Annotated in this window: 52 protein-coding genes and 1 pseudogene (1 of these 53 running past the window's edge); 29 read left to right on the top strand and 24 right to left on the bottom strand. The window is 37.8% G+C overall.

Annotated features, from left to right (window positions below; translation table 11 throughout):
* Positions 1-412: the 5' portion of a ribonuclease gene (locus tag C9I86_RS08505; protein WP_107276146.1), read on the bottom strand. 596 nt of this gene lie to the left of the window's left edge; only the first 412 of its 1,008 coding nucleotides appear in the window; its start codon is at positions 410-412; its stop codon lies off the left edge, out of view.
* A gap of 460 nt (positions 413-872) precedes the next feature.
* Between C9I86_RS08505 and C9I86_RS08500 the strand changes: the two genes are divergently transcribed.
* The 3 genes from C9I86_RS08500 to C9I86_RS08490 all read left to right on the top strand — a co-directional run bounded on the left by C9I86_RS08500 (position 873) and on the right by C9I86_RS08490 (position 3,280).
* Positions 873-1,187 carry a hypothetical protein gene (locus tag C9I86_RS08500; RefSeq protein ID WP_080157207.1) on the top strand — a complete coding sequence of 105 codons (315 nt, stop codon included), beginning with the start codon at positions 873-875 and terminating at the stop codon, positions 1,185-1,187.
* A 390-nt stretch (positions 1,188-1,577) separates the two neighbouring features.
* On the top strand, positions 1,578-2,453 hold the full coding sequence (locus tag C9I86_RS08495; RefSeq protein ID WP_080157208.1) for an ABC transporter ATP-binding protein: 876 nt from the start codon (positions 1,578-1,580) through the stop codon (positions 2,451-2,453).
* Entirely contained in the window at positions 2,450-3,280 is an 831-nt protein-coding gene (locus C9I86_RS08490; protein ID WP_107276145.1) for an ABC transporter, read from the top strand. The genes C9I86_RS08495 and C9I86_RS08490 overlap by 4 nt, the downstream gene beginning before the upstream one ends.
* Positions 3,281-3,427: 147 nt before the next feature.
* On the opposite strand, the gene C9I86_RS08485 is transcribed toward C9I86_RS08490, so the two are convergent.
* From C9I86_RS08485 to C9I86_RS08470, 4 genes are all read right to left on the bottom strand, one after another.
* A complete protein-coding gene (locus tag C9I86_RS08485; protein WP_036795050.1) occupies positions 3,428-3,631 on the bottom strand; it encodes a hypothetical protein in 204 nt (67 codons plus the stop codon).
* A gap of 331 nt (positions 3,632-3,962) precedes the next feature.
* A complete protein-coding gene (locus C9I86_RS08480; RefSeq protein WP_107276144.1) occupies positions 3,963-6,833 on the bottom strand; it encodes an Hsp70 family protein in 2,871 nt (956 codons plus the stop codon).
* A 168-nt stretch (positions 6,834-7,001) separates the two neighbouring features.
* Entirely contained in the window at positions 7,002-8,837 is a 1,836-nt protein-coding gene (locus tag C9I86_RS08475; RefSeq protein ID WP_107276143.1) for an Hsp70 family protein, read from the bottom strand.
* On the bottom strand, positions 8,837-9,505 hold the full coding sequence (locus tag C9I86_RS08470) for a DUF2760 domain-containing protein (protein ID WP_045036214.1): 669 nt from the start codon (positions 9,503-9,505) through the stop codon (positions 8,837-8,839). Before C9I86_RS08470 ends, C9I86_RS08475 begins: the two co-directional genes overlap by 1 nt.
* Before the next feature lie 476 nt (positions 9,506-9,981).
* Here C9I86_RS08470 and C9I86_RS08465 point away from each other — a divergent pair, with 476 nt between their 5' ends.
* On the top strand, positions 9,982-10,335 hold the full coding sequence (locus C9I86_RS08465; protein ID WP_045036123.1) for a YajD family HNH nuclease: 354 nt from the start codon (positions 9,982-9,984) through the stop codon (positions 10,333-10,335).
* 132 nt (positions 10,336-10,467) lie between these two features.
* On the opposite strand, the gene C9I86_RS08460 is transcribed toward C9I86_RS08465, so the two are convergent.
* On the bottom strand, positions 10,468-11,550 hold the full coding sequence (locus C9I86_RS08460) for a site-2 protease family protein (protein ID WP_080157213.1): 1,083 nt from the start codon (positions 11,548-11,550) through the stop codon (positions 10,468-10,470).
* A 381-nt stretch (positions 11,551-11,931) separates the two neighbouring features.
* Between C9I86_RS08460 and C9I86_RS08450 the strand changes: the two genes are divergently transcribed.
* Together C9I86_RS08450 and lpxL are read left to right on the top strand one after the other, a co-directional pair.
* Positions 11,932-12,858, top strand: coding sequence for an LpxL/LpxP family Kdo(2)-lipid IV(A) lauroyl/palmitoleoyl acyltransferase (locus tag C9I86_RS08450; RefSeq protein WP_080157215.1), 927 nt, complete (start codon positions 11,932-11,934; stop codon positions 12,856-12,858).
* 271 nt (positions 12,859-13,129) lie between these two features.
* Positions 13,130-14,065: an LpxL/LpxP family Kdo(2)-lipid IV(A) lauroyl/palmitoleoyl acyltransferase gene (gene lpxL, locus C9I86_RS08445; RefSeq protein WP_080157216.1), complete on the top strand. Its 936-nt coding sequence runs from the start codon at positions 13,130-13,132 to the stop codon at positions 14,063-14,065.
* Between the two features lie 69 nt (positions 14,066-14,134).
* Here the strand turns inward: lpxL and C9I86_RS08440 are convergent, their stop codons facing one another.
* The 3 genes from C9I86_RS08440 to C9I86_RS08430 all read right to left on the bottom strand — a co-directional run bounded on the left by C9I86_RS08440 (position 14,135) and on the right by C9I86_RS08430 (position 17,645).
* Entirely contained in the window at positions 14,135-15,424 is a 1,290-nt protein-coding gene (locus tag C9I86_RS08440; RefSeq protein WP_107276142.1) for a serine/threonine transporter, read from the bottom strand.
* A 542-nt stretch (positions 15,425-15,966) separates the two neighbouring features.
* Positions 15,967-16,449 (bottom strand): YajQ family cyclic di-GMP-binding protein, encoded by a 483-nt coding sequence (locus tag C9I86_RS08435; protein WP_080157218.1) that lies wholly within the window; start codon positions 16,447-16,449, stop codon positions 15,967-15,969.
* 137 nt (positions 16,450-16,586) lie between these two features.
* Positions 16,587-17,645: a 3-deoxy-7-phosphoheptulonate synthase gene (locus tag C9I86_RS08430; RefSeq protein WP_080157219.1), complete on the bottom strand. Its 1,059-nt coding sequence runs from the start codon at positions 17,643-17,645 to the stop codon at positions 16,587-16,589.
* A gap of 318 nt (positions 17,646-17,963) precedes the next feature.
* On the opposite strand from C9I86_RS08430, the gene C9I86_RS08425 reads away from it, so the two are divergent.
* Positions 17,964-18,869, top strand: coding sequence for a putative PEP-binding protein (locus tag C9I86_RS08425; RefSeq protein ID WP_080157220.1), 906 nt, complete (start codon positions 17,964-17,966; stop codon positions 18,867-18,869).
* Between the two features lie 123 nt (positions 18,870-18,992).
* On the opposite strand, the gene C9I86_RS08420 is transcribed toward C9I86_RS08425, so the two are convergent.
* Both C9I86_RS08420 and cra read right to left on the bottom strand, forming a co-directional pair.
* The gene (locus C9I86_RS08420; protein WP_107276141.1) at positions 18,993-20,030 is read right to left on the bottom strand and encodes an FUSC family protein; all 1,038 of its coding nucleotides are present in this window, start codon (positions 20,028-20,030) and stop codon (positions 18,993-18,995) included.
* 99 nt (positions 20,031-20,129) lie between these two features.
* Complete coding sequence (gene cra / locus C9I86_RS08415; protein WP_107276140.1) at positions 20,130-21,113, bottom strand: catabolite repressor/activator; 984 nt, start codon at positions 21,111-21,113, stop codon at positions 20,130-20,132.
* 350 nt (positions 21,114-21,463) lie between these two features.
* Here cra and fruB point away from each other — a divergent pair, with 350 nt between their 5' ends.
* The 3 genes from fruB to fruA all read left to right on the top strand — a co-directional run bounded on the left by fruB (position 21,464) and on the right by fruA (position 25,407).
* A complete protein-coding gene (gene fruB, locus C9I86_RS08410; protein ID WP_107276139.1) occupies positions 21,464-22,582 on the top strand; it encodes a fused PTS fructose transporter subunit IIA/HPr protein in 1,119 nt (372 codons plus the stop codon).
* A gap of 11 nt (positions 22,583-22,593) precedes the next feature.
* Entirely contained in the window at positions 22,594-23,574 is a 981-nt protein-coding gene (gene pfkB / locus C9I86_RS08405; RefSeq protein WP_369925259.1) for a 1-phosphofructokinase, read from the top strand.
* 78 nt (positions 23,575-23,652) lie between these two features.
* A complete protein-coding gene (gene fruA / locus C9I86_RS08400) occupies positions 23,653-25,407 on the top strand; it encodes a PTS fructose transporter subunit IIBC (RefSeq protein ID WP_107276138.1) in 1,755 nt (584 codons plus the stop codon).
* A gap of 202 nt (positions 25,408-25,609) precedes the next feature.
* On the opposite strand, the gene C9I86_RS08395 is transcribed toward fruA, so the two are convergent.
* A complete protein-coding gene (locus tag C9I86_RS08395) occupies positions 25,610-26,581 on the bottom strand; it encodes an integron integrase (protein ID WP_107276137.1) in 972 nt (323 codons plus the stop codon).
* Positions 26,582-26,810: 229 nt separating this feature from the next.
* On the opposite strand from C9I86_RS08395, the gene C9I86_RS20275 reads away from it, so the two are divergent.
* From C9I86_RS20275 to C9I86_RS08370, 6 genes are all read left to right on the top strand, one after another.
* Positions 26,811-27,173 (top strand): hypothetical protein, encoded by a 363-nt coding sequence (locus C9I86_RS20275; RefSeq protein ID WP_241956867.1) that lies wholly within the window; start codon positions 26,811-26,813, stop codon positions 27,171-27,173.
* Entirely contained in the window at positions 27,163-27,627 is a 465-nt protein-coding gene (locus C9I86_RS20270; RefSeq protein WP_369925296.1) for a TIGR02391 family protein, read from the top strand. Before C9I86_RS20275 ends, C9I86_RS20270 begins: the two co-directional genes overlap by 11 nt.
* A gap of 203 nt (positions 27,628-27,830) precedes the next feature.
* A complete protein-coding gene (locus C9I86_RS08385) occupies positions 27,831-28,133 on the top strand; it encodes a TM2 domain-containing protein (protein WP_061014418.1) in 303 nt (100 codons plus the stop codon).
* A gap of 212 nt (positions 28,134-28,345) precedes the next feature.
* Entirely contained in the window at positions 28,346-29,080 is a 735-nt protein-coding gene (locus C9I86_RS08380) for a DUF2971 domain-containing protein (RefSeq protein ID WP_107276136.1), read from the top strand.
* A gap of 160 nt (positions 29,081-29,240) precedes the next feature.
* The gene (locus tag C9I86_RS08375; protein ID WP_107276135.1) at positions 29,241-29,792 is read left to right on the top strand and encodes an ADP-ribosyltransferase; all 552 of its coding nucleotides are present in this window, start codon (positions 29,241-29,243) and stop codon (positions 29,790-29,792) included.
* Positions 29,793-29,964: 172 nt separating this feature from the next.
* Positions 29,965-30,744 (top strand): hypothetical protein, encoded by a 780-nt coding sequence (locus C9I86_RS08370; protein ID WP_107276134.1) that lies wholly within the window; start codon positions 29,965-29,967, stop codon positions 30,742-30,744.
* Positions 30,745-30,867: 123 nt separating this feature from the next.
* Here C9I86_RS08370 and C9I86_RS08365 read toward each other — a convergent pair whose 3' ends face one another.
* The 3 genes and pseudogenes from C9I86_RS08365 to C9I86_RS20265 form a co-directional block, all read right to left on the bottom strand.
* Positions 30,868-31,374, bottom strand: coding sequence for a GNAT family N-acetyltransferase (locus tag C9I86_RS08365; protein ID WP_199190765.1), 507 nt, complete (start codon positions 31,372-31,374; stop codon positions 30,868-30,870).
* Positions 31,371-31,643, bottom strand: a complete 273-nt coding sequence (locus tag C9I86_RS08360; protein WP_107276132.1) for a DUF1778 domain-containing protein — start codon at positions 31,641-31,643, stop codon at positions 31,371-31,373. The genes C9I86_RS08365 and C9I86_RS08360 overlap by 4 nt, the downstream gene beginning before the upstream one ends.
* 123 nt (positions 31,644-31,766) lie before the next feature.
* Positions 31,767-31,921 (bottom strand): annotated as a pseudogene (locus C9I86_RS20265) (phage integrase N-terminal SAM-like domain-containing protein); the annotation flags it as partial.
* Positions 31,922-32,275: 354 nt separating this feature from the next.
* Here C9I86_RS20265 and C9I86_RS08355 point away from each other — a divergent pair.
* Positions 32,276-33,112 (top strand): hypothetical protein, encoded by an 837-nt coding sequence (locus tag C9I86_RS08355; RefSeq protein ID WP_107276131.1) that lies wholly within the window; start codon positions 32,276-32,278, stop codon positions 33,110-33,112.
* 135 nt (positions 33,113-33,247) lie between these two features.
* Positions 33,248-33,712 carry an ASCH domain-containing protein gene (locus C9I86_RS08350; protein WP_107276130.1) on the top strand — a complete coding sequence of 155 codons (465 nt, stop codon included), beginning with the start codon at positions 33,248-33,250 and terminating at the stop codon, positions 33,710-33,712.
* Between the two features lie 142 nt (positions 33,713-33,854).
* On the opposite strand, the gene C9I86_RS08340 is transcribed toward C9I86_RS08350, so the two are convergent.
* Together C9I86_RS08340 and C9I86_RS08335 are read right to left on the bottom strand one after the other, a co-directional pair.
* On the bottom strand, positions 33,855-34,352 hold the full coding sequence (locus C9I86_RS08340; RefSeq protein WP_080157233.1) for a hypothetical protein: 498 nt from the start codon (positions 34,350-34,352) through the stop codon (positions 33,855-33,857).
* Between the two features lie 309 nt (positions 34,353-34,661).
* A complete protein-coding gene (locus C9I86_RS08335) occupies positions 34,662-35,045 on the bottom strand; it encodes a hypothetical protein (RefSeq protein ID WP_080157234.1) in 384 nt (127 codons plus the stop codon).
* Between the two features lie 301 nt (positions 35,046-35,346).
* Here C9I86_RS08335 and C9I86_RS08330 point away from each other — a divergent pair, with 301 nt between their 5' ends.
* The 4 genes from C9I86_RS08330 to C9I86_RS08315 all read left to right on the top strand — a co-directional run bounded on the left by C9I86_RS08330 (position 35,347) and on the right by C9I86_RS08315 (position 38,217).
* Positions 35,347-35,754 carry a VOC family protein gene (locus C9I86_RS08330; RefSeq protein ID WP_080157762.1) on the top strand — a complete coding sequence of 136 codons (408 nt, stop codon included), beginning with the start codon at positions 35,347-35,349 and terminating at the stop codon, positions 35,752-35,754.
* 54 nt (positions 35,755-35,808) lie between these two features.
* Entirely contained in the window at positions 35,809-36,318 is a 510-nt protein-coding gene (locus C9I86_RS08325; RefSeq protein WP_107276128.1) for a GNAT family N-acetyltransferase, read from the top strand.
* Positions 36,319-36,379: 61 nt separating this feature from the next.
* Positions 36,380-37,069 carry an aspartate/glutamate racemase family protein gene (locus tag C9I86_RS08320; RefSeq protein WP_107276127.1) on the top strand — a complete coding sequence of 230 codons (690 nt, stop codon included), beginning with the start codon at positions 36,380-36,382 and terminating at the stop codon, positions 37,067-37,069.
* 128 nt (positions 37,070-37,197) lie between these two features.
* Positions 37,198-38,217, top strand: a complete 1,020-nt coding sequence (locus tag C9I86_RS08315) for a transposase (RefSeq protein ID WP_107276126.1) — start codon at positions 37,198-37,200, stop codon at positions 38,215-38,217.
* Between the two features lie 254 nt (positions 38,218-38,471).
* Here C9I86_RS08315 and C9I86_RS08310 read toward each other — a convergent pair whose 3' ends face one another.
* The 3 genes from C9I86_RS08310 to C9I86_RS08300 all read right to left on the bottom strand — a co-directional run bounded on the left by C9I86_RS08310 (position 38,472) and on the right by C9I86_RS08300 (position 42,598).
* The gene (locus tag C9I86_RS08310; RefSeq protein ID WP_107276125.1) at positions 38,472-39,818 is read right to left on the bottom strand and encodes a DEAD/DEAH box helicase; all 1,347 of its coding nucleotides are present in this window, start codon (positions 39,816-39,818) and stop codon (positions 38,472-38,474) included.
* A gap of 93 nt (positions 39,819-39,911) precedes the next feature.
* On the bottom strand, positions 39,912-40,190 hold the full coding sequence (locus tag C9I86_RS08305; protein ID WP_045038647.1) for a hypothetical protein: 279 nt from the start codon (positions 40,188-40,190) through the stop codon (positions 39,912-39,914).
* A gap of 206 nt (positions 40,191-40,396) precedes the next feature.
* Positions 40,397-42,598 (bottom strand): immunoglobulin-like domain-containing protein, encoded by a 2,202-nt coding sequence (locus C9I86_RS08300; protein WP_107276124.1) that lies wholly within the window; start codon positions 42,596-42,598, stop codon positions 40,397-40,399.
* 502 nt (positions 42,599-43,100) lie between these two features.
* Here C9I86_RS08300 and def point away from each other — a divergent pair.
* Positions 43,101-43,613, top strand: a complete 513-nt coding sequence (gene def / locus C9I86_RS08295) for a peptide deformylase (protein ID WP_107276123.1) — start codon at positions 43,101-43,103, stop codon at positions 43,611-43,613.
* 73 nt (positions 43,614-43,686) lie between these two features.
* Here the strand turns inward: def and C9I86_RS08290 are convergent, their stop codons facing one another.
* Positions 43,687-44,664, bottom strand: coding sequence for an LD-carboxypeptidase (locus tag C9I86_RS08290; protein WP_107276122.1), 978 nt, complete (start codon positions 44,662-44,664; stop codon positions 43,687-43,689).
* A 326-nt stretch (positions 44,665-44,990) separates the two neighbouring features.
* Between C9I86_RS08290 and wecB the strand changes: the two genes are divergently transcribed.
* The 4 genes from wecB to C9I86_RS08270 are packed head-to-tail and all read left to right on the top strand — an operon-like array spanning position 44,991 to position 52,206.
* Positions 44,991-46,076, top strand: coding sequence for a non-hydrolyzing UDP-N-acetylglucosamine 2-epimerase (gene wecB / locus C9I86_RS08285; protein WP_241956866.1), 1,086 nt, complete (start codon positions 44,991-44,993; stop codon positions 46,074-46,076).
* Positions 46,066-48,267 carry a glycosyl transferase family protein gene (locus C9I86_RS08280; protein WP_107276121.1) on the top strand — a complete coding sequence of 734 codons (2,202 nt, stop codon included), beginning with the start codon at positions 46,066-46,068 and terminating at the stop codon, positions 48,265-48,267. The genes wecB and C9I86_RS08280 overlap by 11 nt, the downstream gene beginning before the upstream one ends.
* Positions 48,260-51,361: a hypothetical protein gene (locus C9I86_RS08275; protein ID WP_107276120.1), complete on the top strand. Its 3,102-nt coding sequence runs from the start codon at positions 48,260-48,262 to the stop codon at positions 51,359-51,361. The genes C9I86_RS08280 and C9I86_RS08275 overlap by 8 nt, the downstream gene beginning before the upstream one ends.
* Positions 51,283-52,206, top strand: coding sequence for a DUF4434 domain-containing protein (locus C9I86_RS08270; protein WP_107276119.1), 924 nt, complete (start codon positions 51,283-51,285; stop codon positions 52,204-52,206). Before C9I86_RS08275 ends, C9I86_RS08270 begins: the two co-directional genes overlap by 79 nt.
* Before the next feature lie 6 nt (positions 52,207-52,212).
* On the opposite strand, the gene C9I86_RS08265 is transcribed toward C9I86_RS08270, so the two are convergent.
* From C9I86_RS08265 to C9I86_RS08255, 3 genes are all read right to left on the bottom strand, one after another.
* Positions 52,213-53,340 carry an anhydro-N-acetylmuramic acid kinase gene (locus tag C9I86_RS08265; RefSeq protein WP_107276118.1) on the bottom strand — a complete coding sequence of 376 codons (1,128 nt, stop codon included), beginning with the start codon at positions 53,338-53,340 and terminating at the stop codon, positions 52,213-52,215.
* Between the two features lie 150 nt (positions 53,341-53,490).
* Complete coding sequence (locus C9I86_RS08260; RefSeq protein WP_080157246.1) at positions 53,491-53,778, bottom strand: hypothetical protein; 288 nt, start codon at positions 53,776-53,778, stop codon at positions 53,491-53,493.
* Between the two features lie 186 nt (positions 53,779-53,964).
* Positions 53,965-54,876 carry a LysR family transcriptional regulator gene (locus C9I86_RS08255; protein WP_080157247.1) on the bottom strand — a complete coding sequence of 304 codons (912 nt, stop codon included), beginning with the start codon at positions 54,874-54,876 and terminating at the stop codon, positions 53,965-53,967.
* A 289-nt stretch (positions 54,877-55,165) separates the two neighbouring features.
* Here C9I86_RS08255 and C9I86_RS08250 point away from each other — a divergent pair, with 289 nt between their 5' ends.
* Positions 55,166-56,359 carry a glycine C-acetyltransferase gene (locus C9I86_RS08250; protein ID WP_107276117.1) on the top strand — a complete coding sequence of 398 codons (1,194 nt, stop codon included), beginning with the start codon at positions 55,166-55,168 and terminating at the stop codon, positions 56,357-56,359.
* A 101-nt stretch (positions 56,360-56,460) separates the two neighbouring features.
* On the top strand, positions 56,461-57,492 hold the full coding sequence (gene tdh, locus C9I86_RS08245) for an L-threonine 3-dehydrogenase (RefSeq protein ID WP_107276116.1): 1,032 nt from the start codon (positions 56,461-56,463) through the stop codon (positions 57,490-57,492).
* Positions 57,493-57,671 lie beyond the last annotated feature (179 nt).

The raw sequence follows: 57,671 nt of genomic DNA, 5'->3' as shown, positions 1-57,671 counted from the left end.
AACCAGGTTGCCAGGTTAATGCTAATACATATGAATCAAATTCATTGCGAGTATTACAGCTTTTTGATGAGGTATTGAATGATGTAGATGCCGAAGGTTGTGTTGTAATATTATCCGTTAACTGCGCGGTTCCGCATGATTTATTAACCCAGCGCATAGCAGGGGATGCATTTGGGATAAGTATTTGTACCCAATCAAATTCTTTTTTATTAATGGCTTTTATTGCATATTGCTTGTTGTTAACCAGCTGAGTGTTATCAGGGTTGGTTTGTTTACGAAAAGATTGGTATGCCTCACAACTGCCATTTGAGGTAAAGCTGCCTGATGATTGAATTGATGCGTTTGCAGCAAAGCTAGATAAAGAAATGATATTACCGACAACAACGGTAACTAAAAGAGGGTATGAACGCACAATTTGCCTATTATAAAATGATAAATTTGGGCTAACTATAGTTGATTATTACGCTTTTATTAAGGGGAACAAGATAACGAACGTGATAATAAGTTGTGATGTTGTGCTAAAAATCGAGTCAAAAAAGGACGTATATTCAATTTCGAGTGAATAAATTGACGATTTTTTTAAATTAGTGTTCACAATAAAGCGAACTCAGAGTAATATTCACAGAAGTAGCGTCCCCTGTTACACGAAAATGAAAAGATCAATTATAATAAAAGAGTCTTTAATGTGAAAATATCACTTTAAAGTGTGTTGGTGGGAAACACCAATCTCATTTATTCATCTGAGGTTATTAATTTCATTTAGCTAAATATAGAACAATGTTAAATTTTCATATTAAGGTTGTTCATTTTATCAATGCATGCTTTGCAATTTCATGTTCAAAGCAAATTTGTATTATTATCCGAGGTTATTAATGGACAGTTTCGCGGCTGCAGAAAAAGCGCTCAGTGCGATGTTAAAAAGCGTAGAAGCAACAGGTGAGGTAAAGGAAGCACGTGTTGACTATCGCCAAATTTTAATTGATTTTGCTGATGAAGTACCAGGTCGCCAAAAAGCAGTAATCAAGCGCATTCCCCTTCAAAAAATAAATAATCTAATTGCCGTATTACATGAGTTTAAACAAGAGTCACGTCATTCTCGTATGATTGAGATTTTAGCTATGATGGAAAAAGATGACGTGTCACCACATGATCTTGTTGTTGAAGAGTTATCTAACGAAGCTGAATAACGATATAAATCAATAGTTAAACTTTAGTTTTAACGGTTAATTGTTGCAATATAATTATGTTCATACTGCCGATGTTTTAATACTATATTTATTGGTAATTTCGATTACAGCCTTCTTATTTTTATATAGTAAGTTGCATTTTTATATTAACCACTTATTTAGTATACAGAGCTAATTATATTAGTTCTGTATACTCTCGCCTTACTTCCCATTATTAACTCATATTATTGTGCATAGTGTATTTTATTATTTGCAGTTGATTATTGGCATCTTATAATTAAACGTTGTTTTATTTTAAAGGTGCTATTTTGTAAGCCATCAATTTATAAAGCAAATTGTTTGTGTTATTAATAAACATTATTTCGATTTACTGGCCACTAAGGATTCTATGTGAGTAATATAAACTGTGATGAACCTTTTATTAAAGCTCAACACATTACTAAGTCTTATCATGATAAAAAAGCATTAGAAAACATTAGCTTTAGTTTATCTAGTGGACAAGTCCTTGGTTTACTTGGCCATAATGGTGCAGGTAAATCAACCTTAATTAAAACTTTGCTGGGTATGCATAGTTGTACTGGCACATTGAGTATTTTTAATTTATCACCGGAAAAAAATCGCGACAAAATAGTTAAACATCTTGCTTATATTTCTGATGCTGAGTCTTTACCAGAATGGATGACAGTAAAGCAATTAATGGCATATACCATGGGTGTTCATCCGCGATTTGAACAACAAAAGATGGATCAGTATTTAGCGCAAACTAAGATTAAGCTTAATAGTAAAATAAAAGCCTTATCAAAAGGTATGAAAGTGCAGTTACATTTAGCGTTGGTGATGGCAACGAACGTCAATGTGCTTATTTTAGATGAACCGACACTTGGGCTTGATCTTATGTACCGTTCGACATTTTATCGTACCTTGATGGCATGGTTTGCAGAAGGTGAGCGAGCATTAATCATAGCGAGTCATGAAGTGAATGAGATTGCACATTTGCTGACAGATGTTTTAGTACTTAAAAATGGTCAAACGGTATTACAAGCACCACTCTCTTCATTAGCGAGCGAATTTACTATCTTATCGGTGAATGATGAACATATTGCTGCAGCCAAACAACTCAACCCACTGACGGTTAATTGTCAATTAGGCCAATATCGATTGTTATTTGAAGGTGCTGATATTTCTCAATTGGCATTGTTAGGTGATATTAGCCAACCCAGTCTTGCTGATATATTTTTAGCGAAACAGCAGGAGACCGTACAATGAAACAGAGTTATACCTTAGTAAAAAATGAATTATTAGAGCATAAAATAATTATACGATTACCTCTGTTTTTAGCATTATTTGCAACGCTATTAGTGGTTATGGTTTTAAGTAATATTAATGATTTCTCTTTTAATATTCAGATGAATGATATTGATGGTTGGCAACCACCAATTGTCGCCTCATCATTTGCAGGTGTTGTTGGATCGGTATCTTTTTTTATTGCTGGTATTGTTTCTTTGCTGAGTTTTTTTACTTATTCAGCGCGAGCGCTTGCAAAAGAACGTAAAGAAGGCACGTTGGCTTTTTGGCATTCAATGCCCGTGAGTGATAGTAAAGCAATAGCGATTAAGTTATTGGTGGCACTTGTCGTTATTCCATTACTTTCATCATTATTCTTACTCTTTGTTGATGTAACTGTATGGCTTGTTGCAATGTGGATGATGCCTGCAGATATGTTGGCTGAGAATTCACTTTCTTTTGTTGCTATTGTATTGCACTGGAGTCAGTTTATCTCAATGATGGAGGCAATGAGTTTAGCGTTATTGCCGATTGCCTGCATAATTTTTTGTACTTCTCAGTTAACAGAGCACCCATTGCTAGTGTTGTTTGTTGCAATAACACTCATTAAGTTCATTAGTTATATGTTGTTTGATTCAATGGCGATAGGGGCTTGGTTAAACAGTGTCAGTAATTTGGCGTTCAATATTTTAACCAGCGATCAGCCTTGGCATACATTAGCGAGTGTAGGATCAATAACATTATTGGGGTTATTAATTGCTGCGGTAGGTCTATTTAAGACGAGTGTTTATTTACGAAGCGGTGATTAAATTTGAAATCTTGTTGTTATTGTTAATGTTATTTAAAAGAGAATGTAGAGCTACATTCTCTTTTATTTAACTTATAACTGAGGATGATTATTTTATTTCATATATACCTAAGTATATTGGAACAGTTATAAATAATATATTTAACAATTAAGCTGCAGAAACAGACTCAATGTATTGTACTTCATTTTTATATTTACGAACGTTGCGAGATAGTGTGCCTTTTGGTAGCTCATAACGCTTCTCTGCTTCGTAGCTTGAAAGCCCATCAAACACGACTGCAGCAACAGCAACGCGTTGGTTTTCTGATTTAAAGATACGTTGTGCGATTAAATCATATTGTGTATTTGTCATAGTCTTGCCTATTTGAATTTTTAAGAGTGGGATAATGGTCTTTCCAATTCGTCCACTCAATGCTTGAAAAACGGTCGACTTGTTAGATATATAACAAGTAAACAAATGCTGTTAGCAAGACAATAGCAATGTGAACCTTAACAGAAGATTAATAGAATTATTTTTATGGTTTAATTTTGTATTTAAAATGGAAAAATAAAATCAAAAGCCTCTGTTTTTAATCAATAAGCGTCTAATTTCAGCTTGTTTTTAAATAAGGAATATTAGATTGAATATATGCAGTTAAATAAAGGGAGGGTGAACCTCCCTTTATTGCATTGTTTTAAGTTAATTAACCAATAAGGCGTAATCCATTGGGTAACGCATCACCAAATACGCGTTTGGTTTCTGCTTCTGTCAATATTTTGACTTCAGATACCATTTCGATCCAACTATCAGGGGCTTTGCTTTGTTTTAACTTAGTAATGACTTGTTGGCGTAGCTCATCGTTAATGTCTAATGTGCGATCGCCTGTCATGCGCGTCATCATTACTGCAGCAAAACCAATGTATGACTCTTTACGCCAATCATAATTCATTAGCTCTGGTAAGCAGTAAGAGACATGCTCAGCTGACAATAGGTTATGAGCACTGCCATAGAACGGCGAACGTGTTGCAATGCGGCCAATAGCCCACCAATGTGCTTGTGCATATTGGGTTTTCTGTAAACGACCAAATAACCACTCAATCAGCTGTAGCTTCTTATCAAACGGTAAGTGCTCTAAAGAAGCCGCTAAGCGTACCATGTCTTCGTAGCTACGCTCTTGGAGCTCTTTATTCAACTTAGCGTTACGGCTTGCCCCTGGCGAAATGTATTTAGCGATGTCTTTATAGATAACAAGTTGCTGTTCTTGCGATAAGCCACCAGCGACACGACGCCAAAAAGTCCACCAATCACACCAAGTTTGAGTATTGGTATCAAATTGAATCCCGTGTTGATATAGCTGCCAGATTTGCTCCATACGGTACTCATCTGCCGGATAACCAAAGCCTGGACGCATAGTAAAGCCAGTAAGTTTTAACCAATTACGTTCATGAAGATCAGATCGGCGACGACGTTTCTTACTATCAAGTAACGCATTTGCTAGTTCACGTAAACATGGCGTTTCCCATGCGTCACGTTTGCCCAAGATTTTATCAAGATCATTACGTAATGTTTTTACTGCTTTATTATCTGCGGCTTTAGTGCCACCAAAGACTTTTTTAATCGCATCAATGGCATCTGGCATGCGTGCTGGAAGTTCACTTTCTGCAAGCGTGCTATCACTGTCATTGTTAGTACGATTTAATCGGGCTAAGTCTTTACGAATAGCAAATTCAACTTTCCAACGTTTGCCATTATCATTAAGGCTAACTGCTTCAATTTGCAGGGTGCCTACTTCAGTTAGCTGGCAAGCTAGGGTTACTTCTTCACGATCTTTTTGGTTCGCAGCCAGTTGGTCACGATCACGATCACTGTCTAAGGTTGCAATGAATGGCGGCAGGCTAACATAACCATCACCGACGATTTCAATCAGTTCACCAATATCGTGATGTTTATCATTGGTAGAAGAAACTAAGTTAAATCGTACTGGCTCACCTAATGTTAATGCAAATTTACGGTGAGTTAGCGTAACTTCGACACCTTCTTCAATCCCTTTAGGTAATAAACAAATTCCTTGCTTAGTGCCTTTATTTTCACCAATAGTGAGGAAGAATGAACGAGCAGAACCACCTCCAATTTTGAGTTGTGCGCCATGACGTGCTTTGGCATAAGCAACAGCGCCAAAGGCAACCGCTAAGTCAGGGTGGAGGTTTTTAAGTTCAGTAACTGGAGCACCGCGCCAGCGAGAAATAATATCTAGCGTACGTGCTGACAGTAGGGGGCTGTTAAACACACCACCATTGAGCAGTACGGCAACTGGAATTGCAGGTTGATCATCACTAATAATGATTGAATCAGGGTGATGCAGGTTAAAATCATTAAACGCTTCACGACAGACATTGTCATGCAGATCAATAAATTGTGCTACATGCTTACTGATAGCTGGATCCGCTGCATAGGGAAGTCCAAACTCAACCATCGCTGCTTGACGTTGGTTCGGTTGATCTGTAAATGCGGTGATAGGGAAAAAGCCATCAAGGGCGATGCTATGCACTTCTTCACGGTTCAGCTCAATACTTTTAGCACCACCAATCAAACGTGAGCCACTGCCTAGCATGGTTACTTTGGCGTTGTCTGGTGCATTGCCTGATAATAACTTTTCTTTCACTTTTCGCGTTTGCTGAATGAGCTTTGATAACGCGGCAGGGCTGAGTTTTTTAGATTCGCCATGTAATCGTTGTTCGGCAACGTGTGCTAATGCTAAATCGAGATTATCGCCGCCTAACATTAAGTGATCGCCAACCCCAATACGATCAAGGGTCAATTTACCCTCATCAGTGCCAACTTTGATTAAACTTAAATCGGTAGTACCACCGCCGACATCGCACACCATTAATAATGGAATGTCTTTTAATAATTCATCAGCTTGTTGACGGTTTTGGGCATACCAGTCGTAACACACCGCTTGTGGCTCTTCTAGTAGTAATACTTTCTTTAATCCTGCCAATTCTGCAGCTTCTAGTGTCAGTGCGCGTGCTGACTCATCAAAAGAGGCCGGAACGGTAATGACCACTTCTTGTTGGGCAAGTTTGTCATTTTTATGATGATAGTCCCACGCTTGGCGGACATGATTAAGGTAACTTGCACTAGCAATAACTGGCGAGACTTTCTTTACATCAGACGTTGAGGCCGTTGATGACCAAGGTAATATTGCTTCATTACGATCAACATGTTGATGTGATAACCAACTTTTCGCACTGACAACTTGGCGACCTTCAACTTTTGCACCTAACTCACGTGCAAATTCACCAATAATCACACTTGGAATTTCACCGTTTACAGGCTCAGCATTCCAAGGTAATACTAATTGAGTGGCGTCCATTTCGCCTTCCGCGGGATGATAGCGGAATGAGGGTAATAGTGGTTTACGCGCAACTTCACCCGGTGCAATTAATTGATCAATTTCAAAAATATGCATCGGACTTGTTTCTAACGTATCTGTGATTTCACAATAAGCGACAACGGTGTGTGTTGTACCAAGGTCAATACCAACGAGATAACGTGGAGAAGATGAAGACATGCTGGCTCCATAAAATAATTGAGATGAGAACATAGCCAGATGAGAAACGTTTGATGTGTCAGTGTGTTGCGGGTAAGAAACAGATAAGAATGTACCCCTGACATGCTTCATTGGCTAGTGATTAGATAAATAAACGGCGCACTATAAAGTGCGCCGTTGTGCGAACAATTAAGCTTCGCGGACGTCAAATTCGACTTGCCATTTCTGACCATTATCAGTCGCAATAGCTTCAAGGCATAACATACCTAATTCGGTCACGTGTGACGCTAGCTTAACAGGAATAACCTCGCCAGCGCTACGACCTTCAGAGACAGGTAATGTCATTTGAATTGTCGGTAATTCTTCCATTTCTTCTGGCTGCCACCAATCAAGGTGTGTACCTGCAACATCGTCACGACGTACAGTTGAACCAAAGAACTTAAATTGTACTGGCTGGCCGATAATCAAACCAAACTCTTGGCTTGGTACATCAGCTTGACTGCCTTCTTCCATACCAAAAGGAGCTACACATAATGCTTCTAGTGGCGGCTCCATGCCAGGAATAGCGGGCATTGCACTTTCAATACCGACATAGTAGCTACTTGCGATACCACCACGAATACGGACACCTTTACCACGACGTACCGAACCGTAATATGACGCGCCACTTGCTACCGCCAGATCAAGATCAAGACCTGAAAGTAGTTTCGCTTCAGTTGAACCTGCCGTTGTTAACCAGCTGTTGATGGTTGATAACAGGCGATCTGATAGTAATGAAGATTTAAGCACACCACCGTTAAACAAAATAGCCGTCGGGCGAATAAAGCCTTCATGCTGTTGTTCATATTGTGCAAATAGTTCTTCAACAGCTTGGCTTTGGCGGCTTAAAAAGCCTGCGACATGGCGTGATACCGCAGCATCTTGTGCATAAGGCAGACCCATTTGAGTCAGTGCACCACGTGCTGTTTGTACTGGCTGTTCTTCAATCGCTGTTTGAGGGAAGAAACCTTCAACTAGCGTTTGTTGTACTTCTTCTTGGGTCAGTTCAGTTTGTAACGTACCGCCTAATAGCTTAGAACCACGGCTAGGAACAACAATCGGCATTGATTGTAATTCTGCATCGTTCAGTAATGCTTCTTTAGCGTCACGACATGCATGAGTAATGGCGAGTACTTGCCATGGTTGTAATTGTTTACCTTCTTGCGCAAGCTTCATCTTTAAGCGATAAGCGAGAGCAAGATCCATGTTATCACCACCCAAAAGGATGTGATCGCCAACAGCAACACGGTTAAGGGTTAAATTACCGTCTTCTTCAGTAACAGCAACTAACGATAAATCTGTTGTACCACCACCGATATCGATCACGAGGATGATATCGCCAACAGCTACTTGATCACGCCAGTTTTCGTCGTTATTTTTGATCCAGCTATAAACTGCCGCTTGTGGTTCTTCAAGCAAGGTTAGGTGCTTAAAGCCAACATTGCGTGCTGCTTCTGCGGTTAATTCACGTGCAGCAGGATCAAATGATGCAGGTACCGTGATTGTAACGTCTTGATCACAAATAGGCGCTTCAGGATGTTGGAAATTCCACGCATCAGCCATGTGCTCAAGGTATTTTTGTGTTGCCTCTAATGGCGATACTTTAACGACTTCTTCTGGGCTATTGAGTGGCAAAAATGCTTCGCGACGGTTGACACCACCGTGACAAAGCCAACTTTTTGCACTGGAAATAAGACGGATAGGGGTCTTACTACCTAAATTTCGTGCCATCGCACCAACAATAGCATTGGGTTTTGCATTCCAAGGAAGTGCAGTATCACCTTCAGCTAATTCTGATTCATGGGCTTGGTACATAAATGACGGTAATTGGTTTTTCTCTTCCACATTACCAGGCGTGGTTAATTGTGGAATAGCCATTACTGTGACATCAGCGTTTTCATTTTCAAGATCGACATAAGACAACACACAATGTGTTGTGCCTAAGTCAATACCCACGCTGTAGCGATGTTGTTGTGCTTCTTGCATTATAGTTCTACCTCAGCGGCTGCGATGATATGTACATCATGGCCTTCTGCCAATTTAGGCAATTTAACATTTGTCACTTTCCAACCGCGATGGATTAAAGTGCCATTAAATGGTGCTTCACCAACTACGTTACCCGTTAGGCGTACTTCAGATGCGTTAAAACCTTGGGGTAGAGTAATACGTGATTCTTCTTCTTCAGCACGAACAGGTGCGAAGCTAAAGTATTCGTTAAGTACTTTCTGACCACCTTCATGAATAACACGAGCAGCGGCACCAATATCAGCATCGGCAAAGCCTTTAAGATCTTCTTGCATAAAATCAATAAAGCGCGCGTCTTGTTGTAAAAGTGACAGTAGCTGGAGAGCTGAATCGGGTGTTGATGTTTTAAGTTTTGGTTCAACTTCTACTTCAACGATTTTCTCAACAATTTTTTCTACTTCAACAATTTTTTCAACAGGTTTCTCGACGATCTTCTCAACGATTATCTCGACGGGTTTTTCAATCTCAACGATTTTTTCTACTTCAATCTCTTTTTCAACAATTTTTTCGATCTCAACAGGTTTACCTTTTTTCATTAGATACATTAACAAAAAGATCACTGCTAATGCGCCTAAGATAGCGTGCCCCATGTCGATACTCTTTGGCATCGCCGACAAATCTACGTGCATCGCTGATAATTCAGTGAGCATATTGGAAAAATCAAAAGCCATATTTGTTTACTCTTAGCGGTTAAAGGTCGATTCGTGAAACGTTCTGTTAGAATCAGCTTCAAATAATTGAATGAATCTTAGCATAGACCTTTTAAAAACGTGTTATCTATACAAGGTTTTATCCTCTAAAATCTCGAATAAAAGGTCTCTTCGCTTAAATTACAGTCAAAATATTAAGTTAAATACAATGAATTTCTGTGTGATTTTTAACGGAAAAGATTGCCTGCTTTATATATGGAGGCGCTTAAAAACGATTTCAAGCTAACTGTTTGTATTAAAAGATCAACCTAGATTAAAATGTGATAGATAACAGAAGAGCTGAAACTTTACTTGAAATTTGTTGTTCGGTGATGGTTCAATACGACCATTGGCAGAGAGTTGCCTAAACGGCTAGAGAGACTAGCTGTTTATTTCTTTATAAAATAGGTCAAGATATGTCGTCTGATTATACTGGTACTAGTGCTGCTTATGCTCGCCAAGAAGCGGGCTACCGTGAAAAAGCATTAAAAATATATCCTTGGGTGTGTGGCCGTTGTTCGCGTGAGTTTGTTTATTCAAATCTACGTGAGTTAACCGTTCACCACGTCGATCATGATCATACGAATAACCCTCAAGATGGTAGTAATTGGGAGTTATTATGCTTATTTTGTCATGATCATGAGCATGAGAAATACACCGATGCTGATAATGGTCAAGGCAGTGTAATTCGTGCGGGTGAAGATGATCACCAAGCTGCGACATTTAACCCTTTTGCAGATCTTAAAGCGATGATGGAAAAGAAAAAATAATCTAATGCGCGAATAAGATTAGCGACTGTTATTGATTATAATAGCCAAGAAAAGCCAGCAATTGTTATTTGAATGCTGGCTTTTTTATTGTTATTTTTTGTTGTGTTGCTCTATATGGTTAAGCTAACGTAATTAAGTGCCTAAAATTTGTAGCGGCAGACTTAATAAGCTGTCACCTAGGCTCGCAAAGTAGGCAATAATACCGATAAAGGCAGCAACAAGACTGACATACCATACGGTTGAGAATATTTGACCATAGCGATCTAAAGGCAATAAATGACTTTGATGACGTTGTCGCCATTCAAAAATAATCTCTAAACTGCCCATAATCAATAGGAAGCCAAATAGAGTCAGGCCTAAACGGTAGCTTAAAATTACCCCAGCAACTGCCGCCAATGCACAAGCAATAATGCCAATTTTACTGTTCATCGAAAAACTAATGCTTTTTAGAACATGACCACCATCGAGAGGTAGAATAGGTAATAAATTAAACAGATTTAATAGTGCATTAAAGACGGCTAAACCCGCAAAAAACATTTCGCCAGTGATCCAATAAGCGATCATGCTGGCTAATGACATGATTAAACCAAATGCTGGCCCCATAATAGAAATCACCACATCCTGCCAACGGGTGTTAATTTTCTCATCACTTAATGCTAAACCGCCAAGAAAAGGAATTAAATAAATACCTTTGGTTTTCATGCCAAAATATTTCATGGCACGAATATGCCCATATTCATGGAAAACTAAACAAGCCAGTAACGCTAATGCAAATTGAATTGAGAATAGCCATGAATAAGCAGCAAGGCTTGCAGAGGCAAGTACGACCTTAATTAATTTAGCACTTTTGAGGGCTTTCATGCCTAAAGACACTAATCCAATCAGGCTGAATTTTTTCTCTGGTTTTATCGGTTGCTGAGGGTGTTGGCGTTCAATATCTTTAACATCCCGCTCGCCTTGCGCAATCATTTGGTCATTAGCCGTCGCGTGATATTGGATCAGAAAAGGTTGCCAACTCAAGCTTCCGTTCAATTGGCATTGAATAGTTTGTTCATTATTAGAAAGCTCAAACTGGTGTATAAACTGATCTGTATCGGTTGGCGCAGCGGCAATTTGAGAAACGAGAGTGTTGTCCCAAAATAATTGTTGCCATCCTGCCATTGAGCCTTCAAGTCGTAACGGCTTACCTAAAAAATCGATTACCAATAATTCCAATGCATGATCCACAGAGTAAAGAAAGATAGGGCAATTATACGGAAAAATGCGTATTGAACGAGTCTCTGTTACGGGTTGTTACATATTACTCGTTATGAGAGGCGAAAGTTGATATTAGTAATAAATAACAGTTTGATAATAAAAAGATTTAGTTATCTTTAATTTTACATCGTGGTTGTTTTTTATACAGAATATTCGCATGTTAAACAGATTTTTATTTATTTTTATTGGAAAGTTTGTATTGCGTCAATTTTCATCACAAATAGACGAGTTTTACTTTTTACTATCATGGTTAGGCTTTATTATAGACGCCTATCTAATTATTATATTTTTTGTATTTTTTAGGATAAAAAATAACGAAAAAATAGGTCACAATATCGCATGAGTTTTAAAAATAAGCCTGTATTTACACGATCATTACTTCACCCTCGTTACTGGGGTACATTAGCATTAGTGGGATTAATGTATTCGCTGAGTTTATTACCCTATTCGGTGCAACATTTTCTAGGGAAGCATATTGGCCGTTTAGCGATTAAGTTAATGAAAAAGCGTCGCCATACTATTTATCGTAATTTAGAGTTGTGCTTTCCTCTGATGAGTGAAAGTGAACGAGAAAATTTAGTTAAAGAAAATATTGATAACACGGGTTTGGCATTGTTTGAAACAGGCATGGCATGGTTTTGGTCTGATGCTCGCGTTTGTCGTCACGTTACGATTAACGGCATGGAGCATATGGAACAACTTGAACGCGAGGGCAGAGGTGCATTAATGGTTGCGGTGCATTCAATGAATCTTGAACTTGGCGCGCGTGCTTTTGGCATTAAAAAAACCGGTATGGGTGTTTATCGCCCCAATAATAATCCGTGTTTTGATTTCTTCCAATATCAAGGTCGCTCACGATCTAATCGTACTTTAATTGATCGTAAAGACGTTAAGGGCATGCTGCGAGCGCTAAAATCTGGTGAGCGAGTGTGGTATGCGCCTGATCATGATTATGGTCTTCGACGTTCAACATTTGCCCCTTTGTTTGCGGTAGAACAAGCATGTACTACTACAGGAACGAGCTTATTAGTTGATGCGACAGATTGTGCAGTCGTGCCATTTACTATGGTGAGAGATAATGATTCTGGTCATTATACGTTAACGATATGCCAGCCTGTTGAGGGCTTCCCGCATAAAGATCCTGATGCTGCGGCTGGGTTTATTAATAAGATTGTAGAGCAATCAATCATGGCAGCCCCAAGTCAATATATGTGGTTACACCGTCGTTTTAAAAATCGTCCAGAAGGACAGCCAAGTCTTTATTAATTAAAGCGACATCATAAAAATACTGCGAAAGCTCACTTTTTAAGTGGGCTTTTTTTATTTTATATATAGCCAATAATTAAAGTTGATTTATTAACCAAATAATAACTAAACTTAATCTTTGCTGTATAGCAATTATTGGGATATTACATTGACTTGCATTCAATAAAGTATTTTACATAATATAATGGCACGATTAGTTATGTGAGTTTTTTAAGAGACTGTTTAGAATACGTATTCTTAAAATATGAGCAGAGGAACCCTGTATTTTATTATGAGTAGATTTACTGAGCCAGCATTTCGTAAAGCTTTCTTACATCCGCGTTATTGGCCTGTTTTAATATTAATAGGAATAATGTATTTGCTAAGTTGGCTGCCTTATTTTATTCAGTTTCGTTTAGGGCAATGTATTGGCCGATTAGTCATGAAGATGATGTCCGGTCGCCGCGATACAGTCCAGCAAAATATCGCTCTGTGTTTTCCCTTTATGGCGAAAGAAGAGCAACAACATATAATGAAGCAGAATATAGATAACGCTGGGCTGGCCTTATTTGAAACGGCAATGGCGTGGTTTTGGCCTGATATTCGTGTAGAACGGCATGTTGAGGTCGAAGGATTAGAGCATGTAGAACAGTTACAACAGCAAGGAAAGGGTATTTTACTAATAGCAGTACACTCTATGAACTTAGAATTAGGTGCACGTGCTTTTGGTTTAAAGACTCCAGGAGTTGGCGTATATAGACCGAATAATAATCCCTGTTTTGATTACTTCCAGTTTAAAGGTCGTGTACGTTCCAATAAATATATGCTTGATCGTAAAAATGTGAAAGGCATGCTTAAAGGCTTAAAGAATGGTGAGATATTATGGTATGCGCCTGATCAAGATTATGGTCATGGTCGTAACTCAACCTTTGCTCCTTTATTTGCAGTAAAAGAGGCTTGTACGACAACAGGCACCAGTTTGTTGGTTGATGCTTCAGGTGCGGTGCCTTTGGCTTTTGCGATGATTCGTAATAGTAACAGTGGTAAATATACGTTAAAAATATTTCCGCCATTAACTGAGTTTCCACATAAGGATCCTCATGCTGCTGCGGTGTATATCAATAAAGCAGTTGAACGTTCTATTATGTCTGCACCAAGTCAATATATGTGGTTACACCGACGGTTTAAAACCCGTCCTGAAGGTGAGCCGAGCTTATATCATTCATAAGCCATTGATGTGAGAAAATAAAAAACCGAGCTTTTAGGGCTCGGTTTTTTTGTATGATGGCGTGCAATATTACTGTGCTAATGAGTAGAAAATAGCAGAGATAGACATTAAACCAATAACAGTAACGAAAACATTACTAATTGAACCTGCATATTTTTTCATCGCTGGCACTTTCTTAATTGCATACATTGGCATGATAAACAACAACATCGCAATAACGGGTCCACCCAAGTTCTCAATCATACCTAAAATACTTGGGTTTAATGTTGCAACTGCCCAAGTGGTAAGCAGCATAAACAAAGCAGTGAAGCGGTTAAGTTTTTTGTCTGAAAGTGTTTTGTTATTATCACGCGCGACTTTATGAATAATGCCATTCAAACCTTCACTTGCGCCTAAGTAGTGGCCCAAAAATGATTTTGTGATAGCAATAATTGCCACAATCGGTGCAGCATAAGCAATAACGGGTGTATCAAAATGATTCGCTAGGTAAGTCAAAATTGAGGCATTTTGTGCTTTAGCTTCGATGAGGTTAGCAGGCGTTAAACTTAACACGCAACTACAAACAAAAAACATCACCGTAATAACCATCATAATATGGGCGCGTAATAAAATACGAGACCCTTGGCGTTCTGCATTAGCACCATATTCTTTTTCTTTAGCAACAGCGAATGAAGAAATAACTGGTGAGTGGTTAAATGAAAACACCATTACAGGCAAGATTAGCCATACAGCCATGATGACGGTATTACTGCCGCCGCCTTGAGGAATAATATCAGTGAAAATAGCACCATTCCAATGCGGAACAAGGTATAACGCCAGCATCAGTAGAACCGCAACAAAGGGAAATACTAAAATACTCATCGCTTTTACGATCAGTTGCTCACCTAAACGAACAATGGCCATTAATACAAGAATCAAAACCAAAGCTAAGATTGCACGTGCTGGTGGCTCAATACCTAACTGAAACTTCATAAAGCTTTCAACGGTATTAGTTAAAGCCACACTATAAACAAGCAAAATAGGGTAGATAGCAAAGAAGTATAAGACAGTAATAATCTTACCCATATTTTTACCAAAGTGCTCTTCAACCACTTCTGTAATATCAGCACCAGGGTTAGCACTTGATAGTACAAAACGCATCATCGCTCGGTGAGCAAAAAAGGTCATTGGTAACGCTAAAATCATCATTACGATAAGGGGAATTAAGCCGCCAACCCCCGCATTGATTGGTAAAAATAAAGTGCCAGCACCAACTGCTGTGCCATATAAACCGAGCATCCATACGGTATCACTTTTACTCCAGCCGAGCTTTTGGGTATTTTCGGTTGTTGCAGTTGTTTTCTGTTGTGCGGTGCCCATTATGGACATCTCCTTTATTTTCTTTTCAGTCACTGCATACCGAGATAAGTGAAGCCGTACAAGCAAGCAAATAGATAGTGATATACAACAAGGATAATTGTTGTAAGAGGTGAGCGTTCCATGATCGTAATAAGCATTCCGTGCTAGTTATCGTTGCTGTTGTTGTTACCTACTTATGTTAGTTACAGAGAATGAAAAATAATTAACCATTATTGAAGTGCGTGAATTATAGGGTATAAGCATGCTCCGCAACAATTTTTGCAAATAAAAAAAATTCGTTTGCTTAAAAAGTATTCTACAGTGTGATTTTTATGTTGCGACTGTTATTGGAACGTTTTTAAGGTGGGGTTTTTTGATAAATTGATGTTTGTGTTGTGTGTTAATTTATATTTGTATGACGTATTTTCGCATAACAGTAAAGTATAATTTTGATAAACACAGTTTAAATATTATTACTTTTTTTAAATTCATTCAAAAAAAGTTTAATATTTTATTCAAAAAAAAGGAAGCGTAAGACGCTTCCTTCTTTATATTTGTTGCGATTAATCGCGGAAATTATCAAATTGGAATGGCTGACCCAGTTCTTGAGAACGAACAAGTGCCATTGTTGCTTGTAGATCATCACGCTTTTTAGCGGTAACGCGGAGTTTTTCACCTTGAATAGACACTTGAACTTTTAGCTTTGCGTCTTTAATTTCTTTAACTAGCTTCTTAGCATTGGTTGTTTCGACGCCTTGCTTAAATTCAATATTTTGTGATGCTGTTTTACCAGAAAACGTCACGGTTTTACGCTCAAGAGCATTGGCATCAACGCCACGCTTAGCCAGATTACCACGTAAAATAGCAACGATTTGATCAACTTGGAATTCTGATTCTGATGTGATCTTGACGATTTCTTTATTTAATTCTACGTTGGCTTCAACACCACGAAAATCAAAACGAGTACTAATTTCTCGGATTGAATTATCTACCGCATTTTTAATTTCTACGGTATCTACTTCAGAAATAATATCAAAAGATGGCATGTTATTGGCCTCTAACCTAAATGTGGGAATCTATCCCGTTATGAATTAATGAGTACATTATACTGTTAATTTAATACGAAGAAAGGAGCGACAATATATTGATGCTCCTTTTATTGTATTAAAATAGTAAAGCAAACTTATGCATTGGCATCTTTAATTGCGCTGGCTAGCATATCAAGCATCACTAATGTATCTTTCCAATCAATACAGGGATCTGTTATCGATTGACCATAAACAAGCTCGTTTTCTTTACCGCAGATAACCGCTTGATTACCTTCTTTAATAAAGCTTTCAGCCATAATGCCTGCAATTGACTGGCTACCATTACGAATTTGCTCACAAATATCAGCCGTAACATCAAGCTGGCGTTTGTGTTGTTTTTGGCAATTACCATGGCTAAAGTCGACAATTAACTTTGGTGCTAACTCAAATTCAGCCAATGTTTCGCAAGCCGTTGCAATATCTTGGTGGTGATAATTTGGCATTTTGCCACCACGAAGAATGATATGACCATATGGATTGCCGGCAGTACGATAAATAGTCATTTGACCGTTCTTATCGGGTGAGCAAAACAAATGAGATGCGCGCGTGGCACGAATAGCATCAATCGCAATTTTAATATTGCCATCGGTACCGTTTTTAAAACCAACAGGGCAAGATAATGCAGAAGCCATTTCACGATGGATTTGAGATTCAGTGGTGCGGGCACCAATGGCTCCCCATGTGATGAGGTCAGCAATATATTGACCGGTGATCATATCTAAAAACTCAGTCGCAGTGGGTAGCCCTAGCGCATTAATATCAATTAATAATTTACGCGCTTTATGCAAACCAGTAGCCAAATCGAGACTACCATCTAAATGTGGATCTGAGATTAAACCTTTCCAACCAACAACAGTACGCGGCTTTTCAAAATAAGTACGCATAACGATAAATAATTGGTCTTTATATGTTTCTTGTACAGCAACAAGGCGTTTCGCATAGTCCATAGCAGCGTCGGTGTCATGAATTGAACATGGACCTACAATCACCAAAAGACGAGAATCTTTACCTGATAAGATTGCTTCTACTTGCTTACGTGCACTATCAACATGCACTGCAATAGCATCTGTCATTGGTGAGGCTGTTTCTACTTCTGCTGGGGTCGGCATTCGACCTAGACTTATTGTGCGAAGTTCATCTGTTTTCATTGGCATAATAGTTTGCCTACCTTGGTATTCCTGTAATAACCCCGTTAAGATAGCCCAAATCAGCACTGGAATAAACCAAACTTGTGATAACAAATAGGTTTTTAATGAGTAATTGTGGATATTGTTAGCTGAAAGGGTGATTTTACATGCAATTATGCATCAGCATAAACTTGGTAGCATATGTTCATGAAGTTGAATAATTGTTATCAAATAACGTTTTATTCTTGCTTGAAAATTAAACACACAGTAAGGTCAATAACGGTCTATTTTATTGGTGCAAAGGGATAGACATTAGGCTATTTAACATGGAGGTCGAGGTGGAATATGACAACACAAACCGAATTAATGCTGGCAACAACCGCGGTGTTACACAATGCACAACAATTAGCGACGCTAGACCATGAAGGGATTGGGTTAGTTTCTTTAGATGATCTTATTGCCACAGAAGTTGGTATTCATCCGTTAGTTTTTACCCAACAAAATCTTTTATCTGATGTGACTCAACAAGCGTTACAACAAAAAATAGCGGATCAGTATGGACAACAGAGTGTCGCATTAGCTGAATATTATGTTGCTCTGCTGACTGAATTATTAATATCAGCAGCCAGACAACAAGGCTCTGCACCATTAAAAGTACAATTAGCAGGGGCTAATGCTGAATGTCGCTATCAATTACTCGGTGCTGAATTAGAAAGTGCCGAAGTTAATCCTTTATTAGGGTTACGCGGTGCAAGTTTTTATGCTGATGTTCATTATAAAGTGAGCTTTGCATTACAATGTGAAGCAATTAAGCGGGCTCGTGCAGCTGTTGGTGGTGATACTATTGAACTGGTAGTACCGTTTGTGCGTACCTTTAGTGAAGCGGCAACCATGATTGATTTACTGGCTGAACAAGGTTTATGTCGTGGTGCAAATGGCTTAAGAGTGCATATGCTTTGTTCAGTACCTGCAAATGCATTGCTAGCGGATACTTTTATTCATTACTTTGATGGTTTTGTCGCAGATGTTACGCAATTAGCACAATTGGCATTAGGACAAGATTTTGCCAATACCAAGCTTCATTATCGGGTTGATACTCAAAATGATGCGGTGATACAGCTATTAAAAATGTTGTTAGCAGTTGCGGGCAGTGCATCCAAAGAATGTGATATTTATTATGATGCAATTTCACAAGCTCCGCGTTTACAACGGTGGCTGATGGATCATGAAGTTAACACTGTTATTTGTTAATTAAGGCTATTTGTAATCATCAGTTAGTTGCTAATCATAATGATGAGAGAGTAGTTGTTATTTAGTCATAAAAAACCAGCGACTATTGATTTTAATAGCGCTGGTTTTTTTGTTATAGATCGTTTACTTCTGATTAATAATACGTAATTGAATAATCAACGCTTCTAGGCGACCAATAAATTGACGTGTTAGCCAAAAATAACCGTAAATACCCAATGCATTAGCCGCATCCGTTGGGGAAATCTCTTCAGCCATCGTCGATAACAAATCAATATCAGGTAATGGTTCAATATTTGATAAATCCGCATGCGGCGTTGATGCTTGTTCTAATTGGCTTAGAATCGTAATAATATGCTGCTGATAGACTTTTAAATCATTCTGAGCTAGTAATTGACGACGGCTAATATCTGAACTCCAATGAGTTTCAATTAATTGTTCAGTTACACTAATTAATGAACGTTGCACGGTAATGATTGTTCGATAATGGCCGGCGAGTTTGTGCCTTTCTTTTTGCACATTAGGTAATAGAATGATCATCTTCATGTGGCGTTCTAATACTTCACGTTTCATGGCATTAAGCTGTTTAATACTTAGCATGTGGGCTGAAGCGTGTGCTTGGTAAAGCTGACGTAATGCACGTAAGTTTTGATTAAACAGGGTATTCCAACTTGTTATCGCGCGAATAGGTAATAGCAACGAAAAGGCAATGGCAATTAAACTACCAATTAAGATATTGGCAACGCGCCATAATGCCACACTTACTTCTAGCGCGGTGTCTCCTTGATAAGAAACAATAATGAGTGTCATCACGGCTAAAAAGAAGAAATAGATATTTTTACCGTAAGATTTTAGTGATAGCAAAAATACCCATGCCAACATCCACACCGGAATCAGGTAGTCCAGCTTATCGGGGAATAAAACTGTCAATAACCCCAACACTGCGCCTAATAATGTGCCACCAATACGCTGAAAACCTTTATAAACAATGGCTCCTGCATAAGGCTGCATCATAACCACAACCACGGTGACAGGACCCCACATTGAATGTGGAACGTGGACAACAGCATAAAAGGCAAGCGTAAAAGCAATCGCCAATGTTACCCGTAAAGCATGAGAAAATTGTGCATGCGATATTAATAATGCTTTAAGACGTAAATACATGGTGGAGCCTATAGCAACCTAATAGAAAGAGAGAATAATGTGTAATCGAGTATTTTTTCATTATTGCTATTATTCCGCAATAGAATAATAGCAATATCATTAACGATGAATGACTTGGCGCGGAATAACCTCAATATTTGGCTCATAACTTCCGTTTATCGCTTTTAGTGCCAATGTAAGCGCATGATCAGCAATAACTTCAAATTGTTGTGGTAACGACTGTATTTTATTGGGTAAAAAATCCAATAGGCGGTTATCACCAAATGTTGCGAGATAAGTACGACTCATCAGTTGTGGATTTTTAAGTAAACAATCCAGTACCCCTTCAAACAAGGTATAGGATGTTGCTAATATCGCATCAGGAAAACAGTCATCATCAATCCATTGTTGGACCATACGTTGCCCATTTTGCTGACTAAAATGTTCCCCATAACTTATAATAGTCGTCATCGGCTGTGAATGGCGGTTAATCGCTGCGGTAAAGCCTTGCTGGCGTTCTTTCGATACTCCTAAATCTGCAACGGCACCAATAAGGCCAATACTGTTAATTGGCTTACTCAACAATGATTGCGTCAGTTGATAAGCACCTTCTAAATCTTCACTGATCACGGAGATAAAAAACTCATCGTCTAATGCACGGTCAATGGCAATAACAGGCACGCCATTAGCTTGAATCTTTCGATAAAATGCGTTGTCAGAAGTAAGGGCACTGGCAACAATCAACGCATCAGTTCGACGGCTTAACAGCATGTCGGCCACTTTCATTTCGGTTGCAGGATCATCATCAGAGCAAGAGATAATCATTTGATAACCCGCTTTGCGCGCATCACGCTCTAATAACTTAGCAATTTTGGCATAACTGCTGTTTTCTAAATCAGGAATGATCAATCCAAGTGAATGGCTGTTTCCAACTCGAAGCGAGGTAGCAGCATGATCGGGGCGATAGTTATGTTCTTCAACAACAGCCATTACTTTGAACTGAGTTTTTTCACTAATACGATATTGTTTTGCTTTACCGTTAATAACATAACTTGCCGTTGTTCGAGACACGCCTGCTAGTTTTGCGATTTCATCCAATGTCATTATCGTTATCCGTTGTGAATTCATGTTAGGGAAAGCATCAGAGATTTAATCGGGCTGATTGTTATTTACTAAATATAAGTTTGTGCGCTTGATCATATATTCACTTAATGCATACTTATCAGCGTTTGCAATTCTAGCTGAAACGATTCAGTATGCAAGCTGAAAGGTTTCAGCAGGGTGTTGTTAAACGATAAACACCCGTTGTGAACATTTTTTATTTCCCGTTTTGCTGAAACGATTCAGCTATTGATAAGCACATACTGCGATGAAGTGAATAGGGTTTATCAATAGCTTAATGAACAGCATTATAAATAGCGACGATCTCACAGAGCATTGAATCGGAGAGTTACATGTTATCACTGTCTAAAAATGATATTACGATGCAACAAACGGCATCGAACAAACAAGACGCCATTAAAGCGTTGGCGGCTGATCTTGAAGCAACGGGATTAGTACAGACAGGGTATGTCAATGGCATGCTTGCCCGTGAGCAACAGAATTCAACCTATTTAGGTAACGGTATTGCGATTCCACATGGTACGACTGAAACCCGTGATTTAGTTAACCATACCGGAGTGAAAATTCATCACTTTCCACAAGGTGTGCCATGGGGCAATGATAATACGGCTTATATTGCAATAGGGATTGCGGCTAAATCGGATGAGCATTTAGGCATTCTAAAACAGTTAACCAAAGTGTTATCTGCTGATGGTATTGAAGAAAAATTACGCCATTGTGAGTCTGAGCAAGCGATCATTACCTTATTAAGTGGTGATGAGCAGCAAGAGGCTGAATGTAATGCTGAGCTTATTTTAAAGCAATTTCCAGCACAAGATTTATTACAGTTAACCGCTGTTGCTGCGGGCTTAATTAAATACCAAGGATTTGCAGAAACAGCCACCGTCACTGATGCGATTAATCAAGGTCCGACTTATTTAGGTCAAGGGCTATGGCTGGTTAAAAGTAATAAACAAGTGCAACGTACCGCGATTGCAGTGGTAACACCTCAAGAGCCTTTTGAAGAATTAGGTCACCCTGTGGCGGGTATGATCATGATCGCGGCCAATAATACTGCCCATAAAGCGAACCTTGAATACCTCACATCTTTGATTTATCAAGGCAAGATTGCGCAATGGTTAGCATCTTCAGCACAAGAAATGGTAACCGCACTGACGCAAGTGACCTTAGAAGGTAATCAAGCAATCTTTAAGATTCGTAATCCCCATGGTTTACATGCTCGCCCTGGTGCAATGTTAGTTAATACCACCAAGAAATTCGATGCGGATATTCAAGTGGTTAATATCACCAGCGACAGTAAGCCCGTTAATGCGAAAAGTTTAATGAAAGTGATTGGCCTTGGTGTGAAATGCGGTAATGAACTGCAATTTACCGCACATGGTAGTGATGCAGACGCGGCATTAACGGCAATCGGTCAAGCTATTGCTGATGGCTTAGGCGAAAAACTATAAGGATCGCAGCAATGACAATTTCAACCTTACATACAGAGACACAAACCATGCACCATGTTGTTAAACCCAAAGTTGTAGCGGTAACACTCAATCCAGCATTAGATCTTACTGGCAGTTTAACGGCTATTTCGCTAGGCAGCGTCAATGTGGTTGATAGCGGAAGTCTTCATCCTGCGGGCAAAGGTGTGAACGTTGCTAAAGTTTTAGCAGAGCTTGGTGCTGATGTGACAGTAACGGGTTTATTAGGTGCTGATAACCAAGAACCTTTTTGCCAATTGTTTGAGCAAATCGGCGCAACCGATAAGTTTATCCGCGTGGCGGGCGCAAGCCGAATTAACGTTAAATTAGTCGAAAAAAATGGTCAGGTAAGTGACATTAATTTCCCTGGTGTTGCGGTTACTGCGGCCAATATTTTAGCCTTTGAAAAGACATTATTTGAATTAGCAGTCACCCATGATGTGTTTGTGATTGCTGGTAGCTTGCCACAAGGCATTACCCCTGATATGTGCGCTAATTGGTTAGAAAAATTACATCAATTAGGCAAAAAAGTGTTGTTTGATAGCAGTAAATCAGCCCTTGCCGCAGGTTTAGATGCTCATCCATGGTTGGTAAAACCAAATGGTGAAGAACTGGCTGAATGGGCAGGGAAAGCATTAGAGACTCAGCAGCAATGCATGGAAGTTGCTGAACAAATCGCAGCGAAAGGTATTGCTAATGTGGTGGTATCACTCGGTGCAAAAGGGGTGATGTGGCTTAACCATGAAGGCTGGTTACATGCCCAGCCGCCAAAAATGGATGTCGTGAGCACCGTTGGCGCAGGCGATACTTTAGTCGCTGGTTTATGTTGGGGTGAACTTAATCAACATTCAAAAGCGCAGTCATTACAATTTGCGACGGCATTATCAGCAGTAGCGGTGACACAAGTGGGTGTCGGTGTTGATAATATCAATAAAGTTAATGATATTGCTAAACATGTCATTGTAACTCAATAGCTTAAGTACATAGAGCTTAATCACATCATTGCTTAACGACAGAAGAACATGTGAAGCAACATTGACCAAGGTGTAAATATGAAAATAGCATTAGTAACAGCTTGTCCTAGCGGCATCGCAACCACCATTATCGCAGCGGGTTTATTAGAAAAAGCCGCCGCAGAACTACAATGGCAAGCAAGCATTGAATGCCAAACTGCATTTAATCCAACCAAAGAACTGACTCAACAACAGATTGATGACGCTGAAGTGATCATCATTGCGACGGGCACAGCGATTGATAACTCACGCTTTGTGGGTAAAAAAGTTTATCAAGCGGATATCACAGCTTGTTTTGAAAATACCAAAGCATGGCTAACAGACGCTGTCACACAAGCACAATTATTAACAGCAGCCAGCACTCAACCTGTCGCTGATGAAATCGATAATGCGGTTAAGAAAATTGTCGCGATCACTGCTTGCCCAACGGGTGTTGCTCATACCTTTATGGCAGCAGAAGCATTGACAGAAGAAGGTCAGCGTCAGGGTTATGATATTAAAGTTGAAACCCGTGGCTCAGTGGGTGCTAAAAACCAACTTACAGATGCTGAAATTGCAGCCGCAGATTTAGTCATTATCGCTGCCGATATTGAAGTAGACTTAGCCCGATTTAATGGCAAAAAGCTTTACAAAACCAGCACAGGGTTAGCACTTAAGAAAACTAAACCAGAGCTAGAAAAAGCCTTTGCAACCGCCACGGTATATCAACATTCTGGAAATACTAACGCTCAAACGGCGGACACCAAAGCAGAAAAAGCAGGGCCGTATAAACACCTAATGACAGGTGTGTCTTACATGTTGCCATTAGTGGTAGCTGGTGGTTTATCCATTGCCTTATCGTTTGTATTTGGTATCGAAGCCTTTAAACAAGAAGGCACGTTAGCCGCAGCCTTAATGACCATCGGTGGTGGCTCAGCATTTGCGTTAATGGTGCCAGTATTGGCGGGTTTCATTGCATTCTCAATTGCTGATCGCCCAGGTTTAGCGCCGGGTTTAATTGGCGGTATGTTAGCAAGTACCACGGGCGCGGGTTTCTTAGGCGGTATCGTTGCCGGTTTCCTTGCCGGTTACAGTGCTAAGTTCTTGGTTGAAAAAATCAAACTGCCACAATCAATGGAAGCGTTAAAACCGATTTTGATTGTGCCATTATTAGCCAGCTTAATTACCGGCTTGGTAATGATTTACATCGTTGGTGGTCCAGTATCAGCTGCAATGGCAGGTTTAACCACATTTTTAAACAACATGGGTTCAGCGAACGCGGTATTACTGGGTATTATTCTTGGTTGTATGATGTGTTTCGACCTAGGTGGCCCTGTAAACAAAGCCGCTTATACCTTTGGTGTTGGCTTGTTAGCTTCACAAACCTATGCCCCAATGGCAGCAGTAATGGCAGCGGGTATGGTGCCAGCAATGGGTATGGGTTTAGCAACATTCCTTGCGAAGCGTAAGTTCTCAGCCAGCGAAAATGAAGCAGGTAAAGCCTCGTTTGTATTAGGCATGTGCTTTATTACTGAAGGCGCGATCCCATTTGCAGCCCGCGATCCAATGCGTGTTATTCCAAGCTGTATGATTGGTGGCGCATTAACAGGTGCATTATCAATGTTGTTTGGTGCAAAACTAATGGCTCCCCACGGTGGCTTGTTTGTTCTGCTAATTCCAAACGCAATTTCACCAGCATTGCTTTACTTAGTCGCCATTGCTGCGGGTACGGTAGTTACTGGTGTATTGTACGCATTCTTAAAGCGTCCAGAAGAAGGCTCAGTTGCGGCTGAAGCGGCACAAGCTAACGCTTAATTAATAGCGAATAGATTATTTATTTAAAGCCGACTTAATTGTCGGCTTTTTTATGGAAGAAAGGTTATAGGTTATTAGGGACGAGGGTTTAGGAACAGCGCATGTTGTTATATTAAAAGTCACAATAGCTCGTCATTCCCTATAATGAGATTACGAACGCGATATGGAATCTATTTATAGCGTGTTGTAGTGTTATTAATTATTATTTATTTAATAGGTTTGATAATGGACTTCTTACTCCATTTGCTCCGTTATTTAAAACGTGTGTATAGATTTGTGTTGTTTTAAGATCACTATGCCCTAGTTGGTCTTGAACGGTACGAATATCTGCACCAGATTCAAGTAAATGAGTAGCAAAAGAGTGCCGTAATGTGTGGCATGAAATGTTTTTTTTGATATTTGATTCTTTAGCTGCATTTTTTAAACAACGTCTAATCGTCGTTTCATCTATATGATGACGTCTAATTTCTTTTGTTGCAGGATCTTCTGATAATTTATAAGAAGGAAATAAGAATTGCCAAAGAAAGTCTTTTGGTGCTGAAGGATATTTTTTATTTAAAGCATGAGGTAACCATACACCACAATATTGTTTATTTAAAATATCTTGTTTAAAGTAATTATGAACTATTTGTTGTTGTGCTTTTAATGCGGGAATTAATTCAGGTGCTAATGTTACACGACGATTTTTATTTCCTTTTGATAACCAAATCATTATTGACTGATAATCATAGTCAATATCTTTTATTCTAAGATAAAGTAACTCACTAATACGAAGACCACTACCATACATAAGTTGAATTGGTAGTTTATAGTGGGGATCAATAAACTGAAAAAGATAAGCTATTTCTTTCTGTGTTAAAACAACGGGCAATTTTCGTGCATATTTAGCACGTGAAAACCTGAGTTTTTGAGATAATGGCCTTTTAATAATATGTAAATATAAAAAGACAAGTGCATTAAGGGCTGTAGCTTGTGTTTTTGCTGCAACATTTCTTTGATTGGCTAAATAAGACAGAAATTGTTCAACATCATCATTGTCTAATTTATCAGGATGTTTTTTATCATGGAATAAAATATAGTTTTTTATCCAATATAAGTAACTTTCAACAGTACGTTTTGCGTAGTTTTTTTGATACGTGTATTCTTTTATGTAAGTTAGAAAGAGAGAAGCCATTGCGCACCTTTTATACTGTTAATACATACAGCAATTAGTATTAGTAAAAAAAGTGGAAACTAAAAGGTAGGTGCCCGATTTTGTGACTTCTATCGGGCAACCAATGTAATAATGTTTTTGATTTATAATGTTTTTTGTATAATGACGAATTAAATACGGGCGCAGGTTCAAAGAACAAATTCGGGCAAGTTGTTAATATAATAAGTTGTTATATTTTTTAAGGTGACTTATGGCAAGAATAGAAAGTTTAGATTTTAGTGTGGTTGAATCAATTTGCCGATTACTTGGTGATACTTCCAGTGGTTTTACTGGAGCGGAAATAGGAAAATTACTCTATGAATCTGGTATTGAAGATATTGATTCAGCTAACACCAAATGGAAAAGGTTGAATTCAGCATTAGCAAATAAACAAATGATTGATGGGTGTGCTAATAATGTTTTGGCTTTCATCCAAAATGCGATTAATCCAGCACGTCATTATAATAATTTGGAATGGTTTAATGATACTCGGTTTCAATTAAATCAAATTCTCAGTTTTGCAGGCTTTAATATTGGCGAAAATGGAAAGGTAGGTACAGTGACTGATCAGTGAAGCTGCTGCAAGGGCTTACAAATTAAAGGATCATTTAGTTTCTCGTAATGTTCATCCTGATGTTCTGAAATATTGTAAAGAGGAATTAGTTGTAGATAATTACTTTCATGCTGTATTTGAGGCTACTAAAAGTGTTGCTGATAAAATCAGAAATAAAACAGGTTTAACTTCTGATGGTTCAGCGCTAGTTGATGAGGCTTTTTCCTTTAAGCAAGTACCGCATTTAGCACTAAACTCTTTAGTCAGTGAAAGCGAGAAAAGTGAACAAAAAGGCTTTATGAATTTACTTAAAGGGTTATTTGGTACATTTCGTAATACTACAGCTCATGCTCCAAAAATCACTTGGGCTATAGAGGAAATTGATGCATTAGATATCCTTTCTATGGTCTCTTTGGTTCATCGACGATTAGACAAAGCTGTACAGACTAAAATGATGTACGAATCAAAAATATAACAAATGCATCAACACGATTTGCTACACTCGGCATTGTCAGTTTGCCTTTAGTTTCAGTGATTAAGGCGTTAAAATTCAGTTAAGTCTGTATCGTAGCAAACGTGTTATGCAGGCGTTATGTGAATGTTTTCAATTTTAACCTAGTAACTCTTTAGTCTTATAGTGTAGTATTTTGGTTAAATTTATTTAATGGAGAAAATGGAATGTCTCAATTAGTTTTTTGTCGTGGTTGTGGTACTGAAATTCATGAATCGGCACTTGCATGCCCAAAATGCGGCGCTCAGCAATCTCAGAAAACAGACACTAACTCAAATTGGATTGTTGCTGTATTACTTTGCTTCTTTCTAGGTTTTATTGGTGCACATAGATTTTATACTGGACGAATTGGTTTAGGTATTGCTCAATTATTAACATTAGGTGGGCTCGGTTTGTGGACTTTAATTGATTTTATTCTGCTTCTTTGCGGTAAGCTTAAAGACTCTGAAGGAAATTACATTAAAAATTAATAGTCAGCTTAAGGTCTTTTATAATTTAAGGCTTTTATTCGCTGTATTAATTCACATAACAAATGCATCAACACGATTTACTACACTCGGCGTCTCTGGTTGTCGGGTGTTTCTCGTTTTAAGGCGTCAATTTTAGGTATAATTGCATAGTAGTAAACGTGTTATGCAGGCGTTATAAGCCTAATGAAGATAATTGAATATTTTGGAGAACCATGAATTACTTTAAGTATTATAGCGCGAATCCTAAAGCAAGTTCTGAAGAGATACTTGCTCCTCTCAGGTACCACTCTTTAAGGTATGTTTCTGCAGATCAGTTCAATGACCCATATGATAGTAAATGTTTTTTTGAAACACTTGATGGTGAAAGAGATGACTCACTATCGGATACGATTAACCGACATTTAAGAATAGCCAGCATGAGTCGTAATCCACACTCACCCATAATGTGGGCTCATTATTCTACTAACCATGCAGGTTACGTAATGGGTTACAATTTGATAGAACTTCCAAGTAAAGCAGTGGATTATGAAGATATTAAGCCGTTTTGTTATTCTACAAGTGCTATAAGAGAAGCTATTTTAAAAGAAACCCCAAACGTTACGTCATCAGAATTAGCTGACGTAATGAAACAGCATCTGCTTTCTAATGACTCTTATATGCAATATTTGATGGATGCTATCTTTACAAAGCACTTAGACTGGAAATACGAAGAAGAGCATCGATTTATCGACGTAAATTTAGGCGGAATACCAGATAAATATATTGATCTGGATATTGGTGTGATAAACGTTAGAGCAATCCTTCTTGGATACAAATTTGATCATGAAAAATTAGATAATGAACTTAAAGAAATCATTAACCATGTCTATGGTGGTTCTATAGAGGTTTATAAGGCTGAGCTAAGCCTTGAAAGGTATGAAATGAAGTTTAAACCTTATGAACTGTGATCGTCGGCTTATAACAAAGCGTTTAAGGCAGATTCGCAACGCGTGGCATTTGTAGTTTAAATCAAGTTTTGTGTTTACGGTGCAATGGTTTAGGTTCAGTGGTAGCGTTGCTCACTACTTAACGCGGCGTTATGTTGTAGAGGTCGTTAAATAAGTAGTGATGAGTAAGAGTTTAGAGAATTTTTTAAAAGTAGCCGTATATGACCAGTTTTGGGCTATGGTAAAGCTGAATCATACAAAAGTAAAAAAAGAAGTTTTACTTTCTAGGGATGAAGCGGTTGCTCTTTACGCATATACAACTTGTTATCCTCCAATGTATAAGGAAATTAATTCTGCTTTACGTGCAGGTAAACTTAATAATTTCATAATAAAGCTCGTTGATTCTGGACTAACTAAACTTCCTATTTATCAAGAGCAATTTGTATATCGTTGGTCAATTCCTACATTAGATGAGCAAGAAGCATTAGCAAATAATGAAGTTACAATAGATGGAGCATATTTAAGTACCTTAAAAGCACCTAATGAAATTACGATGGTTGAGCATGATTGTATGTTATTAAAAATAAAGCACTTGAATGGTCGTGATATAGCTTTATATTCAGATGATTACTCTATTGAAATCCAAGAAGTATTAATCCCTAGAGGTTCTTCATTTATAACTCATAATCCACATGACCAAGAATATGATTTGACTATTGAACAGGTAGCTTAGGTGAACTTTTTGAGTTACAACATAACAAATGCATCAACACGATTTGCTACACTCGGCGTTGTCAGTTTGCCTTTAGCTTCAGTGATTAAGGCTGTAAAATTCAACTAAGTCTGTATCGTAGCAAACGTGTTATGCAGGCGTTATGTAACTTAATTGAAATTGGGGTAATGAATTGAAAAAACACGATAAAATTTTAATTGTACTAGGGACTTTTAGTTTAGTGTTCGTTTTAATATTTGAAGTGATAGCGAGAGATTGTACTGAGTGGTTTGCTGGTGCGGGTGAGTTGGTATCAGTATTAGTGAATATATTTTTATCTTGTTTAGCTGGCTGTATAATCTACTTCATCAGTTGTTATTTACCTTTGCGAGAAATTGAGCGTAAGAGACATGAAGAACAAGTTAAAGTTGATGAAATTGTTGCAGTTCACCTAAGAAATGTTTTAGACAGTATATCTAGGATCTTTATTGTCGCATATGGGGATTGGGCGAAATTTGAAAGTATCGTCCTTAACCCATTAGATGAGGTTGAGTTTAAATCAATAGCAAAAAATATAAAGCCAACTGATATTGCTGCAATATCTAGAAGTAAATTTGATCCAAATACTGGTGTGGGGTATCCGATGACAGTTGAGGACTTTATTTTTGAGTCGATAGAAAATATCTTAGGTGAACACCAAAAGCTCTTTCAGCTTGAACGCTTCTTATCCGTAGATCTCATCAAAACATTATCGCGTACAGAACAAACTCAAATTATTAGTAATTGGGACACCTTGATGAACGATAAACCCACAGTCATCGGTGGGCAGAAGTATTATTGTCCAAAAGGGGATTTAGCAAATTACAGCTCGGCATTTAAAAGTTTGGATGAATCATTTAGAAGCTTCCAGAGTGAAATACTCCTTTTAGCACACACGGAAGCAGGTAAGCAGTACAGTAAAGCATTTAAGTAAACAGTTACATAACAAAGCAATCAACACGATGTTTATAATATTCGGCATTTTTGGTTTGAAGTATAATTGGTTTTGAAAGTTGCTCGTCAGCACGTGTTATGGTGGCGTTAACTGCTTCTCGGTTTAAATTAATTCACAGATACTAGCTCTAATGTCTGCAATTGTAATAAACAGTTTGTTATCAGTATCTTTGAATGCGGTAAAGCCGTACTTTTCATAGAAATCCTCAGCGCCATCTTTTGCATCAACAATGATGACAGGGAAGGCGACCGTTTCACTTGCCATTAATAGTTTTCTAAGCGCATCAATCAAAACCCATTCACCGAAACCCTGACCTTTGTATCTATGGTCAACGGCTAAGCGGGCAATCAAACCACCAGAGGTTACACTGTGATGTTTCTTCTGTAATTTAGGAGGTAAATCCTGAATATCAATCGGTGTCATTGTTAATGTGTAATAACCAATAATGTGCTCAGGACATTGCTTATCTTCAAGAACAAAAGTACGAGTATTGTCTTTCTTAGCTTGTTGGCTTGCCATAACTTTCAAGTAATTATTGAGTGCGGTAATACCACAATCAAAACGATTTCGGTCATGTTTAGTTTTTTCTAATTGGACTGTATTCATTATTGAGTTTTATCAATATAACGTGCAGCTGCTTTTTGTAATTTGCTATTTGGTTTAGCTGGTTGGTCTAACGCAGTCATTAAAGTCATAGCATCTTGCTGGCTTAGTTGTAGGGTACGTTCACGTTCCATAATAGTTTTTGCTTTTTCTACAGCAGCACTAAGCACAAATGAGTTAATGCTAGACATACCGGCAATAGCAGCAGCTTGAGATAGTAGTTCTTGTGTATCAATATCTACACGTGCTGTAATACGAGGTAATGTAGTAGCCATAATAATCTCCATTCAGTGTCAAAGTGGCACAGGTGAATTGTAGTTTAATTATTATACGCTGACAAGTTTTGTGCCATTTTGGCACGCTGTAAGAGATGGTAAGGGATAGGACATTCATAACTTTCGTAATCCATTACGATCAATTCTAACGGTGCTCGATGAATGGATTTTAATCAGTTGAGCAAAGTATCGCTTGAGATCATCAGTGGTTAATGTATCGGGGGATTTATTCAATGGTGAGTAATACGACGAAGTGCATGACTATAGCCATCAATAGTAAAAGAAACATAGGACACCCATAACTTTTTATTTCAAAAATAGATAATATTAACGCGATTATCTGACCTGATAATCATCATTCTCTACAGTGAATGTCTGTGAGGGCGATAAGGTGTCTATTTAGCGTGAGTATAAATATGGTTTTTTCTACTATTACCCTAACAATCATTAAGATGCATTAGTAATATAGGATTGATGACTTCATGAGATGGCGAAGTGAATAATTAGAATCACCAAGTGAAGTTGTAAATATAAGGTTATGTTTATATTGTATTTTTTAAAATAAGAAAGTAATATTTAGCTTGCAGTTAAGCGTGGTAATAAATATAGGTTTCTTTCATAAAGAGTATAAAATGAGCAGTTATAAACAACTATTTACAGTGGCTACGTGTGGTTTAGTAGTATCTTTAAATGCATTTTCAGGTGAAATGCTGGATGTTAACAATATTAAATTTGAAGATAATAATTTTAAGAACTGTGTTTTAGCACAAAAAATTATTAATCCGAAAAATATAACTAAACTAGTGTGTCGTCAGGTAAATATAGATCATGCAAATGAAGTTAGTTATTTTCCTGCTCTTAAGGAGTTATGGTTATCAGGATCACAATTGACGAACATAGATTTGAGTAAAAATACTGAGCTAACATCGGTATCTATAACTAAATCAAATCTAGCTAACTTAAATTTGAATAATAATCCCAAACTTACTGAGTTGAATGTTTCTTTTAACCATATTTCTAAGTTAGATCTTACAAAAAACCCACAATTAACAGATCTGAGCATCGTTTCTAATAAAATTGAAGATATTAATCTATCAGAAAATACTAAATTAATGTATTTGTGGGCAAAAGAGAATAATTTAAAAAAGATAGACTTTAGCCACAATCTTGAATTAATTCAAGCCGGGTTAACTGATAACCAGTTGTCTCAAATCAATGTTAGTCATAATGGTCAACTTAATAACTTAAGCTTAATGTATAATCAATTATCTGAATTAGATATAAGTAAGAATATTAAATTAACAAAATTACATATTACAGATAATAAAATTACTAAGTTAGATATTAGTCATAATCCTAGATTAAGAGCATTATGGGCAACTGGGAATCCGTTAGTTGAGTTGAATATCAGCTCTAATCCTTCTTTAAATGATTATGAAGTTGATGAGACTGTTTCTGTTAAAAAATAATTATTAAAACTTAATCGATAATATATGTGTCGAATTATCGGCACTTATTTTACAGAAAAGATGTATTCATATTATTTTTCAACTATTAACATATATTTTTAATTTATTTCCGTTATTATTAATGAAGAGAATTTCATGGAAGAAAAATCTCAAATCTACTTAAATAAATACCTCAATTCACTGTCTGAAATTGAGCGTAAAAAATACCAATCATTCAGTTCAGACTATTTTTGTGCTGATGAACATAATGCTAATTTGTGCGCAGAATTAATTCGAAGTGGGCAAAAGACAGCAACATGTAGCCTTAATTATTGGTATGTGTCAGAAAAAGAGTTAATGCCAGTTAATGGCCATTTACAAGTGGTTGTTGATTGGAACGGTGAGCCTATTAGTATTATTGAAATTGATTCAGTAGAAACGTGTAAATATAACGAAGTATCAGCAGAATTTGCTTATGCAGAAGGTGAAGGTGATCGGTCATTAAAATGGTGGCGTGAAACGCATTGGCACTACTTTGCGACTGAATGCTCAGCGTTCAATATTGCGCCAAGCGAAGATATGGTACTGGTATTGGAACGATTTCATGTTGTTTATCGTTAGGAATAAAAAATAGCAATAAAGTAAAGGGGGTTAAAATCACTGTTTGGTTTAGTATTGTTTGTGCTTTATTAGCTATAATATTGTTGATTTTACATATGAATATAGAGATCGTATACGGCAAAGAATTACCTGATGCTTGATATTAAAATCCGGCTGCCCATCTATCAAATTCATCTATATTATCAATCTCTTTTTGTGTTTTTGGTGCAGGATAATAGGGTAGTGCAAGTAACTTTTCTGAAGGTAGTAGTTCCCATTCTGGAGTGATTTTAAAACGCTTCAATTTGCCTTCATTTTTTAGGTAAATATAATAGCCATCAGCATGGGTATTGGCATAACTTGCAATAGTCGCAATATCACCAGAGGGTAATTTTACTTTTCGTCCTAAAGGGTATAGCTGATGTAAGGCAAAGCTCACTTGTGGATCATGAATATTGCCATCTCTAAAGTTTTTTAATCCGATAGCCGTTGATGTTGTACGTTCTTTCCATCCAGCTAAAGATAAGCCGTACATTGAATCTTTAAAAGGTTTTCCTTTCGTTTTTCCTTCATTAGATATAAATTGAACAATCACGGAATCACCAGATTCTTCAATGATTTCTAAAAAATTTTCACCTGTTATATCCGCTAAAAGTTTCATTCATCACCATGCGATGGTTATTGGTTATCATTCTATGTAGTGCAGTATTCTAAAGAAAAGAAATAATTATCACAAATAATAGTTAAATTTATCAATTTATTTTTATTATTACTTAAATATTAATTAATGTTTTAATCTCTATTTATTTAGCCATCTGATGATTTGTCGAAATAATGATTAATATTAAAAATGTATATCATTATATCAAGAGTTTCTGGATATTTATGTTGTAGTCTTTGATAGGGTAATACGAATTGTTGATGACACTCGGTACTGTTAGTTTTCCGAGTATCTTTATGTTTTATATGATTAATTTAACTGTAATGTGAAGTATTTAGAGACAGAGATAGATTCGATAAAAGAGTTAATATCTAAAGGGTAAGAGATATGAGAACTGATAATCGCAGCATTATATAAACAATAAACTAAATCCACCTTAATTATATTGTTTTCTAATTCATCGCCATTAATTAATTCTTCAACTTCAGTGTTAGATATTGCATTAATAGCCTTTTGTAATGACACACTTAATAATCGAGATTCTGAATCATAATTAAAGGAATGTACTGCGAATTCATCAATTGATATCTCAGCGCTATTATTATGAGTATCAATAAAAATAGGTTTGAAATTTTTCTTGAAGTTTACTGTTATTTTACCTTGCAAATCAAATGGGTATCTAATCTTTTTCATTGAATTAAACCTATAGTTATTTTCTATATGATAACTACATTTACTTTTTATTGAGATAGCATTTTATATTTTTTATTTTTACTAATGCTAAGTCGACTGACTAAATTAGGTGTTTTAGAATTGAAAACTAGCAAATTTTAGGGCGGCCGTAAGTCTGAATAATAACTATCAATTCATTTAGATTTTATAGAGAAGATACATACATTGTTTTTCTTAAACGTGATTGTATATTTCTAGATGATCAATGAGTTTATGTTTGAAATCAGGTAAAATTCTGTTTTTAAATCGTGGTGAAAATATTATGAATAAGTCTGTTGAACAAAAAATAGGTAACATTGCTTTAGTTGTTGAAAACTACGATGATGCGATTGATTTTTATACTAAGAAACTGCAGTTCGAGCTTATTGAAGACACAGATTTAGGCGGTGGTAAACGTTGGGTTCAAATTTCGCCACCAAACTCTACAGGAACTAATTTACTTCTCGCACAAGCAAGTAATGATGAGCAATTAAAGTCTGTTGGTCATCAAGCGGGTGGCCGTGTATTTCTGTTTCTTCAAACGAATGATTTCTGGCGTGACTATGAGTTTATGCAAGCGCAAGGTGTTGAATTTACAGAAGAGCCTCGTGTAGAAGAATACGGTACGGTTGTTGTGTTTAAAGACTTATATGGCACTAAGTGGGACTTGTTACAATTAAACCAAAAATAATTGGTTCGTTAAAAAGATGTTTGAACAGTATTACTATTTTTAGGAACCTATTTGATGAAACTAATATCTGAAACAGAACAACTAATAATAAGACAATTAACGCTAGATGATGTTGAATTTATTATACAGTTATTAAATGAAGAAGCGTTTATTCGTTATATAGCAGATAAAAATATTCGAACACATGCGGATGCTGTGAATTATTTAACGAATGGACCATTAGCCAGCTATCGTGATTATGGCTTTGGATTGAATTTAGTGTTACTGAAAGAGACAGCAGCGCCGATTGGGATCTGTGGTTTATTAAAAAGAGAAGAATTAGATTATCCTGACTTAGGCTATGCATTTTTGACCGAGTTTTGTAAAAAAGGATACGCAACTGAGGCGGCTTCTTCTGTGCTTAATGTCGGAATGAAAGATCACTCTTTAAACACAGTCTTAGCGGTTACATTACTTGATAATGAAGGCTCTAATCGGTTATTACAAAAAATAGGGTTTGAGCTTAAAGGAACAATGGCGTTGTACGGTTCTCAAAACAATTTATATGAGTATACGTCGGCATAAAGGTAGTAAAGGTAGGACAGCCATAACAGTTCTATATCATTTTTAAAGCATGGAGTGCAGTATGAAAACAATCGGAATGTTAGGTGGTATGAGTTGGGAATCGACGGCAAGTTACTATAAAGCGATTAATGAAGGCGTAAAAGCTGAACTTGGCGGGCTTAGTTCAGCAAAAATTTGTTTATACAGTGTGAATTTTGAGGAAATTGAAAAATTACAGCACCAAGGGCGGTGGAATGATACTGCTGTTATTCTTACACAGGCAGCAAAAGCGGTTGAGGCTGGCGGTGCTGATTTTTTAATTATCTGTACTAATACTATGCATAAAGTTGCTTCAGAAATTGAAGCCGAAATATCGATTCCTATTCTTCATATTGCAGACGCAACGGCGAAAAAATTAGTCAGTGATGGCGTTAAAAAAGTTGGGTTATTAGGTACTCGTTTTACAATGGAACAAGATTTTTATAAAAGTCGATTAACGAATAAGTTTGAAATTGATGTTATTGTTCCAAGTACTGAGAGTCGAGCTATTGTTCATAATGTTATTTATGATGAGCTCTGCAAAGGAATCATCAGTGCTGAATCTAGAGTGAAATATTTAAACATTATCAATGAATTATATAAAAGTGGTGCTGAAGCTGTGATTTTAGGTTGCACAGAAATAGCGTTATTGATTCAGCAACAACATACCGACATTCCGTTATATGACACCACTGAGATTCATGCGTTCGAAGCTGTTCAGTTAGCGCTCTAAAATAGCAAGGAAAAAATAGCAAGGACAGCCATACCTTTTAATACCGAACAAAAAACGGGACAGCCAAATTATTGCAGACTTTCGATAAGCTACTACACTTAAGCTTCAAGTTGCTTATGGTGGAAGAAATGACTGTCTCAAGACGTAAATTGATCGAACCTCAAATTACTCCGTATTATCATATTATTAATCGCTGTGTCAGGCGGGCTTATTTGTGTGGTGAGGATCCGTATAGTGGTAAAAATTACCAACATCGACGTGGTTGGATCGTGAATAAAATCAAGCAATTGTCTGAGGTGTTTTGTATTGATGTTTGCGCCTATGCCGTCATGAATAACCACTATCATTTAGTCTTGAAAATTGATACACAACAACAGCAGGCATTATCACCTCAAGAGGTTATTTCGCGTTGGTTACAGTTATTTAATGGTCATCCGATTGCGGTAGATTTTGTTAATAATGGTGATGTTGGTGTAGATAAGAAACAAGCGTTATCAACATTGGTTGCAGAATGGCAGTCACGATTAGGTAGTATTAGCTGGTTTATGCGGTGTTTAAATGAAGAAATTGCACGTAAAGCCAACAAAGAAGATGATTGTACTGGTGCTTTTTGGGAAGGGCGTTTTAAATCTCAAGCGTTGTTAGACGAACAAGCATTACTCTCTTGCATGATGTATGTTGATTTAAATCCTATTCGAGCAGGGCTCGCAACATCGTTACAAGATTCTGATTTCACTTCAATTCAGCAGCGAATAGTAGAGTGCCATCAAACGTCTATAGCAAAAAAATCAACCTTAAATTCATCATCAATTAAGCGCTCTAAAATTGGATTATTACCTTTTGTTGGTGCTGAACATCAGGCTAAACAGGTAGGGATACAATTTGATTTTAAAGATTACTTAGAGCTGATTGATTGGACTGGACGTAGTATTCGCGATGATAAAAAAGGCTTTATTCCGGCCACTCAACCTAAACTGTTACAACAAATGGGGGTTAATGGAGATGCGTGGTTAGATAATAGCAATGACTTTATGGAGCACTATACCAATGTAAGTGGTAAATGGTCGCGAATGTGTTCGTTTCAACAGCATTTTGGTGGCCGTTGGTGTAAAGGTAAGGTAGCGAGTCAAAGATTACACCCTAATTAAAAACCTATTTTTGATAAAGATGCTTATTACCGCAATAATCGTTTATTGTGGTATTTGCCGATCTTGTTAAACAAGAAATAAGGTATTTTATTATTGTGAGGTTGGTTTTTGTTACATTAAAAACCGAAGTAAATGGTATTTGGTTGTTATTGTCTCAGTGTGTGGTGGTCTTGATGCTAGAAAGATATGGCTGTCCCGTCTTAGAAAAGATCGCCATAAAACTGTGTATCAGATCTTATGGCGATTTATATCAGTTAAACGGATTTAGGCTTACGCGTTCCGCGTGGAATACCTGTATCACGATCCGTAATTGGCTTACGGTTTCTTGGTTTCTTTGCCTTCGGTTTATCTGTGCTTGGTGAATTTCTACGCGGCTTATCGTTGCGACGTGGCTTGTCACCGTTACTATTATCATCTTCAGGTTTTTGATATTTAGGCTTGAAGTTTAAAATAGAAATAGGCACTTCTTTAGTTGGTACAAAGCCTTCAATTTCTTTACGAACGATTAAGTGGCCTAACAGACGTTCAATCATGCATAAGTTTTTGAAGTTATCGCGTGATACAAATGAAATCGCTTCACCTTTAGAGCCTGCACGACCTGTACGACCGATACGGTGAACATATTCTTCAGGTGGGAAGGGAAGATCATAGTTAACAACGCGGGTTAGCTCATCAATATCGATACCACGAGCAGCAACGCCTGTTGCGATTAAGTATTTTACTTTACCCGCTTTAAAATCTTCTAATACTTGCGCACGAGAACCTTGGCTACGACCACTGTGGATTGCTTCTGCGGCAATACCACGTTTTTCAAGTTGGCTTACTAATTTAGCAGCACCGTGCTTGGTTTCGATGAAGATCAATGCTTGATCCCATTGTTGCTCATTAATTAAATGGCTCAATAGAGAAGACTTCATGTCTTTATCAACAGTGATCAAACATTGGTCAATTTTAGGTTGTGATGCTTCATCTTTAGCAACGCTAATTTCAACCGGATTACGAACAGCTGTTTTAGCAAGAAGACGCACTTGAGATGATAGTGTTGCCGAGAACAACATGTTTTGGCGATCAAGAGGTAAACGTTCGATGATCTTATTGATATCTTCGATAAAGCCCATATCTAACATACGGTCAGCTTCATCAAGCACTAAAATTTCAATCGCATCAAAGTGGATAGCACGTTTGGTGTACATATCCAATAAACGACCAGGTGTCGCTACTAAAATATCAACACCTTCAATTAGGCGACGTTTTTGTGGTTCGTAATCGACACCACCGTACATTGCCATTGAGGTTAAATTGGTGTGTTTGCTGTATTGAACAATATTTGCTTCAACCTGAACCGCAAGTTCACGTGTAGGCGCAAGAATTAATGCACGAACGCGTTTAGCTCGCACTTGCTGGCCATCATCAAGCATTTGCAGAATAGGAAGAACAAAACTAGCCGTTTTACCGGTACCTGTTTGTGCTGCTGCAAGTAAGTTTTTGCCGGTTAGTGCCACCGGAATGGCTTTTTCTTGAATCGGCGTAGGAGTGGTGTAACCCATATCGGTTACTGCTTTAACGATAGCGTCGCTTAATCCAAGCTTAGAGAAAGGCATGTAGAATCTCAGATAAATAAATCAAATAACGGCTATCTCTAAAAGTTAAAGTAATAGCCGACGAACAATGCCGTGGATTATAGCACGGCTACCTTAGGTCATTATATTATTTCGCATTAAGCCGCGGCGGACGTTTTTACATAACTTACCAAACTGGCGAATTTCATCAAATTGTGGCGTTACACCACGTTCAATTGCATGTTCCCAGTAACTGACTTCGGTATCGACGAGTTCTAATAATTTCTTAGGACAGCCAATACATTTATTATCTGGTCCACAAACAAAGGTTTCAGGTTCATAAAGTGGAAATGCCTGCTTAACTTCAGTCAGAAGTTGGCGCATTGCCGTTTGACGATCAGGTTTTTTATTCATGGTATCAAGTGTATCTGGGCTAAATTGGTATTCTAATTAAGCATAGTTAAAATAACCATGTTTATCTTATGAAAGGGTATTATTGGACAGATGAATTGATTGGTATTAGGGCTAGAAAGTTGATTTTGTCATCATAAAAAACCAGCAATAAGTTATTTACTTACCGCTGGCTTATTATTAATTACCCATAGTTATTATCTAGATAATTACAGTTTGTCCCAAGCATCAGCCCAGTATTGGCTTGTTGCTGGTGCGTATGATGCACTTGCACACCAACCTGTGTATGGCCATGGCTTACATTGGTATATATTGCCATCAGACGCTAATACCTTATCACCTGCAAGGTAAGCTTTACCTGCTTCATAAGCTGGTGCATCTGTAACTGGTGGCTCAACTGTGCCTTTATCTTCTAAAGTGAAATGTGCACGTTGTTCTACGCTGTCATTGTTTGATTCAGCAATCATACGTAATGAGTATGTGCCAGCAACAACATTATCAAGCACCATATTAATGGTTTTGCTGTTATCGACCTTAGCCGTAAATTGACCTCCTGAAACAGGGTAACCCATTGCATCAATGACATCGATTTGTACTGAAGCTGCTTTATTTGCGCTGTAATTAAGGGTTAATTTTGCAATACCATTAGTGATGGTGTAGTTGCTATTAATACTGGTTAAACTCGCAGTAAAATCAAGCTCAGGTTGTTCCACATCGCCGCCACAATCGGTGTCACCAACTTCGCGCCACACACCCCATTCACCAGTGGTACCCGGTTCATTTCCTTGTGTCCACCAACCCGCTTGCCAATCTTTACCATTGTGACTGACAACATCACCTTCAACATAAGTTGCATCTGCTTTCCATGTTGGTGTACATACGATAGAACCATCGTTAACCACCACAACACGTTTTACAGTTACTGTTTGGTTTGCATTGTCTGTAATGTTGTAAATCAGTTCATATGAACCTGCAATAGCTGTGTTTACTGTGCCAGAAACAGAAATGTTTGTTGTTAGATCGCCGTCTTCAGCATCTGTTGCAGAAACGCCAGCCATTGGGTCAAAAATGTCACCCACTTTAATCACACTGTTTTCTACACCAGCAAAAGTAGGAAAGGCGCTAAAGACAGTGACTTTACGTGGTGATACGGTCTCGTTGTCATTTGAATCTGTTACTGAGTAAGTCAGCACATAATCACCAACACGTTGAGTATCAACATTACCCGTTACCGCGATTGAATCGGTTAGATTGCCATCTTCTTTATCGTTAGCTGTTACACCAGCCATTGGATCAAATGATGTTTTATGCTGTACGCGAGTATCTGTTATTCCAGCAATAGTAGGCTTTTCAGGTTGAACAACAGGTGGAGTTTGGCTGTGAACAAATGGACCATAGGTTTCAATAAAGCTGCTGTTGTATGCTTTACCTGAAGCATCAGTACCGATATCCCAGTTAATAGACCATGTCATCACACCACGAAGAGGCTGCGATTGTTTTTCTAAACGTGCAAAAGCATTAAACAGATCTTGAGGATTCTTAATAAAACCGGTTGCCGCGGCATCAATGTTAGTTGGAATACCAAACACTAATTTGTCGTGTGGAATAGTAGTAAAGCCACGCGTACCGTTAATCAATGAATCCGCAATGTAATAAATGAACTCTTCTTTTAGTGCATCGTTATTTTGTGCAATCCAACCAGGGCCTTCAACATAAACACCGTCGCCACCTTGGTTGTAAAACTGAGGGTTGATCCAATCGTAGTAACCATCAAGAGCGGTGATATAAGGAATATATTTACCCGCAGCAGTTAAGTATGGGAACTCAGGAGCCATAGTGATAAGGAAGTTTTTACCTTGCTCACGGTAATGATCTTTTACTATGCGCAGTGCTGCTGGAATAACGGTTTGGTTATCTTTTGCATCAATAGCCGCTTGCTCAAGATCGATATCTAAACCATCAAAGCCATAAACATCAGTGAGGCGAATAATTTCAGCGGCAAAAGCATTTTCATCGCCTTTTTGCAGCTCAACGTGTGCATCTGCACCACCAAGTGCCAGTATAACGGCACGGCCTTGATCGTTTAGTAGCTTAATTTGGTCGATAAATTGTGATTCAGTTAAACCTGTTGCAGGGTCTAAATGAAAAGTAGGGATACGACCTTCGGCAGTGTCATAAACTTTCATAAAAGAAACAGCAACCACATTATACATTGGGTTAGTGGCTTTAAGGCTCATAGCGGGAGCATTACCTGCTTTATAACCACGACCGTCAGCCCAGTTATGCCAGTAACCAACGACAACGCCATTTTCAGGGTTAACCATCTTTTCACCAGCGTTGGCGGTGAAGCTCATAGAGGTTAACGCGAGAGCAATAGCATTTAATGTGAGAAACGTTGTTTTTTTATTCATTTATTTGACCCTAAAAAGAGGTAAGAGTTGTAATAATAAAGCGAATAAATGCTACCACAAGGGTAGGAGATGAGAAGCGTGATTGTGTAACAAAAAACATTTAAATCAGTTGCTTATGTGTCAATTAATTGGCGTGTAAATATCACTTTCAGTCTGAAAACTGTCGTTATTTATTCTTAATTGAACAATGATTTATTAGGTGGCGATTTTTTGGAATAAATGATGAATAAAATAAGCGTAAATATGAAAAAGATCTCATAAACAGATTGTTATCGTTGAAAGGGTTTTATGAATATATATTAATAAAATGGGTGTTTTTTATAATGTTTACGCCTTGGATTAGGATCACTTATTAAATTAATTGTTATTATCAATTGTTGTTGCAGCTTTTTTTTAGGTAAAGTAGCGTCATCAACAGAATATCGTAAGGATTTTGATCCTTTGCGGTAATCTGATAAGTTACTGCAAAGTAACCTAAGTACTCGATTAAGTAAGAGATAAAATGGCAGTTTTAGAAATTTTAACCGAACCAAATCCAAAGCTACGCGTTCAAGCTGAAGAAGTAACAGATGTAAAAGCTGAACATATCCAAACGCTTATCGACGACATGCTACAAACCATGTACGAAACGGGTAATGGTATTGGTTTAGCTGCTCCTCAAGTAGGTCGCAAAGAGTCTATTATTGTTATCGATTTATCTGAAGAGCGTAATGAACCACAGGTATTCGTTAACTCTAAGATTGTTCGTGGTGAAAACCCAGTAATTGGCCAAGAAGGCTGTTTATCAGTTCCTGATTACTACGCAGATGTAGAGCGTTTCGAGAAAATCGAATTAACTGCGCTTGATCGTGATGGTAATGATATTCACCTTGAGCGTGATGATTTTCTTGCTATCGCACTCCAGCATGAGATTGATCACCTAAAAGGTATTCTTTTCATTGATTATCTATCACCTCTTAAGCGCCAAATGGCAATGAAGAAAGTGAAGAAATTCTTGAAGACTCAAGCAAAGTAATCATTTAGCTATAGCTATTGAAAGGCTGTTGAGAACTACTCAGCAGCCTTTTTTATTGGTAAATGATGACGATTTATTTACTGTGAAAGGGGGGTTGAATGCATATTACGTATTCAGTCATGTCTAATTCCGTTGAAGCTTGGTTACGTTGTAACGTTATGCTTTCACCAAGAATAAATGGTTGGTTATATTTGCCATGACCAAAGAAAGGAAAGTAATACACGGGCTTATTACATTGATCAGCAAATCGTTGTAATACTGCTTTGTACATCATTCGTTCTTGATCTGTTGGATCGGTAGAATAATATTGACCAAAAATAATCGCTTCTACATTAAATTCATTTAGAAATAATAATTGTTGTAAGTAACGATCTAATTGACGAAAAGTCACACCAATGTCTTCAAGTAATAATACTTTACCTGTGAAATCAGGCTGATATTTAGTGCCAAATGTTGCAGCAACAAGGGTGTGATTACCACCGATTAAAATTCCCGTAATAGAAGCTGCTTGTTGTGCTAGTGCATTAAGTGGCAGTGCATTGTTATAAACTATACCGTTATTCATTATTTCGAAGATATCAGGCAATGGTTGCTGATTTGTTGTACCCATATCAAGGTGGTTATTGGCGTTAACACCGTGAATTGAGCGCCATCCTAATTCATCATTTAGAAAACTATGAATAGCAGTTACATCACTAAATCCTACAATCATTTTTGCAGGTATTGCTAAGAGTTGTTGTTTATAACGATGGAGATATGGAAGTAAGTTTAATGCGCCACCACCACCACGATAAAACCACAACACATCAATTGTTGAATCAAGTAATGCTTTAATTAAGTTATGGGCTCGCGCTTGATCAGTATCAACATAACCAAAATCTGAAATATTTTGTTGTAAATAATGGCAATTTACATGATAGCCATGACTCTCTAAAACGCTAACCACTTGTGGTACTTGTGTTGGGTCAAATTGAGTAGAGCAAGCAATTAAGGCAACATTTTTATAATGACAAGGCTCTTTATTTGGCAAAGGTACGGTTTTTTTTTTCATTTTAGTTCTCAAAAATAAAGAATGTGATTATTTTAAGGGTATTAATCTTACTTGTAAATTAAAGTTTATTTTATAAAACAACCACGTAAAGTAAGCCGTTTTTTAAATAAAAATACCAAGGTGGTATCTTTTTATTTTTATAAAATATAAGGGAATGCATTACTGGTATTTTATTTAAATTTATAGTCTATTATTTTTATTATATATATAAATAATAGTTGTGATATTTAATTTTATTATTACCCTTATTATTTTTATTGTGTTTTTTATCATTATAGTAATATATATTAACTAAACCAATCTAAAACAAATAATAAGGATCTACTGTGAAAGGTAATAAAAAAATATTAATTATCACAGGAACAAGGCCTGAAGTTATTAAAATGGCTCCTGTTTTTCATGCATTAAAAACAAATAATATTCGTGTTGATTGGTGTCATACCGGACAACATGATGAATTAGCTATGCAAGCATTTAATATATTTAATATTAAACCTACTTATATATTATCGAGACCAGAAGGCAATAGTGTGACGTCATTATTGTCAGGTTTAATGAATAATGTTCAGCAAATCCTTGAAATGATAAGCTATAAGGCAGTATTGGTTCATGGTGATACAGCAACGACATTAGCTGGAGCAAAAGCGGCATTTTATAATCAAATTCCTATTATTGCTCATGTTGAAGCTGGTTTACGTTCTGGTGATTTACGCCATCCATTTCCTGAAGAATCAAATCGTATATTAGTCAGTAAGTTAGCAACAAAACATTATGCTCCAACATTATTAGCTTATGCTGCTCTTGTTTCTGAGGGAGTGCCTGCATCGAATATAATATTAACGGGTAATACCGTTGTTGATGCACAACTTTATTTATTAGAACAAGGGTTATTACCGAATGAAAAAAGCAATATTATTATTGTAACTGCGCATAGACGTGAAAATTGGAATAATATTAAAATTATTTGTAATGCATTAATTAAACTATCAGAAATAAGACCTGATCTTATTTTTAAATTTGCTGTTCACCCTAACCCTATTGTAAGAAATCAAGTAGAAGAGGCATTATTAGGTCAAGATAAAATACATATTATCGAATCATTAGACTATTTTGAATTACAAAAGTCATTAGCATCCGCTAAGCTTGTTATTACAGATTCTGGTGGCATTCAAGAGGAAACGCCGACATACCGTATTCCTACTGTTGTTTTAAGAAAAACAACAGAACGACCAGAGGCGATTAATGAGGGTTTTTCTATTTTAGCTGGCGCTGAATGTGAGGAAGAAATAATTCAAGCATGTTTATTAATGTTAGATAAAACAATCTCTAATGAGATGAAAAACCCCTTTGGTGATGGTAAAGCATCATTAAAAATAGCTGATGATTTAGTGAGAATGCTTAATGTTTTTTGATCTATTTATAAATTACTTGTATGTCCTTAAGTATATATCGTTAGTTCTGATGTTTGTTCTTGCTATTTTTGGCATTGATGATCTGTTTATTGATATTTATTTTTGGACCAGAAAATTGTGGCGTAGAGTCACGGTATATCGCCGTCATGATCATATGGACGCGGATGAATTACTGGTTAAATCCGAACAACCTATCGCTATTATGGTACCTGCGTGGCAAGAGCATGGGGTTATTGATAAAATGGCCCATTTAGCTGCAACTGGTTTAGACTATGAAAACTATCAAATTTTTGTAGGCACTTACCCGAATGATCCACAAACACAAGCCGATGTCGATAATGTTTGTGCGCAATTTTCACATGTGCATAAAGTTGTTTGTGCTCAGCCCGGTCCAACAAGCAAAGCTGATTGTCTGAATAATATTATTGCCTCAATTATTGAGTTTGAAAAGAAGGCTAAAATAGAATTTGCAGGCTTTGTTTTACATGATTCAGAAGATGTTATTTCAGCCTTAGAACTGCGTTTATTTAATCATTTATTACCACGAAAAGATCTTATTCAATTACCTGTTTATCCTTATGCACGTAAATGGTATCAAATGACGCCTGCTCACTATGTGGATGAATTCGCAGAATTACATGGTAAAGACGTTATTGTACGTGAGTCGCTAGCTGGGCAAGTACCTAGCGCGGGGGTTGGTACATGCTTTAGTCGTCAGGCTATTTTACGTTTATCCGTAGAGGGTGATGGTCTGCCGTTTGATGTGCAATCTTTAACAGAAGATTACGATATTGGTTTTCGTTTAAAGCAGTGGGGAATGGAAGAAATTTTCGTGCGTTTTCCTGTTATGGGAAAAGATCATGTGACATTACGTGAATCTCATATCGGTGTATCAAAACGCGAAGGAAGTGTTGTATGTGTACGTGAATATTTTCCAACCACTTTTAACACCGCCGTACGACAAAAAACACGTTGGATCATCGGCATCGTTTTTCAGGGAATGAAAAACCATAAATGGACTAAAGATTGGAAAATTAATTACTTTTTGTGGCGTGATCGTCGTGGAGCGATGAGTAACCTTGGCGGATTTTTAGCTATGTTACTTTTATTTCAGATGGTTGCATTAACGCTATACAGTACATTGGTCCCTGATAGCTATCACTTTTTATCATTATTAAGTGATGATCCTATGGTCAAAGTATTGCTCTATATTAATTTTATTTTATTTTTTAATCGTACATTCCAACGGGCTTTCTTTGTCACTCAGTATTATGGTTTCTGGCAAGGATTCTTGTCATTTCCACGGATGGTATGGGGCAATATTATTAACTTTTTTGCTAATGTTCGCGCGATCCGTCAGGTTGTAGAACAAGGCGACCCTCGTCGTGTTGCTTGGGATAAAACTACTCATGATTTTCCTATCGTTGATGACACCATTCGCCGTATACCGTTAGGTCAGATACTAATAGAAAAAGGGCAGATCACTGAAAAGCAATTAGAACAAGCGTTGGTGACTAAACCGACGAATATGCTTTTTGGTACACATTTGGTATTAAAACATTATGTCACTAATGAACAATTAAGTGCGGCAATTGCAGTTCAGGTTGATGCCGAGTATCAAGCTTGTGATCCTTTTGAATTAGATCCTCGTACCATCGAGCGATTGCCTAAAATGTTAGCGTTAAAATATTCAGTCTTGCCCATTAAGTATGACAATGGAACACTTATTTTAGGCTGTAATAAACGTCTAAATCCAGTTGCAATCAATGTTATTAAGCGCCAGTTACAGTGTGAAGTGTCTTGGGTCATTATTACCAATGGTGCTGTTATGTTGGGATTACGCTATTGGTATTTTGATCAGCAAGAGACTAATCCATCAATGAAATTAGACCAAGCGGTGGCAGAGAAACAACTTCCTTTATCTGAACGTCAGTATGTTATGGATCAATATTATGCTTCTCGTATGCAGTTGGGTGACTATTTGTTAGCGTTAAAACTGATAGAACCAACCGTACTAAATCAAGCAGTGTTAGCATTTGCTCGTACATCAGATATTAGGTTTGGTGACTTTTTAGTTTCTCAGCAATATGTTTCATCAGCGTCTATTAGTGCTGCGATGGAATTAAAAACCAAACAGGAAATGAGTGTCAGTCAACTGATACAAGCACAAGGAGCTGGTTTAGGTGAGTAATAAATTACACAGCTTATCTTTATGTTTGCTAGTGACATCAACTGTGACGCTTGCCGATGATGATAAAGCCCTAAATATTAGTAAGGGCATGACGGAATATCAACATTTTGCTACTTATCCTTTTATTGATAAAGCAATGCGTGATGAAAAGAATGGCCAGTACAAGGAAGCATTTACTGAATTAGAGCATGCATTAAAAAAAGCACCTAATAACCATGAGTTATTAAAATATGGCATTGAATTATCGATAAAAATGGATAATTACCAATTGATGGAGCCTTGGCTTGAAAAGTTACCATTAGTACAACGAAATGCTTTAAGTGTACATTTAAAGCTAACGCAACTTAATCATCCGAAGTTATTGACTTACTTTGAGTTACATCAGTTATTAGAAGGGTTGTCACTACACGATCAAGAATTAGGTTATCAAACCTTATTTTATGCGAATTTGCATCATTATGGTGCTAAGAAAACGCTGGCTTGGAGTCAGTCGATTCCCTTTAATCTTAAAGTGAAATCAGCGATAGCACCTGAAGCACAACTTGCTTTTTCGCAGAAAGATTACGTTGGGACTATCGATGCTTTGGCTCATTTAGCTCAAGTTGATAAGCTTTCAGGGGATGATCGCTACATATTTGCGCTTTCCTATTTGAAACTTGGGCAAATTAAGCCTGCGTTAGCATTAGCGAATACTGATCCTAATAGTCATACTTCGAATCGAATATTAACTGAATATGCTTTCCATCTACTTGGTCTGAAAGACTATGTTAAAGCGATGACTGTATTTAGTGATCTTGAAAAAAACAAAGGGCTAAATGCAGAAGCTTCCGTTGCTTATCAGGATCTGCAAAAATTAACAACCGAGCAAATAGCCCAGAAAGCAGCGCTTGAATATACACCGTGTACTCAAGAAGTGGTTGAGGCCTTACCAAATAAACACCAAGCCAGAATATTACTTGCAGGTTGTGATCCTACAACCCATTCTGCGCAATGGCTTAATTTGGCTGAAGCGACTAATGCGATAAACTTATTAGAAAAAACATCATTTTCTAATCATCGCCTAGCGCAAAAAAGAATTAATATTTTAGTAAATAGTTATGTAAAAACAAATAACTGGAAAGCGATAGTACGGTTATCAAAACAACTGCAACAACCATCTCAATTACCTGTTCTTGCTACGAGTTATGACAAGCTTAAGCAATATCCACAAGCGGCAACAATTTGGCTTAAATTATATCAGCAGCAAGGGAAAATTAGCCTATTGAAATCGGCTCTTTATGCGTTATCAAAGACTAACAATCATAATGAGATGAGCCAGTTGTTATCTAGCTTATTGAAACAAAACAGTGTTGCATTACGGTATTCTGCGATTACTGGTGCATTTGTTGATGACTTTTATGCAGCAAGCGATGCTTATTCACTGACACAAGTTAGACAATTAAATCAGTATCTTTCAATGAGTAAACAAATAAAGAGCGATTACTGGGTAAATACCAACCAATGTAACGATGTAATCAATACAGATCTTAGTGCTCAGCGCCCATTCGCTATTATGGCTGTTGCTCAATGTAAAGCTGAAACAAATAAGCAGCAAGCTATCACGATGGTTGAAGCGATTGAACCTAAAGGGATCATGGAACAATTGCTATTAGGCTCTTGGTATGCAGATATTAATAATAATAAACAAGCTGTTGCATATTGGCAATCAGTTCCTCAACAGCAATTAAATGATTATCAATTTCATCAGTATATTAATAGTTTATTAGATCTTAAATTATTACAACAAGCGCAAAGTTTATGGCGTCAGCGTTCTATTAATAGTTCGCAGTGGCAGCGCATTGATGGCAGTAGGATTGCTCTAGGTTTAGGTAATGTAGCCGAAGCCGAACGTTTACTGACACAAGCGCATGATCCTTTTAAAAAAGAGCCAGAAGCGATCGCATTGTTTCATGTCTACCAACAGACCCAGCAAACAGCAAAGGTCACCTCAGTTTATAACCAGATTCAGGCTCGATATGGTGCCAATAATCAGTTAACGCAAGAATATGCATTTTATTTGAGTCGACATCAGCCCCAGCAAGCTGCGTATGTTATGCAACGCTTGTTTGAACAACCAAACTATCAACCTAATGTCTTTATATTGACCGCATATGGGGATGTACTCGCTAAATTAGACCATAATAAGCAAGCTAAAATACGTTATCAGCAAGCGATAGATTTGCTATTGGAAGACAAGAAACCATTAACTGAAACAGAGAAAAAATTGCAGCATTATCTTCAAGATTCACATCGTAATGTGTATCAGGGCTGGGCTTTTTCTGTCGCTGGATGGGTTGGTCAAAATGCAAGTAGTCGCTCGTCGTTAATTACCGGTCAAACGGGGGATTATTACCAACAACTTGAAGCTAAATACTATTTTAATGAAGACCAATGGCGATTACCGCGGTCTGCTTTATATATAAATTATGGTTACAGTACCAACTTTACTGATACGGTATCTGTTGGTCGCGACCAGCAAAACTATGGTAAAGGGTTTAATGATGCGGTTGAGGTTGGTCTTGAATGGAAACCGTTAAAAGATTATACGGTATTTATTCGCGGCGGCTTAAAATCACAGAAAACCATGAATGATTATCAAGTAAATCCATATTTAACTATTCGTGGCGATCTACTTGCCAATGATGCATGGAGTAAGGCGTGGAAATACGATCAACAGCAATGGTGGTTTCAACAATTATATGCCGAAGGGGTTGCCAACCTTGCTCATATTGATAATTTATCATTCTTTGGTCGTTATGATTTAGGCCGTGTTGTTAAAGTTTCTGATAACCATAAGCAGCGTATTGTCCCCTATGGTTTTATGCAATATAGCTACTCTTCATATGATGCAGAAGAGACATTAAATATTAAAACAACAGATAACGATGTGCGTTATGGATTAGGCGTGTTGTGGTTAAGCGAATGGATGAGTAACCATTATGATGGATATAAACTCATATCCGAATTGGGGATGGAATGGCAGTATGTAGGGCAAAGCAGTACCGCAAAAGAGGGCGACAATGCCTTTTTATTACGCTATGCATTGTATTACTGATTATTACTGGTTGTTATTTAACTAAACCAAAGGCTGATATTGGATTTCTGTATCAGCCTTTGAATCGTGATAAACCAATAACAATGCAGGAATGGAAAACGTTGCTGGTTGATATTCAACAGCAACGTATTAATTCGTTGCTGATTCAGTGGTCGCAGTATGGCACAGAAAAATTTGATGGCACAAAGGGCTGGCTAGCAAAACGTATTGAAGCATGGTTTGCTCAAGGCGGAACGGTGTGGTTTGGCTTGTATTCAGATCCAACGTATTTTAAACGCATTCATACGCAATCATTGTCGCAACAAGCGGATTATTTGAATCATTATTTTGTTGAGCTTGAAAAAACATATCAGCGCTGGAAGCCATGGATAACTCAGCATTCAGCATCGATTAAAGGCTTTTATTTGCCGCTTGAGTTGAGTGATTATGATTTTCCAACATTGCAACAGCGACAGCAACTCACTGTATTATTAGCTAAACAAGTACATAACTATAATAAACCACTGATGGTAAGTTTATATTTATCTGCCACTATTGATGCACCAGCTATTGTTCAGTGGGTTGAGCAGTTAACAGAGGCCGGTATTAAAGTGATCGTGCAAGATGGGCATGGTACGCAAGCCTTAACTGAGAAGGTGAGGCAACAATACCTGTCATTATTACCCTCAGAAAGTGGCATTATTAGAGAAATTTTTAAACAATTTTCAGCAACGCCTTTTGTCGCTCAACGATTGCCATTATCTTATTATCAACAAGTGACGCAACAAGTAATAAACAGGGATACCTACTATTTTTCATTAAGGTATGCCCCATTTAGTCAGGGCGTATTAAAGCTTACTGATTAGTTATCGTTAATCCGCAGGATAAATCGCACCTAATTGGGCTAAACGACTAGCGCCAGTCACTTCTGGTAAATTACCTGATTGATGGTGCATAGTGCGATATGCAAGCCATGCAAATGCCATTGCTTCCATGTTATCAATATCTACACCACGATCTGCGGTTGTCATAACCTGCCAACTTGGTAGCAATTCTGCCAGTCGTTGCATTAAAATCGGGTTATGAGCACCGCCGCCACAGACTAATAGTTCATTTGGTGTAACGGCAGGGATGAGGCCTGTTTTTTTGACATCATTTGCAATAGTTTGCGCGGTATATTCAGTGAGTGTTGCTTGAATATCACAAGCAGAGAGTTGCAGTTCTGCAATCGTTGGTTCGGCTAAATAGTGTTCTAACCATGGCAGGTTAAATAACTCTCGACCAGTGCTTTTAGGCGCGGGTAGTTGTAAATACGGCTCAGACAATAAGCGGGTTAATAACACTGAGCTTACCGTACCTAAGCGGGCCCAATTACCGTTCTCATCATAACTTTTTTGCTGGTGGAGGTTGATCCACGCATCCATCAACATATTACCAGGACCAGTATCAAAGCCTGTCACTGCTTTATTCGGCTCTAAGACAGTAATATTAGCAATACCGCCAATATTTAAAATAACTCGAGTACATTGGGTTGAGCTAAATAGTTGTTGATGAAAAGCGGGAACTAGCGGTGCACCTTGACCACCAAATGCCATGTCTTTGCGACGAAAATCAGCAACGGTAGTAATGCCTGTTTTGGCGGCAATAATATTGGCATCACCAATTTGCATCGTAAACGCATATTCTGTGTGGGGAGAATGAAAGACGGTTTGACCGTGGCTACCGATAGCGGTGATATCTGTAGCATCTGTTTGGGTTTTATTCAGCAGTGCTAATACAGCATCAGCAAAAAGATGACCTAAACGGTGGTCTAGTTCACCTAATGTTTGTAAATTTGTTGGTTGGCCTAAACAGATATCTAACAATGATTGTTTGAGATTATTACCCATAGCAAAGGGATGCGAACCAAGTAATCGAATATTATTGTTGTCAATTTCTACGAGAACAGCATCAACGCCATCCATGCTCGTCCCTGACATTAAACCAATATATTTTTCCATCGCTGTTCCCACTGTATTTCAATTTAACGGCTGCTGTTTATCATGGCCGTTAAGCAGTTAATTATACTGTTCGAAGTATAAACTATACCGTCACTCTAATCAGAAGTGACTGAGAAATAAAGTAGCGATGGAATATTTACGTTAATTGTTTTAATGCATGACACTACGAGAAGCGGCAAGACTATTAGCCCCTTGCTGTTGAACGACGTTGTTCATTTTATTCGCAAACTCAGCTAATTCGAGGCTCACTGCTGAACTGGCGATCATTGCATCATCAAGATCGAAAATTTCAATCATATGACCTATCGTACCGTCATCATAAGTGCCAGAAACAAAATGAATGGCAGTATCGGTTAGAATTGAACGACCATATGTATTCTCGACTAAACGCATCCAGTGGATTAATTCATCATGATTTTCTATGATTTTTGAGTGCATAAACACTGATCCTTTTGCATTGGAGGCATACATTGAGAGGACCGATTGTCCTTTATTTTGTGATGGCCTTTTATGCACTAAGTGTATCAGTTCAGTGAAAATGATAACTTTAGCGTTACTACAAAAATAAGTGTCAAAAAAAACAAAAAGTGACAAAAACGCACATTTTCTTATTTAATCAATGATTTACGAGTTAAAATTTGCTGTTATGTAGTCAATAAATGCTCTTAGTCGGGCGGGCATAAATTTAGTTTGAGCGTATTGCAGCGCAATATCACCATGATAATTACCGCGTATCGTCCATGCAGGTAATACTTGAATAACCGCACCTTCGAGCAAAGCATCTTTAATCACAAAATCAGGGAAGATACCAATCCCTAAGTTATCTTTTACACCATTAAGTCGCATTTGAGAGTGATTAACCGCATAACGACCACTCACGGTAACGCGATGGCGTGTATGTTGTTGTTCAAAATCCCAAATATTGTCTGTATTAGTTTCCCCTAAATACAAACAATCATGATGAATAAGATCTAATGGCGTTTGGGGTGTGCCACGTTGTGCTAAGTATTCAGGACTGGCACATAGCATTAGATCAACTTTGCCTATTTGTTTTAAGACTAAATCCTCACTTGGCTTTTCAGTTAGTCTAAATACCACATCAATCCCTTCTTTTATAATATCAATATCACCATCACGGGCTTTAAGCTTTAATTGAATATCAGGGTATTGAGTTAAAAATGGCGTCACTAATGGCTGTAATACTATCGATAGAAATGCTTTGGGTGCAGCAACTGTTATCATACCGGCAGGCACAATCGGCTCTGAATGGGAGATTTCAATCGCTTGTTTTGCGGCATCAAACATCGCTGTGCATTGACTATAAATGCGTTTACCAGACTCACTGATGACCAAGGTTCGAGTCGTACGTTCTAATAATTTAACGGAAAGCGCGCTCTCTAAGCGTGATATCTGTTTACTTAATGCAGAAGGGGTGACATTGAGCTTTTTGGCAGCCGAGGTATAGCTGCCTTCATCAACGACGACAATAAACACCGCCAGATCTGGCATTAGTGCGATTAGCTTATTAGTTTCCATTCATTTGTGCCTGAGAGTCAATAATCATTTTCCATGGTATGGGATAATACTGTGGTTAGGTTTGAATTAGAATGCTGAAAAGTGACCAATTAAGTTCTAGTTCAAAGTGTTGATAAAAAGCACCAAATAGTTGGCGATTTTCAAATAAAAAAGGTGTAAAACGAAAGCTACTCCCTAGACTTCGATATTTAATGCTGTCGTTGCAGTATGTTCTAGTCTAGATAAAAGAGCTTTTAGGTTTTATCGGCGATTGCGCTTAGTTACCATCCAATAAATCTGTGAGGAACACATGTCTTCTGCATTCTATAAGCAAATTAATCAGCAAATTGAAGATGTTAAAGCTGAAGGACTATACAAATCTGAGCGTATTATTACGTCTGCACAACAAGCTGCTGTTAAGATTCAATCTGGTGAAGAAGTATTAAACTTCTGTGCAAATAACTACTTAGGTTTGGCTAATCACCCAGAACTGATTGCTGCTGCAAAAGCGGGTATGGATCAACACGGTTTTGGTATGGCATCGGTGCGTTTTATTTGTGGCACACAAGACGCGCATAAAGAATTAGAGCAAAAACTATCGAATTTCTTAGGAATGGAAGACACCATTCTTTATACCTCATGTTTTGATGCTAACACTGGTTTATTTGAAACGATCCTTGGTGCTGAAGATGCCATCATTTCAGATGCACTAAATCACGCCTCTATTATTGATGGTGTACGTTTATGTAAAGCAATGCGATTCCGTTACTCAAATAACAACATGGAAGAGCTTGAGCAACAATTGATCGCAGCTAAAGAAGCGGGCGCACGTAATACATTGATCGTAACTGACGGTGTGTTCTCAATGGATGGCGTAGTGGCTAACCTGCCTGCTATTTGCGATTTAGCGGAGAAATATGACGCACTTGTCATGGTGGATGACTCTCACGCTGTCGGCTTTATGGGCGCAAATGGTCGTGGTACTCATGAGCACCATAATGTAATGGATCGTATTGATATCATTACAGGTACGCTGGGTAAAGCAATGGGTGGTGCATCAGGCGGTTACACGTCAGGTAAGAAAGAAGTGATTGATTGGTTACGCCAGCGTTCACGTCCATACTTGTTCTCAAACTCTGTTGCGCCAGCGATTGTAGCTGCATCAAACCGTGTTATTGATCTATTAGCTGAAAGTGGTGATTTACGCGATAACCTATGGATTAATGCGGCGCATTTCCGTACCCGTATGACAGATGCTGGCTTTACTATGGCTGGTGCTGATCACGCTATCATTCCAATTATGCTAGGTGATGCAAAAGTAGCAGCAGAATTTGCTGAGCGCGCATTAGTAAAAGGTATCTATGTGGTTGGTTTCTCATTCCCAGTAGTACCAAACGGTAAAGCACGTATTCGTACTCAAATGTCAGCAGCACATACCCGTGAGCAACTTGACAAAGCCATTGATGTCTTTATCGAAGTAGGCAAAGAGATGGCTATTATCTAGTTCGTTTTTCGTTGTTAACATCGGCACGACCTTAGCCATTGGTTAAGGTCATTGTATAGAATGCCATTAAATGGTTATTCTAGCTTTATGGAATAAGTGTTATGAAAATCAAAGCTCTGTCTAAATTAAAGCCTGAAGAAGGTATCTGGATGACTGAAGTAGATAAGCCGCAAATGGGGCATAATGATCTACTTATTCGTATTAAGAAAACAGCTATCTGTGGTACAGACGTGCATATCTATAACTGGGATGAGTGGTCACAAAAAACGATTCCTGTACCTATGGTTGTGGGTCATGAATATGTGGGTGAAGTTGTAGGCATGGGACAAGAAGTCCGTGGTTTCAACTTAGGTGACCGTGTTTCTGGTGAAGGGCACATCACTTGTGGGCATTGCCGTAACTGTCGCGGTGGTCGTACCCATTTATGCCGTAATACCGTTGGTGTCGGTGTTAACCGTGAAGGTGCGTTTGCTGAGTTTTTGGTTATTCCTGCATTTAATGCGTTTAAAATTCCAGATGATATTTCAGATGATCTAGCGTCGATTTTCGACCCGTTTGGTAACGCGGTTCATACTGCATTATCGTTTGATCTTGTCGGTGAAGATGTCTTGATCACCGGTGCTGGCCCAATTGGTATTATGGCAGCTGCGGTTGCAAAACATGTTGGTGCTCGCCATGTTGTGATCACCGATGTTAACGAATACCGCTTAGATCTTGCACGTAAAATGGGTGTAACTCGCGCCGTTAACGTTGCCAATGAAAACCTAACTGATGTTATGGATGAGTTAGGCATGAAGGAAGGCTTTGATGTTGGTTTAGAAATGTCAGGTAATCCAATGGCATTTAACAGCATGTTATCAAGCATGAACCACGGTGGAAAGGTTGCATTACTTGGTATTCCACCATCAGACATGGGCATTGACTGGACACAAGTTATCTTTAAAGGTTTAATCATTAAAGGTATCTACGGTCGCGAAATGTTTGAAACATGGTACAAGATGGCAAGCTTGATTCAATCAGGCCTAGATCTAACCCCAATCATTACGCACCATTATGAGATTGATGATTTCCAGCAAGGCTTTGACGTTATGCGTTCTGGCATGTCGGGTAAAGTTATTCTTGATTGGGAATAAGTCGTTGGCTTTCTAAACGATAAAATCGAGATCTATTATTAAGCGAGTATAGTGCTTAATGCATGTGAATTAAGATAATTTACGCTTCCTTGAAGGCCTAGTCGCATAGCGACTAGGCCTTTTCTTTACTGCCCTTGGATAACTTCTTTCCTGCCTTTCTGGTAGTACAAAGCTTTCTG

It is taken from the genome of Photobacterium sp. NCIMB 13483 (genome assembly GCF_003025475.1).
GTDB classification, from domain to species: Bacteria; Pseudomonadota; Gammaproteobacteria; order Enterobacterales; family Vibrionaceae; genus Photobacterium; species Photobacterium piscicola.
The sequence above is the reverse complement of the archived record's forward strand: the minus strand, read 5'-3'. Positions and strand labels throughout refer to the sequence as shown.

Bases quoted from the DNA above. Each gene is read 5' to 3' on its own strand.
- C9I86_RS08500 (WP_080157207.1), top strand. From the start codon at position 873: ATGGACAGTTTCGCGGCTGCAGAAAAAGCGCTCAGTGCGATGTTAAAA.
- C9I86_RS08490 (WP_107276145.1), top strand. From the start codon at position 2,450: ATGAAACAGAGTTATACCTTAGTAAAAAATGAATTATTAGAGCATAAA.
- C9I86_RS08485 (WP_036795050.1), bottom strand. From the start codon at position 3,631: ATGACAAATACACAATATGATTTAATCGCACAACGTATCTTTAAATCA.
- C9I86_RS08480 (WP_107276144.1), bottom strand. From the start codon at position 6,833: ATGTCTTCATCTTCTCCACGTTATCTCGTTGGTATTGACCTTGGTACA.
- C9I86_RS08475 (WP_107276143.1), bottom strand. From the start codon at position 8,837: ATGCAAGAAGCACAACAACATCGCTACAGCGTGGGTATTGACTTAGGC.
- C9I86_RS08470 (WP_045036214.1), bottom strand. From the start codon at position 9,505: ATGCACGTAGATTTGTCGGCGATGCCAAAGAGTATCGACATGGGGCAC.
- C9I86_RS08465 (WP_045036123.1), top strand. From the start codon at position 9,982: ATGTCGTCTGATTATACTGGTACTAGTGCTGCTTATGCTCGCCAAGAA.
- C9I86_RS08450 (WP_080157215.1), top strand. From the start codon at position 11,932: ATGAGTTTTAAAAATAAGCCTGTATTTACACGATCATTACTTCACCCT.
- lpxL (WP_080157216.1), top strand. From the start codon at position 13,130: ATGAGTAGATTTACTGAGCCAGCATTTCGTAAAGCTTTCTTACATCCG.
- C9I86_RS08440 (WP_107276142.1), bottom strand. From the start codon at position 15,424: ATGGGCACCGCACAACAGAAAACAACTGCAACAACCGAAAATACCCAA.
- C9I86_RS08435 (WP_080157218.1), bottom strand. From the start codon at position 16,449: ATGCCATCTTTTGATATTATTTCTGAAGTAGATACCGTAGAAATTAAA.
- C9I86_RS08430 (WP_080157219.1), bottom strand. From the start codon at position 17,645: ATGCCAATGAAAACAGATGAACTTCGCACAATAAGTCTAGGTCGAATG.
- C9I86_RS08425 (WP_080157220.1), top strand. From the start codon at position 17,964: ATGACAACACAAACCGAATTAATGCTGGCAACAACCGCGGTGTTACAC.
- C9I86_RS08420 (WP_107276141.1), bottom strand. From the start codon at position 20,030: ATGTATTTACGTCTTAAAGCATTATTAATATCGCATGCACAATTTTCT.
- cra (WP_107276140.1), bottom strand. From the start codon at position 21,113: ATGACATTGGATGAAATCGCAAAACTAGCAGGCGTGTCTCGAACAACG.
- fruB (WP_107276139.1), top strand. From the start codon at position 21,464: ATGTTATCACTGTCTAAAAATGATATTACGATGCAACAAACGGCATCG.
- pfkB (WP_369925259.1), top strand. From the start codon at position 22,594: ATGACAATTTCAACCTTACATACAGAGACACAAACCATGCACCATGTT.
- fruA (WP_107276138.1), top strand. From the start codon at position 23,653: ATGAAAATAGCATTAGTAACAGCTTGTCCTAGCGGCATCGCAACCACC.
- C9I86_RS08395 (WP_107276137.1), bottom strand. From the start codon at position 26,581: ATGGCTTCTCTCTTTCTAACTTACATAAAAGAATACACGTATCAAAAA.
- C9I86_RS20275 (WP_241956867.1), top strand. From the start codon at position 26,811: ATGGCAAGAATAGAAAGTTTAGATTTTAGTGTGGTTGAATCAATTTGC.
- C9I86_RS08385 (WP_061014418.1), top strand. From the start codon at position 27,831: ATGTCTCAATTAGTTTTTTGTCGTGGTTGTGGTACTGAAATTCATGAA.
- C9I86_RS08380 (WP_107276136.1), top strand. From the start codon at position 28,346: ATGAATTACTTTAAGTATTATAGCGCGAATCCTAAAGCAAGTTCTGAA.
- C9I86_RS08375 (WP_107276135.1), top strand. From the start codon at position 29,241: ATGAGTAAGAGTTTAGAGAATTTTTTAAAAGTAGCCGTATATGACCAG.
- C9I86_RS08360 (WP_107276132.1), bottom strand. From the start codon at position 31,643: ATGGCTACTACATTACCTCGTATTACAGCACGTGTAGATATTGATACA.
- C9I86_RS08355 (WP_107276131.1), top strand. From the start codon at position 32,276: ATGAGCAGTTATAAACAACTATTTACAGTGGCTACGTGTGGTTTAGTA.
- C9I86_RS08350 (WP_107276130.1), top strand. From the start codon at position 33,248: ATGGAAGAAAAATCTCAAATCTACTTAAATAAATACCTCAATTCACTG.
- C9I86_RS08340 (WP_080157233.1), bottom strand. From the start codon at position 34,352: ATGAAACTTTTAGCGGATATAACAGGTGAAAATTTTTTAGAAATCATT.
- C9I86_RS08335 (WP_080157234.1), bottom strand. From the start codon at position 35,045: ATGAAAAAGATTAGATACCCATTTGATTTGCAAGGTAAAATAACAGTA.
- C9I86_RS08330 (WP_080157762.1), top strand. From the start codon at position 35,347: ATGAATAAGTCTGTTGAACAAAAAATAGGTAACATTGCTTTAGTTGTT.
- C9I86_RS08325 (WP_107276128.1), top strand. From the start codon at position 35,809: ATGAAACTAATATCTGAAACAGAACAACTAATAATAAGACAATTAACG.
- C9I86_RS08320 (WP_107276127.1), top strand. From the start codon at position 36,380: ATGAAAACAATCGGAATGTTAGGTGGTATGAGTTGGGAATCGACGGCA.
- C9I86_RS08315 (WP_107276126.1), top strand. From the start codon at position 37,198: ATGACTGTCTCAAGACGTAAATTGATCGAACCTCAAATTACTCCGTAT.
- C9I86_RS08310 (WP_107276125.1), bottom strand. From the start codon at position 39,818: ATGCCTTTCTCTAAGCTTGGATTAAGCGACGCTATCGTTAAAGCAGTA.
- C9I86_RS08305 (WP_045038647.1), bottom strand. From the start codon at position 40,190: ATGAATAAAAAACCTGATCGTCAAACGGCAATGCGCCAACTTCTGACT.
- C9I86_RS08300 (WP_107276124.1), bottom strand. From the start codon at position 42,598: ATGAATAAAAAAACAACGTTTCTCACATTAAATGCTATTGCTCTCGCG.
- def (WP_107276123.1), top strand. From the start codon at position 43,101: ATGGCAGTTTTAGAAATTTTAACCGAACCAAATCCAAAGCTACGCGTT.
- C9I86_RS08290 (WP_107276122.1), bottom strand. From the start codon at position 44,664: ATGAAAAAAAAAACCGTACCTTTGCCAAATAAAGAGCCTTGTCATTAT.
- C9I86_RS08280 (WP_107276121.1), top strand. From the start codon at position 46,066: ATGTTTTTTGATCTATTTATAAATTACTTGTATGTCCTTAAGTATATA.
- C9I86_RS08270 (WP_107276119.1), top strand. From the start codon at position 51,283: ATGGCAGTATGTAGGGCAAAGCAGTACCGCAAAAGAGGGCGACAATGC.
- C9I86_RS08265 (WP_107276118.1), bottom strand. From the start codon at position 53,340: ATGGAAAAATATATTGGTTTAATGTCAGGGACGAGCATGGATGGCGTT.
- C9I86_RS08260 (WP_080157246.1), bottom strand. From the start codon at position 53,778: ATGCACTCAAAAATCATAGAAAATCATGATGAATTAATCCACTGGATG.
- C9I86_RS08255 (WP_080157247.1), bottom strand. From the start codon at position 54,876: ATGGAAACTAATAAGCTAATCGCACTAATGCCAGATCTGGCGGTGTTT.
- C9I86_RS08250 (WP_107276117.1), top strand. From the start codon at position 55,166: ATGTCTTCTGCATTCTATAAGCAAATTAATCAGCAAATTGAAGATGTT.
- tdh (WP_107276116.1), top strand. From the start codon at position 56,461: ATGAAAATCAAAGCTCTGTCTAAATTAAAGCCTGAAGAAGGTATCTGG.